The organism is Nocardia sp. NBC_01329 (assembly GCF_035956715.1).
Lineage (GTDB): Bacteria > Actinomycetota > Actinomycetes > Mycobacteriales > Mycobacteriaceae > Nocardia.
The window spans coordinates 1,032,845-1,090,515 of record NZ_CP108381.1 but is presented as its reverse complement, the minus strand read 5'-3'; the positions used below and the strand labels follow the sequence as shown (position 1 = coordinate 1,090,515).

Below are 57,671 nucleotides of genomic sequence, written 5' to 3'. Positions count from 1 at the left end.
GTTGCGGGTGATCCCGGTGAGCGGGCTGTCCGTCACGCCCTTCCAGGCTATCTCGGGCGTGGTGGTCTTGCCGACCATCACCATGCCGTCCTCGCGCACCCGCGCGGCCACCGGACTGTCCACCGGCCAAGGACCTTCCGGCCCGACGCTCAGTGAACCGCGCCGGGTGGGCCAGTCTTCGGTGAGGAAGATGTCCTTGATCGAGATCGGGACACCGTCGAGCAGACCGCGGACATGCCCGGACTGCCAGCGGGCCTCTGATTCCTTGGCCTGCACCAGCGCCCGGTCGGGGTCGACCAGGCAGAAGGCATTGATATCGGAATCGCGCGCGGAGATGGCGGCGAGGACGGCCTCGGTGGCTTCGACCGGGGACAAGGTCCCGGCGGCGTAGGCCGAGACCAGTTCGACCGCGGTCATCTCGACGGGGTCGGTCGGTCGGGGGGTCTCGGGGTGGCTCATTCTGGGGCCCTCCTTCAGCCGGGCACATACCCCAGCGTTTTATCGACGACATTGTCCAGCGGACGACCTGCCGACCAACGGTCGAAATTGGCGGTGAACGCGGCGACCATCTCGGCACGCCAGCCGACGAAATCACCGGAACTGTGCGGTGTGACGCGCGCGGTGGGCAGGGTCCACAGTGGATGGCCGGACGGTAGCGGCTCCGGATCCACCACGTCCAGTGCGGCGCCGGCGATCCCACCGGACCGCAGCGCTTCGACGAGATCGTCGGTCACCACCAGTTCACCGCGTCCCACGTTGACGAAACGAGCGTGCGGCTTCATGGCACCGAACGCGCGGGCGTCGAACATATGCCGGGTGTGGTCGGTGAGCGGGGCTATGGCGACGACGTAATCGGCGCACGGAAGTTCGGCGTACAGATCGGTGGTCACGACACCGAAATCCGGATCGTCGGTACGGGCTCGGCGACCGACCGCGCGCACCCGCATCCCGGTGGCACGCAGCAGTCCGGCGATGGCACGGCCGATCGCCCCGGTCCCGACGACGAGTGCGGTGGACCCAGCGATACGCTCGGATTCACGATGCTGCCAGGTCTGTTGCTGCTGTAGCCGGTTGGAGCCGGTGAGATCCTTGGCGAAGTCGAGGATCTGACCGAGCACGTATTCGGCGATCGCGGTGTCGAAAACACCCCGGGTGTTGGTGACGACCACGTCGCTGGCGCACAGTTCGGGGAACAGCACGGTATCTACGCCGGTCGCCGCGACGTGCACCCAGCGCAACCGGTCGGCGGCGGACCAAGCCTCCGGCAACGCGGGAGTCTGGAAGTCGTAGACGAACAACACCTGCGCGCCGGACAGCGCGTCCGCCAGCCCGGCGGAGTCGGTGTACCGCACCGTGGCCCGCGCACTCACCGGCGCCATGAGGGCCGGATCGGGCGGTCGGCCACTGTGCACAACGGTGACAATTGGGCCCGATTCCATATTGACACGGTATGGTCACATCGTATGATTGTCAACAATCCGATCGTTCTCGGAGGTCTTCCCGGCTGAGTGCGAGAGGGGCCGCAGTGGAGTTCGATTTTCCCGATATGGAGGGCCCGGTCGCGCAACGGGGCATCGGTATCATCGCACCGTTCGACCTGGCGTTGGAGCGCGAGCTATGGCGCTGGGCGCCGCTCGAAGTGAGCCTGCACCTGGCACGCACCCCGTACGAGCCGGTGCCGGTATCGCTGGCCATGGCCGAACTGGTCTCCGATGCCGTCCACCTCACCGCGGCGACCCGCAATGTGCTGCACGTGGAACCCGAGGTCGTCGCCTACCTGTGCAATTCCGGCAGTTTCATCAAAGGGATCGAATACGAACGGTCCCTGTGCGACACGATCTGCCGAGCCGGCGCCGCGAACGCGGTCACCACATCCGGAGCCCTGCTCGAGGCCGTACGGCATCTCAATATCGGGCAGATCTCGGTGATGACTCCCTACGACGAACTCCTCACCGGCAAACTACGCGACTTTCTCGACGAAGCCGGATGCTCCGTGGTCCGATCCGAACATCTGGGCCTCGGCGGCGGTATCTGGAAGGTCAACTACCGCACCATCGCCGAACGCATCATCGGTGCCGACGACCCCCGGGCCGAGGCGATTTTCGTGAGCTGCACCAATCTGCCCACCTACGACATCATCGAACCGCTGGAAAAGATGCTGGGCAAGCCGATCATCACCGCGAACCAGCTCACCATGTGGGCCTGTCTGGGGCGGATGAAACTGCCCATGATGGGTCCCGGCCGGTGGCTGCTGGAGGTGTTCTGACCCATGTCCTCACCCGACGGAACCCGGATCACGAACGGAGCCACCATGCCGGTACCGACGATCGGTTTCATCTACCCCGACCATGCCGCCGAGGACGACTACCCACGCGCGGAGTCGATTCTGGGAGCGCGCCTGCCGGTCGCCCATATCTACGGCACCGACCTGCACGCCGTGCCCGAGTTGCTGGACCTCGGCAGCCCGGACAAACTCCGGAAGGGGGCGGCGCAACTGTCCGCGCACGAACCCGACGCGGTCGTCTGGGCCTGCACCTCCGGCAGTTTCGTCTACGGCCCCGACGGGGCGAAGGAACAGGTCCGCGGTCTGGCCGACGCCGCGGGTGTCCCCGCATCGAGCACCAGTTTCGCCTTTGTGGCAGCTGCCCGCGCACTCGGTGTACGCCGGGTAGCGGTGGCCGCGAGTTATCCCGACGACGTCGCGCGATTGTTCGCCGACTTCCTGGCCGATGCGGGGATCACGATCGTCGCGTTCCGCAGCGCCGGTATCGAAACCGCGGCAGAGGTCGGCACCCTCACCAACGAGCAGGTGCTCGAACTCGCCCTCGCCAACGATCATCCCGACGCGGAGGCGCTGCTGATCCCCGATACCGCCATGCACACGCTCGAGGTCCTGCCGCGATTGGAAGCCGCGCTCGGCAAACCGGTACTCACCGCGAATCAGGTCACCATCTGGGAAGGATTGCGGCTCGCCGGTGCCACCCCGATATCGTCTTCGCTGGGGGCGTTGTTCGCGGAAAGGTCTACCCATGTCGGTGGTTGATTTCGAGCCGGTCAATCAGCGGTCCACCGCCGAGATGATCGCGGACAAACTGCGCGAGGCGATCGTGCGTGGTGGACTGGAACCGGGGGCGCAGCTGGGCGAGGCCGATCTGGCCGCACAGTTCGGGGTTTCCCGGGGACCGGTGCGGGAGGCGATGCAACGACTGGTGTCGGAGGGTCTGCTGCACAGCATCCGCAACCGCGGGATCTTCGTCATCGAACTGACGCTCGCCGACGTCGTCGACATCTACCGGTCCCGTACGGCCATCGAGGGCGGGGCCCTCACCCTGATCCTCGACGACCGCCGCGAGATCGCCTACGAGGCGCTGGCACCGAGCGTCGCGGCGATGCTCGACCGGGCCGCGGCGGGTGATCCCGCGGGGGTCTCCGACGCCGATCGGCAGTTCCACGAGTCACTGGTGGCTGCGGCCGGTAGCCCCCGGCTGGTCCGTGCAGCGCGGACACTGCTGATCGAAACCAGGATGTGCCTCGGCGCCCTGCAGACCACGTACCCGGACCTGCGCGAACAGGCGCAGGAGCATGTGGCACTGCGCGAAGCGATCGGAGCGGCCGCCCCGCCGCGGGTGCATCAGCTGCTGCGCGACCATATGGACGACGCGGTCCAGCGGCTGCGCGCCCGGTATGCCGCGGAACCGATTCCCGGCTGACCGAGACCGATCAGTCGATCAACCCACGCGGTCGCACCACCAGCACCGGCGCCGCACGATCGCCCTTTTCCTGGAGCAGGGCGATCACCTTGTCATCGGTGGTGAGAGCGGCATAGACGCCCGCCTGTCCGACCGGTTCCAGCCAGCGTCCGTCCCGCAGTTTCTCCGCTTCGGCGGCACCGATCGTGCGCTGCGGAAAGGACAGCCGCACCGCGGTATCGATATCCAGGCTCGGGGCCGGATCCTCGGCGAGTTCCTCCAGCGTGCGCGCGTGCTCCAGGGTGAACGGCCCGACCCTGGTACGTCGCAACGCGGTCAGATGACCGCCCACCCCGAGCGCGGCACCCAGATCGCGCGCGAGCGCCCGAATATAGGTGCCCGACGAGCAATCGACCACCACATCCAGATCGACGGGTCCGTCATCCGGGAGAGCGCGCCGTTCCAGAACGTCGAACCGGGAGACGGTAACCGGCCGGGCCGCGAGTTTCACCTCTTCACCGGCACGATGCCGCGCGTAGGCGCGTTCCCCGTCGACCTTGATCGCGCTCACGGTGGCCGGAACCTGTTGGATCTCCCCGGTGAGGGTGGCGACGACCCGCGCTATCTCGGCGTCGGTGACCCCGCCGGCCGCCGCTGTGGTGAGCACCTCGCCCTCCGCGTCGTCGGTGGTGGTGGACCGGCCCAGGCGGATCGTCGCGGTATAGCTCTTTGTGGTGAGGGTGAGCAGCCCCAGCAGTTTGGTGGCACGCTCCACCCCGAGCACCAGCACCCCGGTGGCCATCGGATCGAGCGTGCCGGCATGCCCGACCTTCTTGGTACGCAACAGTTTCCGCGTCTTCGCCACGATATCGTGACTGGTGGGTCCACCTGGTTTGTCGACGATCAGCAGACCGCCCAGCAGATCGGCCATCAGCTGTGCGCGATCGCGGTCAGGATGAAACCGCCGGTTATCCGCCAGCGTCCGTCGAAGGAGGTCAGCGGTAGTCCGCCGTCACCGGCCTGCCCGGGAACCAGCAGTTGCGAGCGGAAGGTCCCCGATCCCGTGGTGTCGGTGGCTTCGGCCACGGCGAACGTGATGTGCGCGTCCTCGAAGCCGAGCCAGCGGGTGGTCAGCGGGAACCACGCCTTGTACGTGGCCTCTTTCGCACAGAACAGCAGCCGGTCCAGATGCAGTGCGGAATCGCTGGTGCGCAACCACTCCCGCTCGGCGGGCAGGCTCACCGAATCCAGCACACCCTCCGGAAGAGTGTCGTGCGGTTCGGCGTCGATCCCGATCGAGCGATAACGCATCCGATGGGCCAGCGCCGCACCACGGAAACCGTCGCAATGGGTGAGGCTGCCGACGATACCGCGCGGCCAAACCGGCGCGCCCCGCTCACCTTTCCCGATCGCCACCGCCGGCTCGCCCAGCTCGGCCAAGGCAAGGCGGGCGCAGTGCCGCGCGCCGATGAAATCACGGCGCCGCTTGTCCACCGATTTCGCGATGAGATGCGCTTCGGCCGGATGCGGCTTCAGATCCTCCGGATAGTCGAGCAACTCGGAGGAAGCGACACCGGCGGGCAGGATTGTCTCGATCATCGTCGCAGAGCCTACTGGGTGCGGACCGGGTGCCGCTGGGCGCTCCGGCCACCGTCGGCAACAAGCGTTCGACCGTCCCGGCGTCCGGCGGCGCGCTGCCGCTCCGAGCCCACCGGGCCCCTCATTCGAGGCCCCGGCGTCGCTGTGCCTTGGCGCGCATCTCCGCCGCGGCCGCCGCCATTTCCGGCGTCACCCGGAAATGACCACCCCATTCGTTCAGATCGCCCGGGGCGTACTCCGGGTCGGGCAGGATCTGGCGCAATAGTTTGTCGGGCATACCGCGTTTCTGCCATTCCCGGGGATAGCCGAGCGAGACCTCCTCGAACCGGACTCCGTCGTGGAAAGTGGTCCGTGGAATGTGCAGATGACCGTAGACAGCGCACAACACGTTGTATCGGGTGTGCCAGTCGGCGGTGTGCTCGGTACCGCACCACAGTGCGAATTCCGGGTACCAGAGCATATCCGTCTGCTCGCGTAGCAGGGGAAAATGGTTGATCAGCACCAGTGGCGTGCCCTCGGGCAGATTGTCGAGCTTGCGCCGGGTGGCCCGCAGCCGGGCAGCGCACCACGCGTCGCGGGTGAGGTAGGGATCCGGCGAGAGCAGGAATTCGTCGGTGGCCACGACATTGCGCTCCCGGGCGATGGCCAGACCCTCGGCTTTGGTGCGCGCCCCTTCGGGCAGGAACGAATAGTCGTAGAGCAGGAACAGCGGGGCGATGGTCACCGCGCCGCCGTGGGCTTCCGCACCCGCCCCGGTCCACACCGGGAACGGATCCTCCGGGGTGAGCACATCCAGATCCCGGCACAGCGAGACCAGGTAGTCGTAGCGCGCAGCACCGTGCATCTGCACCGGATCCTTGGCGGTGGTCCACAGTTCGTGGTTACCGGGCACCCAGATCACGGTGGCGAACCGTTCTCGGAGCAGTTTCAGCGCCCAGCGGATATCGTCGCTGCGTTCGGCGACATCGCCGGCGACGATCAACCAGTCCTCCGGAGAATCGGGACGGATGTCCTCGACCACCGGTTTGTTGCCCTGGTGACCGATATGAATATCGCTCACGGCCATCAACTTGGGTATCACCACACCCACCTTCGCATATCGCCTGTTCGGTCCGGTACAGACCTGCCCGACCGCCTGCCGTATTCCACGGTCACAACGGGATGTCGGCTCCGACGCGGATCCAGCGCCCCGATAGCGCCCGCCCGCTCACCGCCGCCAGCCGCAACAGCATGAACGCGATCAGGCCGCACCAGATTCCACCGATACCCCAATCGAAGGCCAGCGAGAGCCAGATCGCCGGCAGGAAACCGGCAAGCGCCGCCCCCAGCGTGGTAGTCCGCAGATAGGCCGCGTCCCCGGCACCCAGCAGCACCCCGTCCAGCGCGAACACCACACCGGCCACCGGGATCATCGCCACGAAGTACCACCACACCACCCCGGTCCGGTCCAGGACCGCCGCATCATCGGTGAACAGCGGCGGGAGCAGGGCCGCCCCCGCCGCGAACAACCCGGCCAGGCCCAGCGCGAACACCTCCGACCATCCGGTGACCCGGCGGGCCACCGCCCGCGCGCCGGCCGCGTTACGAGCGCCCAGTGCCGACCCGACCAGCGTCTGCGCCGCGATGGCCAGCGAATCGAGGGTGAGTGCGAGGAAATTCCACAGCTGCAGAACGAGTTGATGCGCCGCCACCGATGCCGCCCCGAATCGCGCAGCCACCGCGGCGGCCGATACGAAGCATGCCTGGAAGGCGAGGCTGCGGGCGATGAGATCGCGACCCAGGATCAGCTGTGCCTTCATCACAGACGGACGCGGCGCGAGTGGCACCTGTGCCCGGAGCAGCGCGCTCACGAACAGCACGCCGGTCACCGCCTGGCCCATCACGTTGGCCACCGCCGAACCGGGCAGCCCGAGCCGCGGCAACCCGGCGAGGCCGTGCACGAGAAACGGGCACAGCACCGCCGACAGTCCCAGGCCGAGGATCACATAGGTGAGCGGCCGCCGCGTCTGCTGCAGGCCCCGCATCCAGCCGTTCCCAGCCATGGACAGCAGGATCAGCGGTACCCCGAACACCGCGATCCGCAGCCATGCCAGCGCCTCGGCGGCGATCTCCGCATCCCCGGCGACGGCGCCGACGACAGGGACCGCGGCCACCTGCACGACCAGCACTATCGCCAATCCGATGGCACCGGCCAGCCAGCTCGCCTGCACGCCCTCTTCGACCGCACCGGGATCGTCCCCCGCGCCGTGCCGACGCGCCGACCGGGCAGTCGTACCGTAGGCGAGGAAGGTCAACTGCGAACTGACCTGAGCGAGAACCAGGCCCCCGACGGCCAACCCCGCGAGTGCCAGCGCTCCCAACCTGCCCACCACGGCGAGATCGAACAGCAGATAGACCGGTTCGGCCACCAGCACACCTAGCGTCGGCAGTGCCAGGCCCAGGATCCGGCGCGGTCCGGACTCCACCGCTGGGGCCGGTGGCCCGGTCACCTCCGTGTGCATCGTTCGCTTTCCGTCCGTACTCGCCCCACGCGCTACCCGATCCGCACCGGGAACCGGGTGTAGCGACTCACTGACACCTACCGTCGCCCGCTCGTACGCTAGCCCAGGGCAGCACGGAGCTGCGCCAGAATTTCCGCCGGCTCACCGTAGGTGGTGTACCCGGCCGCGTAGCGGTGGCCACCGCCGCCGAGATCCGTCGCGACTGCGGCCACATCGGCGCCGTCATCGGTACCGGGGCCGCTGTCCCTGGATCGCAGCGAAACAGTCCACCGCCGACGCTCGTCGGTGGGACGGGCTTCCTTGAACACCGCCGCGATTCCGGCCTCTGCCGTCGCGCGGACGATATCGACGACGCTCTCGGCCTCTTCCTGACGCACCTCCGCGAGGTCTGCGGCCAGGACGAACGCGGCGACCAGTCCGGTCCCGCCATGCGCCGCACGGTCGAGTCGGGCGGAGCCGAGCACAGTGGACAGCATCTGCAACCACTCGAAGGGGTGGGTGTCCATCAGGGTGCGCGTAATGGCGGCGCCGTCGATACCGGTGGCCAGCAGCCGTTCGGCCAGTGCGTGCGTGCCGGGTGTCACCCAGCGGAAGGAACCGCTGTCGGTGGCCAGGCCGGCGAACAGACAGTGGGCGATATCGGCGTCGATCGGTTCCCCCCAGGCGTCCAGCAACGCCGTGATGACACTGGCGGTGGATACCGCATCGGGATCGATCAGATTGATCTCCCCGAACCGGGTGTTGGACCGATGATGGTCGATCACCAGGGTCCGGGCCGCCCCGGGCACCCGGTCGGCGAGTGCGCCGAGCCGCCCCGCACTCCCACAGTCCACCGTGACCAGCAGATCGACCTCGGCGGGCACCTCGGCGGGTGGAACGAGGAACCGCAACCCCGGCAGCGTACGCAGCCCCGCGGCCGGCTCCGCAGGCTCGGCGAAGGACACCCGCACCGGCACGCCGCGGCGGTCCAGTACCGCCGCCAGCGCCAGACCGCTGCCCAGGGTATCGGCGTCGGGCTGGATATGGCACAGGACAGTCACCGAACGCGCGCTTTCCAGCGCCCCGACGGCCGCGGTGAAATCGACAGCGGGACCGGCTGTGGTCATATCTGCCGCGACTCAGTCGTCGTCTCGTGGTGTCTTGTACGGGTCGGCGTCGCCCGCGGGGGATGCCTCGGCGGCCACCCGCGCGACTTCGTCGTCGGCGGCCCGGGCCCGGGCCAGCAGATCCTCCATCTGCCGCGCCGCATCGGGCACGGTATCGAGCACGAAACTCAAGGTGGGCGTGAACTTCACCCCGGTACCGGCACCCACCTTGGAACGCAACACCCCTTTGGCCTTCTCCAGGCCGGCGGCCGCAGCCGGGTAGTCGGGTTCGGCGTCGACGGTTTCACCCATCACCGTGTAGAAGATGGTCGCATCGTGCAGATCCCCGGTCACCCGCGCATCGGTGACGGTGACGAAACGCAAGCGCGGATCTTTGATCTCGTATTCGATTGCCGTGGCCACGATCGCGGAGATCCGCTTGGCGAGCCGGCGTGCCCTGGCTTGATCCACCATGGCCGCTCCTTTCCTTTTCAGCGACGGTGGGACCGTCCGTGCGACAACGCTGCCGCACGGACCGCGTCCACCGCTGATATCACTCGCGGCCGGTCAGTCCTCGGGTCCGAAGACGCGCCGGCGTACTGCCAGCAACTGTAACTCCGGACGTGCCGCGACATGTCGCTCGCATCGATCGAGCACGGCCGTCAGATGGTCCGTTCCGGCCGACACCATCGCCACCCCGAGCAGGGTGCGTCGGTATCGGTCGTGTTCCCCCGCTTCGGCGGTGCTCACCCCGAAACGCTGGAGTTCGGCCAGGATCGGCCGGATCACCGAACGCTTCTCCTTCAACGAGTGCACATCACCCAGCAGAATGTCGAATTCGAGTGCACCCAGGTACACACGACCTCCCCGGTTGTAGCGACTTTCGGCCCGGCGATACCGCCCGTGTGGGCGGGTATCGCCGCTGCGTTGCCGATATCGATGGCCGGGCCGGACGGTGGATCCCGTCCGGCCCTGACACGTCAGTCGCGCGGCTTCTCGCGCAACTCGTAAGCCTCGACGATGTCGCCTTCCTTGATATCGGAGTAGGTCAGCGTCATACCGCACTCGAAGCCCTCACGGACCTCGGGTGCATCGTCCTTCTCGCGGCGCAGCGAGCTGATCGTCGTGGATTCGGCGATCACCATGTTGTCGCGCAGCAGGCGGGCCTTGGCATTGCGTTTGACGCTGCCCGAGGTGACCATGCAGCCGGCGATGAGACCGATCTTCGAGGAGCGGAAGATGGCGCGGATCTCGGCCCGGCCCAGTTCCACCTCTTCGTAGATGGGCTTGAGCATGCCCTTGAGCGCGCTCTCGATCTCGTCGATGGCCTGGTAGATCACCGAGTAGTACCGGATGTCCACGCCTTCGCGGTTGGCGAGTTCGGTCGCCTTGCCCTCGGCCCGGACATTGAACCCGATGATGATCGCGTTGGACGCCGACGCCAGGTTGACGTTGGTCTCGGTGACGCCACCGACACCGCGGTCGATGACCCGCAGCCGGACCTCGTCATCGATCTGGATCCCGAGCAGGGCTTCTTCGAGCGCCTCGACGGTACCGGAGTTGTCACCCTTGAGGATGAGGTTCAACTCGCTGGTTTCCTTCAGCGCGGCATCCAGATCTTCCAGGCTGATCCGCTTGCGGCTGCGCGCGGCCAGTGCGTTGCGCTTACGCGCATTGCGCCGGTCGGCGATCTGGCGGGCGATCCGGTCCTCGTCGACGACGAGGAGGTTGTCGCCGGCGCCGGGTACCGAGGTGAAACCGATGACCTGCACCGGACGCGACGGCAGAGCCGCCTCGACATCGGCGCCGTGCTCGTCCACCATGCGGCGGACGCGGCCGTAGGCGTCGCCCGCCACGATCGAGTCGCCGACCCGCAGCGTGCCGCGCTGGATGAGCACCGTGGCGACCGGGCCGCGACCGCGGTCCAGATGCGCCTCGATTGCTACACCCTGGGCGTCCTGGTCCGGGTTGGCCCGGAGATCGAGGGCCGCGTCCGCGGTGAGCAGCACGGCTTCGAGCAGGGCCTCGATGTTGATGTTCTCCCTGGCGGAGATGTCGACGAACATGGTGTCGCCGCCGTACTCCTCGGCCACGAGGTTGTACTCGGTCAGCTGCTGCCGGATCTTCTCCGGGTTCGCGCCTTCCTTGTCGATCTTGTTGACCGCCACCACGATCGGCACATCGGCTGCCTGCGCGTGGTTGATCGCCTCCACCGTCTGCGGCATCACGCCGTCGTCGGCGGCGACCACCAGGATCGCGATATCGGTGGCCTTCGCACCACGGGCACGCATGGCGGTGAACGCCTCGTGACCCGGGGTGTCGATGAAGGTGATGAGCCGTTCGGCATCGCCGAGATGGGTCGGTACCTGGTAGGCACCGATGTGCTGGGTGATACCGCCGGCCTCGCCCTCACGGACGTTGGTCTTGCGGATGGTGTCCAGCAGTCGGGTCTTACCGTGGTCGACGTGACCCATGACGGTCACCACCGGCGGACGCTGCTCGAGCTCGTCCTCGCCGCCCTCGTCCTCGCCGTAGGTCAGGTCGAACGATTCCAGCAGCTCCCGGTCCTCGTCCTCGGGGCTGACCACGTGCACGACGTAGTTCATCTCGCCGCCGAGCAGCTCGAGGGTCTCGTCGTTGACCGACTGGGTCGCGGTGACCATCTCGCCCAGGTTGAACAGCGCCTGGACCAAGGCGGCCGGGTTGGCGTCGATCTTCTCCGCGAAATCGGACAGCGACGCACCGCGAGCGAGGCGGATCACCTCACCGTTGCCACGGGGCAACCGCACGCCGCCGACCGACGGGGCCTGCATCGAATCGTATTCCTGGCGCTTCTGCCGTTTCGACTTGCGACCACGCCGGGGCGCGCCACCGGGACGGCCGAACGCACCGGCCGCGCCACCGCGGCCACCGGGACCGCCCGGCCGGCCACCGCCACCACCGGGACGACCGCGGAAACCGCCACCACCGGCGGGAGCACCGGTGCCCGCGGGAGCGCCGCCGCCACCGCGGTAACCACCGCCGCCGCCACCGCCACCGGGACGACCACCGCCGCCGCCACCGGGACCGCCACCGGGACGACCGGGACGACCACCGGCGGCCGGGCCCGGACGGGCCGAACGCTGCGGCATCGCACCCGGGGTCGGACGTGGCGGCATGGAGTTCGGGCTCGGACGCGGACCGCCGGGACGGGGACCACCCTGACCGGCCGGGGGACGCGCGCCACCGGGGCCGGGACGCGGGGCGTTCTGGCCGGGACGGGGACCGCCCTGCGGGCGCGGACCACCCTGCGCCGGACCCGGACGCGGGCCACCCTGGCCCGGAGCCGGGCGGGCGCCCGGCTGCGGACGTGGGCTCGGACGCTCACGTTCGGGCGCCGACGAGAACGGGTTGTTGCCGACGCGCGGGGTCTTGGGGCCGGGTTTGGGTCCCGGGCGGGCCGGGCTCTGGCCGGCAGCGGCCGGACGCGGCTGACCGGGACGCGCGCCACCGTCAGCCGGACGCGTACCGGGGGCTGCCTGCTCGGCTGCCGGTGCCGGTGCCTGTGCCTGTGCCTGGGGTTGTGCCTGGGCCTGGGGTTGTGCCGGTTCACGGACGGGAGCCGGACCCGGTTTCGCCGCAGGGCCGGGACGCGGACCAGCGGGCCTCGGGGCGTTACCGACGGCCGGAGCCGCGGCGGACTCGGCGGTCGGCGTGGTATCGGCCGGACTCGGAGCCGCGGGATTCCGCGGGCCGGGACGTGGACCGGGCGCCGCGGGTTTCGCCGCGGTCGACGGACCGGGGCGCGCGGAGGACTTGGACCCGTTGGATCCGGATTTCGCGGGCGCTGATTTCGCCGCGAACGATTCGCGGAGCCGGCGCGCGACGGGTGCTTCCACCGTCGACGAAGCGGACTTCACGAACTCGCCCTGCTCCTTGAGCTTCGCGAGTAGTTCTTTGCTGGTGACACCGAGTTCTTTGGCCAACTCGTGCACGCGGGCCTTGCCTGCCACTGCTCTCCTCACTGAGAGGTCGAGCAGCGCCTCCCGCCTGCTGGCGGGGACCCGCACGACCTCGGGTTAACTCCGATGGACGTTCATCGTTGGGACTTCACGGTGTGCTCATGAGTGCTCGTGCCTGTTCTCGAGGTGATGCTCAACGGCTGAGATATCCAGATGTCCGGACACTCGTAGTGCTCTGCCGATCGCTCGGCGCCGTACCGCTGTGCTCAGACAAGCCGAAAAGGGGTGCAGCCACGCACCCCGTCCGGAAAGTCTGCGCCGTGGATCGGGAACGATCGTGACAGCGTCCGCACCGTTTCCGGTCGAACACCCGCACGCCACGATCCGCAGCAGTTCGGGGACCGGTTCGCGTTTTCGGCAACCGACGCACGTCCGCACCGGGGCCGCCGGGCGCCGAAGCGCCGCCGACTCACCATCACGTTCGTGTGCGGTAACCGAAGACTCGGACCGAACCTCGCACCACTCTACCGCTGACCGATCGGTGCCCTCCAACCCCGCCCCCGATGATGTCGCGTGGGGCGCGTCGGTGCGACGTGATCGCTGGTCGCCGGACCGCGACCGCGCGGCGGCCGATCCACGTTCGGACGTCACCGGCGATGCGCCTCCGTCCGCACCGTCCCGCCGGCGTCCGGGGCCGCGTCGCTGCGGATATCGATCCGCCAGCCGGTGAGCCGGGCCGCGAGGCGAGCGTTCTGCCCCTCCTTGCCGATCGCCAGCGAGAGCTGGAAATCCGGGACGACGACGCGGGCGGCCCGGGCATCCGGGTCCACAACTGTGACGGAAACCACTTTCGATGGCGAGAGTGCGTTACCCACGAAGGTCGCCGGATCTTCGGCGTAATCGATGATGTCGATCTTCTCGCCGGCCAGCTCGCTCATCACATTGCGCACCCGCTGTCCCATCGGGCCGATACAGGCGCCCTTCGCGTTCACTCCGGAGACGGTGGAACGGACCGCGATCTTGGAGCGGTGCCCCGCCTCCCGGGCCACTGCCACGATCTCCACCGATCCGTCCGCGATCTCCGGTACCTCCAGCGCGAACAGGCGCCGGACCAGATTGGGGTGCGTCCGCGACAGTGTGATCTGCGGACCACGCTGACCACGCGAGACCCCCACCACATAACACTTGATCCGGTCGCCGTGCTCGTAGCTCTCCCCGGGCACCTGCTCGGCGGACGGGATCAGCCCCTCCGTGCCGTGCAGTTCGCTGCCGATCCGGACCACCACGGTGCCACGGGCATTGACACGCGCGTCGCGCTGCACCACCCCACCGACGATATCGCCCTCGTGGGTGGAGAACTCGCCGAAGGACTTCTCGTTCTCGGCATCCCGCAGGCGCTGCAGCACGACCTGCCGAGCGGTGGTGGCGGCGATCCGGCCGAAACCCTCAGGGGTGTCGTCCCATTCGGAGATCACATTGCCGTCGGCGTCGAGCTCGGTGGCCAGCACCCGCACGAGACCGGTGCGCTGGTTGATCTCGACCCGGGCGTTGGCCTGATGGCCCTCGGTGTGCTTGTAGGCGGTGAGCAAGGCGGACTCGATCGCGGAGATCACGGTCTCGATCGAGATCCCCTTGTCCGCGACAATCGCGCGCAGGGCTTCGATTTCGATGTTCATTCCATGGTCCCTTCGGTCGAATCGGACGCGGCGACAACAGTTCCGGTGAGATCCGCGGCGTCCGCTCCCGCGGGTGGGCGGCCGGCGGCGACGCCCCCGGCCAGTTCGAGTTCACGAGCGTTCGGCGGGGAGAACTCCACCTCCACCACGGCGCGGTCGATATCCTCCAGACCGACGGTCACCAGGCGCGGTCCGGGCCTTCCGCCCAGCACCAGCGCGATCCTGTCGCCGTCGAGAGCCCCGATCCGCGCGGTGAACTGCGCCGGCAGGGCGGGCTCCGGTGGCGCGACACCCGGCTTCAACGCGATCTCGGCCCTGCGCCCGCGAGCGCGGCGCCAATGCCGGGGGGCCGTGAGCGGCCGGTCGATTCCGGGCGTGGTCACCTCGAGCAGATATCGGGCGGCCTCGAATTCGTCGTCCGCTTCGTCCAGACAAGCCGACACCTGCGCGCTGAGCTCCGCGATGGTGTCCAGATCGGCGCTGCGGTCACTGTCCACGACTACCCGCACCCGGGTCTGCCCCGCCGCGGTCGAAACCTCGACACCCTCGAGATCGAATCCTCGACCGGCGACGAGTCCGGCGACGAGCCGGCTCACCCTCTCCTCGGTCGGCATGGGCATATGGGCAGCTCCTGGTTCAGTTGTCACGCGGACGGAATATTTATGTGCCGGTGACCTAGCGTAACGCGCCCCGAGAAGGTAAAGGACCAGCGGTCGGCGGTAAGTCCACCCGGTGGTGCCCGTACCGGGGTGATGCCACCGGTCTGGCACGATGGTCCGGTGACCGAGCGCGTTACCGACCGGCCCGCGGCCGGGTGTCCCCGCGGCCCCTCCTCCGACCGGTACGGCGGCGACCGCCGCGTGAATCGCCGTACAGCGCTACGGGTCGCGGGCGGCGGTACGGTCGGACTGTTCGCCACCGGGGCGCTCGTCGCGTGTGCCGAGAACCCGATCACCGAACCGGATGTGCTTGTCGCGCACGAGTTCTCGGCCCGGAGCGACGCCGCCGCAGCCACGGCCGCCATCGCGATCGATCCGCAGCGCACCGATGCGCTCACCACTGTCGCCGCCGAGCGCACCGCGCACGCGCAGGCGCTGCGCACCGAGATCGATCGGGCGATCGGTATCTACGGCGACGGCACGACCCCCGCCGTGCGCACCCCGGCACCCACCACCACGCCGGTCCCCGACGCACCACCGAGTATCGCCACCCTGCGCGATCAGCTGTCCGCTTCGCAGCGGGCCGCGGCCGATCTGGCCGTCACCCAGTCCGGCTACCGAGCCGGGCTGCTCGCTTCGATCAGCGCCGCCTGCGCGGTCCAGACGGGGGTGTTGCTGGTATGAGCGGTGCCGAACAGCAGGCGTTGCGCGGAGCACTCGACGCCGAATACGCGGCGATCTACGCCTACGGCGTGATCGCGGCCCACACGAGTCCGGAACGGCGGCGGACGGTCAATGAGCACACTGCCGCGCATCGCGCCCGCCGCGATGCCACCGCCGACCTGCTCACCGCCGGCGGAGCCGACGCCCCACCGGCGGAGCCCGCCTACACCGTTCCCATCGAGGTGATCGATCCCGCGTCGGCCGCGCAGCTGGCCATTGTGGTGGAGACCGATACCGCGGTGGCCTGGCGCGCGGTCGTGGAAAGCGCGGCCACGGAGACGACCCGGCGCACGGGTGTGGAGGCGCTGACCGAATCCGCCGGACGACGCGCCGTCTGGCAGACGGCCGCCGGAATCGCGCCCGCAACCGTAGCGTTCCCCGGCCGGCCCTGATGGGCGGCCCGGGTGGCCGGGGCCGGCCATTCGGTGCGGCCGGTGGCGGAGCAGCGACCCCGGGCCGCCGCGCGGAGAGTTCCGGATAGCGGAGGCCGATCCGAGCATTCGTCGCGCCGGGTAGGACCGGCAGCGGAGGTACGGACGCCCCGGATACACCGTCGCCGATCAACTACGAGTACGCCGCGACTCCGACCGGGCCCGTACCCAGGCACACCACCGATCCCGGCGTCCGGTTCCGGATGATCAGCGCCGAACCGCTGCCGGTGACCCGCGCGTAGACCGTATTCGCACCCGCTCGCACCGGAGCGTCGGCTCGGTCGCCGCGTTCCAAACCCACCGTGAGCATCGCGTCGCGGTCGGCGAAATAGTTCAGCTGGGCCGTCCATTCGTGGGCGATCATAGGGCCGTCCAGTGGGATGCGGACCGACTGCGCACCGCCGATCCGATAACCGCAACCCGGTTCCGGTCCCGGCAGGATTCCGCGGTTCCACCAGACCCGGGCATCGGCGAATTCCCCGGTGTCGGTGATCATGCGCAGGTGATCGGTGGCCGCGGCGAAGGCACCGGGCGGGGCGATCGAAGACAACACCCGGCCGGCCTCGTTCTCCGGGTAGGCGGTCGGGTTCAGCACGTTCCACGGCACTTCCTGCGGGAGCAGCGGTGACCCGTCCCAGTGCGCGAATTCCGATTTCACTGTGGCCACATAGTTTTTCGTCGGCCCCTCGGACCAGCTGCGGGAAAAACTCCAGGTCGACCAGAGGCTGCTCGATACGAACACCGCGACCACGAGAGTCACCGGTACCGGCCCACGCCACCAGGCCCCGCGATCACCGCCGACCCCGGGATCGGCCGCGGCGCCGCTCGTCGTCCGTGCGAAGGCCCGCAATATGAGCGCACCCGCGGCGGTGAGGACCACTGCGGTATCCGCCAGATAGCGCAGCGACATCATGAGTTCGTCGACGGTGTTCGGGCCGGCACGCATCAGCACCACGGGGATCTGCACCGCGGGTACGTACACCGCCGCCGCGAGCCAGACCGGCCATACCGCCCGGCGGGCCCGGATCGTCAGTAGAACCCCGACGCCCAGTAACAACCACGCCACCCACACCGCCCAGCTCGGTGCGACCGCCCACGGCGCGGAGGGCACCCACCGTTCCCAGCCCCACGGCCCGCCCAGCAACGCGGTCACCAGACCGGCCCAGGCTGCCCGGGGCAGCATCTGAGCCAGATCGCCCGAACCGCCCGCACTGCTCGATACGCCGGCCGCGGCCAGATAGAACACAGCCCACAGCGCGAGTACCGCGGCGGTGCCGCCCCAGAGACCCGCTCCGCGTCGCAGTACCTCCCGCACGCCGAGGCCCCGGCCGTCGACACAGCGCCGCAACAGCACCACGGCCAACGCCACGAACGCAACGATGACCGCCTTCTCGAAGAACAACAGTCCCACAGTCGTGACCACGACACCCGAGATCGCGTACCGGCGGCGTGCGGTGCGGTCCAGCAGCACCGCATCGGCCACCACCCAGGCGAGTGCGAACTGCAGAGGCAGCGCGTTGAGCGCGGCCGACCACCATGCGAACGCCGGCAACGTCAGCGGACAGAACAGATAGAACGCCAGCGGAACCAGCAGGGCTCGGCGCCGTCCGAGCAGCACCAGCAGCATGCGCAGTACCGCCAGCGAGGCTGCCGACTGGCTGAGGAGCAGGACTGCCGCGGTTACTCCCCAATCGAGCGGCGCGATGGCCGTGACCAGCCAGGACACCGCAAAGGCCAGCGGCATGAAATGCCCGTCGTGATCGTGCAGCAGCAGATCCCCGGACAGTAGCGGGAGAGTCCCGGCGCGACCGGCCAGGATCAGATCGTCCCAGTAGAAGTAACCGTGAACGGTCACCCACGCGCGGACGCCGAGTTGGATCGCGATGAGCACCGCCGCCGCCCAGAGCACGGTCGTTCCCGGGGCTCGCCACCGGCTCCGCAGTCCGGCGCCGATTCGCGCCGGGGGTGTGGCCTGGTTACGGATAGACGTTCGCTCCGGTGTGACAGCCGGAGCGGTTCCCATGTCGACCCACCCTACAAGCGACCCGGCCGGAGTACCGACGGATCGGTATTCCGGCCGGGTCGCGGGCGGCGTTCGCGGGGCCGGGCGGCTACTTGTCGGCCTCGGCGCCGTGCTCGGTGTCCACGCCGAGGTCGTACCCGCTCAGGTCCACGGCATCGGTGCGTTCGTCCCCGATATCCAACAGTTGCGCGACGGCATCGGAATCGCCGTGCGCGGCCCGTTCGCGCAGTTCGGTCAGGTTCGGTTCACGCGGACCGGACCGTTCGGGCTCATACATACAAGCGCACCTTCCCTGGGGGTTCGGCGCCGAGCCAGTGGCTCGCACGCTCCGCCATCCGAGCTTAGGTGCGTCACCGGATCGCCGCCGAATCAGCCGGAAGGATTCCACGGTCAGGCGGAATCGGCCAGCCCGGGGCCCGTGTACAACGGCAGGTCACCGGTGGTTCGGATACCCGGTTCGGCGGCCACGACGGCAGGTATGGCGTTGACCACCCGGCCGACACCGGCCAGGATCGCCGCGTAGTTGTGGTCGCCGTGACGACTGGACGGGCAGATATCCACCGCGTAGGCGGGTTCGCCGGTGATCTCCACCCGGTAGGACCCACCGGGTTGTGCGGGTCGGGCCTGGACGGCGGTCTGGTCACCGGAGTTCCGCACAAGTAACAGCAGGAACGCTCACGGACCGAAAGCCGCCAGGAAGGTTCGCACAGCGGCGGCGGCCACCCTGTCCAGCTCCGCCTCCGAGGGCGACGTGTCGCCGAACACCTGGCGCGCCCGCAGCGGGCCCGTGAGCAGCGCCATCCACTGCGCAGCCGCGAGGTCGGGATCGTCGATCCGCAACGAACCGGCGAGCGCCAGGCGTGCGAGCCGGTCCGCCAGTGCGCGACCGACCCGATCGGCCACATCGTCGACGAGATCGGGCAGGTCAGGGAACTGTCCGGCCTCGGCACAGACAAGTCGGCGCAATGCCCGCGATTCCGGCGCGCAGTAGCACCGAACCAGGGCGCCGCCCACCTCCAACAGCAGGGACTCGAGGTCCGCGCCCGGTTCGGCCAGCCGCTCGACCACCGCCGAGTTGGCTGCCAGCGCGGTGTCCGACAGTGATCGCACCGCGCGGCGGAAAACCTCTTCCTTGTCACCGAAATGGCTGTAGACGGTGGCTTTGGCGACGCCGGCGGCAGCCGCGATCTGGTCCATTCGGGCCTGCGCGTATCCGGTATGCGTGAACACCACGAAGGCGGCGTCGAGAATCGCCTGCTGTTTGTCGATACGGCCGCGGGCACGTGCAGAAGCCGGGGTCATATCGCTGATTCTAGACCCTTCAGTTGACATTTCCGGCCCCTCCGAACCAGAATATCGGCCTGTAGCACTAGACTGGCAAGTCTGAAATATTGATCTCTGCGGTTCGCTCCAACGACCGAACGGAGCATGCCGTGAAACTGTGGTGATCACCGGAGGGACCGACGGGATAGGCCGGGGACTGGCGACGACGTTCCTCGAACGTGGCGAGCGAGTTGCCGTCATCGGCCGGAGCACCGAAAAAGCCGCGGTGATGCACCAGAGCGGCAAGCTCAGCGACCCGCTCGCGTTCATGCAGGACACACCGGACGAGACCGGAGCCGAGGCATTCGATACCGGTGCGGCCGCCCGACTCGCCCTTTACCCGAGGAAACTTCTGACGGACGCCGGTTTCGACACCGGGATATCCGATAGCGCACTCACGGCTCCCGGTTCATCCGAGTAGCCCCCAGCGACCTCACCGACTGCCGGGCCCGCCGCGAACGAGCTCGGGTCGCACGGGTTCGACGCGACCGGAGACGACGTCATGCACCGCCGCGTCCCGCGTCCGTTCGCATTCGGCACACCGTGTCGTATTCCGTGGCCGGCGTGTACCCCGTACGCGAAATCGCGAGCGAACCGGGCCAGACCTTGCATCATCCGCTGCACAACACCCTCCACTACACAGATCTGTAAAGTTCCGATTCCTCTAAGATAGGTATACAGATCTGTGAAGGCAAGGAGTTGGTCATGTCCGGTATCGCGAACAAGACGGAAACCAAGCTGACCCCCGCGGCCCGGCGCATTCTGGACACCGCCGCCGAGCTGTTCTACACGCGCGGTATCCACGCCGTCGGTGTCGATACCATCGCGGCCGAATCCGGCGTCACGAAGCGGACCCTCTACGACCGCTTCGGGTCCAAGGACGGCCTGCTGGTGACCTACCTCGAAGATCGCGACCGCCGCTGGCGCGCACGCATCGACGCGCACCTCGCCGGAGAGACCGACCCTATCCGGCGGCTACTGACGCCCTTCGACGTTCTCCCCGAATGGCTGCCGGGCAGCAGCAGAGGATGCGGTTTCATCAATGCTTTCGCGGAACTGCCCGAACCCGATCATCCGGGCCGACAGGTGGTCGTCGCCGAGAAGACCTGGTTGCGCGACTTCTTCCGGGACCATGCCGCCGCCGCGGGAGCGGCGGCAGCGGACCGGCTCGCGGTGCAACTGCTCAGTCTGCACGAAGGCGCGATCATCAGTTACTCCATGACCGGCGAGCACGACGCTCCGGCCTCGGTCCGGGCGGCCGCACAACAACTCGCCGAGCAGGCCACGGCACGCTGAGGAGCCGCTCGACGAGTGGTACGACTTCAGCCCCGAATCCGCGCGAGCACCGTCTCGACGGCGGTATCGGCCGGAACGTCCTCGGTTTCCCCGGTGAACCGATCACGCAGTTCCACCTTGCCCTCGGCCCAGCCCCGGCCGATCACCAGCAGATAGGGCATACCGAGCAGTTCGGCGTCCTTGAACTTCACCCCGGGCGAAGCCTTGCGGTCGTCGAAGAGGATGTCGAGGCCCTGCGCGTTCAGCGCCGAGACCACCTCCTCGGCACCGGCCCGGGCCGCCTCGTCCTTGTTGGCGATCACCACGTGCACGTCGTACGGCGCGACCTCGGTGGGCCAGCGCAGACCCTTGTCGTCGTGCTGCTGTTCGGCGATGACCGCCACCATGCGCGAGACGCCTACCCCGTAGGAACCCATCACCAGCCGTACCGGCTTGCCGTTCTCCCCGAGCACATCGACCTCGAACGCGTCGGTGTATTTGTAACCGAGCTGGAAGATATGGCCGATCTCGATACCGCGCGCCGAGACCAGCGGGCCGCGGCCGTCGGGCGACATATCCCCGTCGCGGACCTGCGCGGCCTCGATGGTGCCGTCTGCGGTGAAATCACGACCGGCCACCAGGCCGACGATATGTTTGCCGGGTTCGTCCGCGCCGGTGATCCACGAGGTACCGGTGACCACGCGGGGATCGACGAGATAGCGGATTCCGTTGGCCTGCAGACCCTTCGGACCGATATACCCCTTCACCAGGAAGGGGTTGGCGGCGAAATCGGCGTCGGAGAGCAGTTCCACCTCGGCCGGTTCGACCGAGGCCCCGAGGCGTTTGTCGTCGACCTCGCGATCGCCGGGTACACCGATACCGATGATCTCGGTCTTCCCGTCGGGGTGGCGCAGTTTCACCATGACGTTCTTCAAGGTGTCCGCGGCGGACACCGGTCGGCCGTACCGCTCGGTGATCCCCGCCCCGTTCGCCCAGTCCACCAAGGTCGCGATGGTCGGGGTATCGGGGGTGTCGTATGCCTGCGCCTCGGGCTGTCCCTCGATCGGCAGCGGTTCCGGCGCCGCGGTGACCACGGCCTCCACATTGGCGGCGTACCCGGACTCCCGGCAGACGACGTAGGTGTCCTCGCCGACCGGGCTGTCGGCCAGGAACTCTTCGGAGGCACTACCGCCCATGGCACCGGAAGTCGCGGCGACGATCACGTACTTCACGCCGAGCCGGTCGAAGATGCGCTGGTAGGCCTCGCGGTGGGCGTTGTAGCTGGCCTTCAGCCCATCCTCGTCCAGGTCGAAGGAGTAGGAGTCCTTCATGATGAACTCGCGGCCGCGCAGGATGCCCGCCCGGGGCCGTTCCTCGTCGCGGTATTTGGCCTGGATCTGGTAAAGGGTGACCGGCAGGTCCTTATAGGAGTTGTACTCACCCTTCACGGTGAGGGTGAACAGTTCCTCGTGGGTGGGGCCGAGCAGATAGTCCGCGCCCTTGCGGTCCTGCAGCCGGAACAGGGCATCGCCGTACTCGGTCCAGCGGTTGGTGGCCTCATAGGGGTCGCGCGGCAACAGCGCGGGTAGCGAGATCTCCTGCGCGCCGATGGCGTTCATCTCCTCGCGCACCACCTCCTCCACCTTGTGCAGCACCCGCAGGCCCAGCGGCAGCCACGAGTACACACCCGGCGCGATCCGGCGCACATAACCGGCGCGCACCAACAGCTTGTGGCTGGGCACCTCGGCGTCGGCGGGATCGTCGCGCAACGTACGGAGGAACAGTCGGGAGAGGCGGGTGATCACGGTTGCCCAGCGTAGCCCCTGTGCGTTCACCGGCCACACTCGATTACCGACGGCGGGCACACAGTGACCGCGACCGTCCGGCCAACGCCACGACACCCCGAATTCGGGGCCGCCGGGGCAGGCGGGCCCGCCGGGCGACGACCGGTACCGTAACCGGTCGTGCTGGTGCTGCTCCCTCCTTCCGAAACGAAATCCGACGGTGGTTCCGGCGGCCCGCTGGATCTGTCGGCGCTGGCTTTCGGCTCGCTCACCGAGATCCGCGATCGGCTGGTCGGGGATCTTGTCATCCTCGCCGGTGATCCGGAGGCCTCCCGGGCCGCGCTCGGGCTCGGCAAGAACTCCGATGCCGAGCTCGCCCGCAACGCCGCGGTCCGTACCTCCCCGACCCGCCCGGCGCTCGAGCGCTACACAGGTGTCCTCTACGACGCGCTGGGCGCCGGGTCGTTCACGAAGGCGCAGCGCGCCAAGGCCGTGGACCGGATCGCAGTGGGTTCGGCACTTTTCGGCGCGGTGCGCGCCGGCGATCCCATCCCCGCCTATCGGCTGTCCGGCGGCTCGAAACTGCCGGGCCGGCCGACTCTGGCCGCCATCTGGCGTGACCACCTGGGCCCGGCCCTGCGCGCGGCGGCCGGCGACGAACTGGTCGTGGACCTGCGCTCGGGCACCTACCAGCAATTGGGGCGGGTGCCGGGGGCGGTCACCGCCACAGTGCTCACCGAAGCCTCCGACGGATCGCGCAGCGTGGTCAGCCACTTCAACAAACATCACAAGGGTCTGCTGGCCCGCGCCCTAGTACTCACCCGGGCCGAGCCCACCGATATCCGCGCTGTCGCCCGGGTCGCGAGCAGAGCGGGGCTGCGCATCGAGATCGCCTCCGATACCGAGCTGGTCGTCCTCACCTGAGAGGTAGGCCCCTTACCACCGATGACCCTGGCCACTTCACCCGGCTCCTCCGGCCCGGATACCGCCGCCGATCTTCCGGCCGTCACCTGGGTCGGGTCCGTGCCGGGCGGCTGCGGCGCGCACCGTACCGGGCCGTAGGCTCGAGCCTTGTGCCGCACACGTCAGCCGATACCGACAACCTGTCCGCCGGGGACTCCAACTACCTGGTGGGACTCGATCTGAGCGGGCGACGGGTCGTCGTCGTCGGCGGGGGCACCGTGGCACAGCGCCGGTTGGGCCTGCTCATCGCTTCCGGCGCCGCCGTCGAGGTGATCACCCGCGCGGCCACCCCCGCGGTCGAGGCGATGGCCACCGCCGGGCAGCTCACCCTGACCCTGCGCGATTACCGAAACGGCGATCTCGACGGCGCCTGGTACGCCATCGCCTGCACCGACGAGCCCGGGACCAACGCCGACATCGTCGCGGCGGCGACCGAACGCCGGATCTTCTGTGTCCGCGCCGATCACGCGCAATCCGGGACGGCGGTCACCCCGGCCACCGCCCGCTACGACGGGATGAGCCTCGGGGTGCTCGCCGGCGGCCGGCACCAGCGGTCCGCAGCGGTCCGCACCGCCCTGCTCGAAGCATTGCAATCCGGCGTGGTCACCGATGACGCGACGCCGATGGCGCCCGGAGTCGCGCTGGTCGGCGGCGGGCCCGGCGACCCGGATCTGATCACCGTGCGCGGCCGCCGGCTGCTGGCCCGGGCCGACTTGGTGGTGGCCGACCGGCTCGCCCCGCCGGAACTATTGGCCGAATTGGGACCGGATGTGGAGGTGGTGGACGCCGCCAAGATCCCGTACGGCCGCGCGATGGCGCAGGAGGCGATCAACCGGGCTCTCGTCGAAGGCGCGCGGGCGGGCAAGTTCGTGGTCCGGCTCAAAGGTGGTGATCCCTATGTGTTCGGACGGGGCTACGAGGAACTCGAGGCCTGTGTGGATGCCGGAGTGCCGGTGACGGTTGTCCCGGGGGTAACCAGTCCCATCTCGGTTCCGGCAGCCGCTGGGATCCCGGTCACCCACCGCGGTGTCACCCATGAATTCGTGGTGGTCAGCGGCCATATCCCGCCGGACCATCCGGATTCGCTGGTCGATTGGCCGGCGCTGGCCAGGCTGCGCGGCACCCTGGTCCTGATGATGGCGGTGGAACGGATCGAACAGTTCGCCGCAGTTCTGCAGAAGGGCGGCCGTCCCGCCGATACCCCGGCCACGGTGATCCAGGAGGGGACCCTGCGTGGCCAGCGGGTACTGCGCGCGACTCTTGCCGATGTGGCCGAACGTGTCCGCGCCGAAGGCATTCGGCCGCCCGCGATCGTTGTGATCGGGCCCACGGCCGGGTTCAGCGCCGTGCCGATAGCGGCCGCCGGCCGTCGGTTACAGTGACCCACTGTGCTCGATGACCCCCCAGCTATCCAGTATCCGGTGACGAAACGGGCCTTCGGGCTCGCCATTCTCGTGCTGAGCGGGTTACAGCTGATGGTGGTGCTGGACGGCACCGTGGTGATCCTGGCCCTGCCGAAGCTGCAGGAGGAGATGGGCCTGTCCAGTTCGGGCAGCGCCTGGACCATCACCGCCTACGGGCTTCCGTTCGCCGGCCTGATGCTGCTCGGCGGGCGGATCGGCGATTCGTTCGGGCGACGCCGCATGTTCATACTCGGCGTCGGCCTGTTCACACTGGCCTCGATGTTGTGCGGCCTGGCACAGAGCGAGCAGATGCTCATCGCCGCGCGCGCCTTCCAGGGCACCGGCGCCGCGCTCGCGGCCCCCACCGCTTTCGCGCTGGTCGCCAGTACCTTTGCGCCGGGCAAGGTACGCAATCAGGCTTTCGCGATCTTCGGGTCGATGGTCGCACTGGGCTCGGTCGGCGGACTGGTGATCGGCGGCGCGCTCACCGAGGCCAGCTGGCGGTGGATCTTCCTGATCAATGTGCCGATCGGCGCGCTCATCGTGATCGGCGCACTGTACGCACTTCGCGATACCGGCCATCACCGACTCACGCTGGATGTGCGCGGTGCGTTCCTCGGCACCCTGGCCTGCGCCCTGATCGTCTGGGGCGCCACCGAGGGACCGGAACTCGGCTGGAGTGATCCGCTGGTCTACGGCACCTTGATCGCGGGCGCGGTACTGTTACCGGTTTTCGTTTTCGCGGAACGTTCGGTGGACAACCCCCTACTGCCGTGGTCGCTGTTCGACAGCCGCGACCGTGTCGCCACCTTCGTGGTGATCCTGCTCGCCAGCGGCGTGCTGGGCGCCACCACCTATTTCGCGGGTCTGTTCGTGCAGAACGTGGTCGGTTACAGCCCGCTGGTGGCCGGGGTGTCGTTCATTCCGTTCACCGTCGGCGTCGGTCTGGGCAGTGCGGTGACCACCCGGCTGGCCCTGCACATCGCGCCCCGATGGCTGCTGGTCGGCGCCTCGGTGGTGCTCATGGCCGGCCTCGGCTACGGCTCGACCCTGGATGCCGATGTCGGCTACTGGACCACTCTCCTGCCGCTGTTCTCGGTGATCGGCTTCGGGATCGGTATCGCCATGGTGCTCATCCCGCTGTGTGTTCTGGTCGGGGTGCCGCCGGACGAAATCGGCCCGCTCTCGGCGATCGGCCAGATGTTCCTGAACCTCGGCACGCCCATCGCCATCGGCGTACTCACGCCGCTCGCTGCGTCCCGGACGCTGTCCGAGGGGGGGACCATCAAGAAACCGGCCGAGATGACGGCCGCGGAGATCACCGCCCTCGGCAACGGCTACACCCTCGCCCTGCTGGTCGCGGCTATCGGCGGACTGCTGGTGGGCCTCATCGCGCTGACTCTGCGCTACACCGCACAGGAAGTCGCGCGCGCCCAGCACGCACAGGACGAGGCGCAGGCCGCCTGAGGCTGTGTTTATTTGCCCCGCCTTCGGCGGGGCGGGTCGGGGCCCTGTTAACCCCGGTTCTTCACTCCGGCGCTCAGTCGCTGCGCTCCTTCGCTCTGTCGCTCCAGAACCGGGGCGGGCCCCGACCACGTAGGTGGCCCGTCCGGGGGTGGAGGGGTCTCGGGGGTCGTGTGGTTACAGCCTCCCGGTGATCTTGGTCGGGGTGATCCGCACCACCACCCGCGGGCCGTCGTCGGCCGCGGCCGGATTGAACTCGGCGTAGGGCTTTCCGGTGTACTTGATCGACATACGGTCGCCGAACACCATCTCGGGGTCCGGGGTGAGCGTGGCGGTCCCCTTGATCTCCGCGTAGACCCACGGGTTGTCCGGTGGGGTGATCAGTACGGTGATCCGCGGATCGCGGGCCAGGTTCTTACCCTGCACCCGGTCGGTGGTGGTGGAGTAGACCAACTCGTCGCCTTCGCGGTCTATCCAGGTGACGGTCAGATGCGGATGCCCGTCCCGGCCGATGGTGGCCACGGTGACGAACAGCTTGGCATCGTCGATGTACTGCTTGACGGTGTCGGGCAACGAGATAGCACTCATGACCACGAGCAACCCACACCGGCGGACGTTCATTCCGGCTCAGCCCGGCGGGCTCGCCTCCAGTTGCGCCAGCAGCAGCGCCATCAACCCGATCTCCGTGGCGGACAGGATCTCCGGCGGCGCCGGGTCGTCGATGAACAGGGGACGAATCGTGGCCCCCACCACCAGTAGCAACCCGGCCGCCACGACGACGGCGACTCCGTTCCGGAGGCGTTTCATAATCGTCATCCGGCCGACAGGCCGGGCACCGGGGCTCATATGCCGTGTTCTCGCAGGCCGATGATCCGCCGAATCCGACCCCGGCCGGACTGAAACACGTTACAGTTCCCGCACGCGGGCGACCCGATGGCGTGTCACCGAGACGATGGTGGGCCGGTCTCCGCGCCGAGGCCGGATGGCGTCAGGAGGACGATGATGCCCGACGATGTGAACCCCACCGAACATATGCAGCTCACCACCAGCGAACGCGATCTGGATGCGCTGGCCGGGCAGCTCGCCGAATGGCTACGACACCGGGTCGGGGCCGACGATCCACCGGTGATCAGCAACCTGCAGCGCCCACTGGCCGGGGGCCTGTCCAGTGCCTCGGTACTCTTCGACGCGCACTGGAAATCCGACGGCGAGCCCGGCGCGGGCGCCTTCGTCGCGCGGATGATCCCGGAAGAGGGCGCGTTCCCGGTCTTCGAGAAATACGATCTGGGACTGCAGTACCGCGTCATCAGTGAGGTCGCCGCCGCCACCGACGTCCCGGTACCGCGATTGCGCTGGCTGGAAACAGATAGCGGGGCCTGCGGTGCGCCGTTCTTCGTGATGGACCGGGTGCGGGGGCGGATCCCCGGTGACAATCCGCCCTATGTATTCGCGGGTTGGCTCTACGACGCGACGCCCGCCGAGCGAGCCCAGCTCACCCGCAACACCCTCGAGATCCTGGCCCGCATCCACGCGCTGCCCGACCCCGCGCAGCGGTTCCCCGAATTGGACGGGCCCGGGACCGCGCTACGCCGTCATCTCGACGCCGACCGTTCCTGGTACGAGTGGGCGCTGGCCGACGACGGTTACGAGATCCCGTTGATCGAGCGCGCTTTCGACTGGCTGGATCGCCACTTCCCGGCCGATCCGGGACCCGACGTGCTGAGCTGGGGGGATGCCCGGCCCGGCAACATCATCTACGACGGGTTCACCCCCATCGCTGTGTTGGACTGGGAGATGGCCGCATTGGGGCCGCGCGAGCTCGATCTGGCGTGGATGATCTTCCTGCACCGTTTCTTCCAGGACATCGCCACCGGATTCGAATTCCCCGGTCTCCCCGACTTCCTGCGCCGCGACGAGGTCGTGGCGCACTACGAGAAGGTCAGCGGCCACACTGTCCGGGACCTGGACTTCTACCTCACCTATTCCGCGCTGCGGCACGCGATCGTCATGGCCCGCATCAAACGCCGCATGATCCATATGGGTGAGGACACCGCACCCGCGGAGCGCGACGACTACATCATGCATCGCGCCACCCTGGAAGCCATGCTCGACGGCACCTACGGATGGGACTGAGATGACGGATGGGACTGAGATGAGCGAAACCACCGCCCACACCCCGGCCACGGCACCGGGCCCATTGGACGAGTATCCGATCCACCAGACACCGCTGCCGATCGCCCGGGCCGCGTCCAGCGATCGCAATTTCTACGATCGCAGCTATTTCAACGCGCACAACCGCGACGGGGCGCTCATGTTGGTCACCGGATTCGGGGTGTATCCGAATCTCGGCGTCGTCGATGCCTACGCGGCGCTGCGGCGCGGCGACGAGATCACCTCGGTGCGATTCTCCGACGCACGTAGCGACCGGGGGCTGGAGATGGCGGTCGGCGGCTACCGGATCGAGGTCGTGGAACCGCTGCGCCGGATCCGGGTGGTGTGCGACCACGAAGACCTGGGCCTGGACCTCACCTGGACCGGCGCCTTCCCCGCGGTGCAGGAACAACCCCACGTCATGCTCGCCGGTAATCGCCCGACTCTGGACGCCTCCCGGTTCGCCCAGGTAGGCGCCTGGGCAGGCACGATCACGGTCCGCGGCGAGGATATCGCGGTCGATCCGGCAATCTGGACGGGAACCCGGGACCGGTCCTGGGGTATCCGGCCCGTCGGCGAGGCCGAACCACCCGGCCGGGCGGCCACCGAAGGGGCCGGCGGGTTCTGGTGGTTGTACGTACCGCTGCGTTTCGACGATTTCGCGGTGGTGGTGATCATCCAGGAGAACCCGGACGGCTACCGCACCCTCAACGACGCGGTACGGGTGTTCCCGGACGGTTCGGTCGAGCAACTGGGCTGGCCGCGGATCACCATCTCCTACCGGTCCGGGACCCGCCACCCCGAGAGCGCGAGCCTGGAACTGCGCACACCCGACGGCAAACCACTGACCATCGATATCCGCACCGTCACCGGAATACCGCTGCACATCGGCTGTGGTTACGGCGGCGACCCGGACTGGCAGCACGGGCAGTGGAAGGGTCGTGACTGGTCGTGGGCCGGCAGCTACGACCTGACCGATCCGGCGATCGCCGGGCGGATCCCGTGGGGCGTGACCGACCATATAGCGCACGCGCGCTGCGGGGACGCCGAAGGCTGGGGACTGTTCGAACACGCAAGCATCGGACGGCACGACCCCACCGGTTTCGCGGATCTGCTGTCGGTGGCTCCCTGACGGTCGAGGTCGACCGGGACCCCGTGGTCGAACCGGTGCCGGTGCCGCCACCGATACGCAGCCGGACAGCGGACCGGCCCCGCCGGGAGAACAGGCGCCGGTCAGCCGCGGGCGGCGGTCGCAGCCACCACTACGCCCCCGACCACCTGCCGCGGGACGAGCAACGGCCCGGTACCGGCCAGCAGGGCCGCGGCCTCGGCCACACCCGGAATACCCAGCGCGGCGACCACTCGTTCCGAAGGGGTCGGGACCGGCACCTGCGCCATCCGTACAACGGAGTAGCCGAGCAGTGGTACGCCCAATTCGGCAGCGGCAGCGAGGAGGCCCGGTTCGCGAGCCCGGCGGTCCAGGGTCGCCAGACAACCTATCCGGCGGCCGGGTAGGGCCTCCGCCAGCGCTACGAGGACCCGGTCGGCGGACAGATCCGGACGCAGGCCCAGGCCCACCGCGAGTAGTCCCGAATACGCCGGCACGAGCGGCGCGGGTCCGATCCCGAACCCGCCGTCGTCCCGGGTCACGGGGCGCGTACGGCGGTGCGGGTGCGCTGATGGGCGCGGGCGGCAGCGACGAAACGGCGCACCGCGACCGGGTTTCCGGCGGGATGGGTGTGCAGATACGACGCGTGCACTCCGTGCACGAGCGCACCCTCGCGCACCTGTTCGCCGGCGGTACGCCATCCCCAGGCGGGCGGGGTATCGCCGGCATCCGTCAGCCGGGTCCGATGGAATTCGTGGCCGCGCACCCGTTCACCGGCCCGCCACAGCACGGAGTCTCCCAGCGCGACCGCGTCACGGTAGCCGAGAGTGAGGCGCGGCCCGAATTCGGTGACCGCGTCGATCAGACCGGCCATCGGATGACCGTCGAGAGATCTGGTGAGGTACAGCAGCCCGGCGCATTCGGCATGGATCGGCAGTCCCTCCCGCGCTCGGCCGGCCACCGCGGCGCGCAGTCCGGTATTGGCCGCCAGTACCGCCGCGTGCTCTTCCGGGAATCCGCCCGGCAGCACCAAGCCCGCGGTCTCGGCGGGCAGCCCGTCGTGCAGCGGGTCGAATACGGCGACGCGGGCACCGGCGGCGGTGAGCAGTTCCCGGTGCTCGGCATAGCCGAAGGTGAAGGCGGGGCCACCGGCAACAGCGATCACCGGCCCGGGACCGTCCGGCAGCGGTGCGTCGTCGACGATTTCGTGCTCCGCGTCCCAGCTCGGTCCAGCCGCCGGAGCGGCGGCCAGGGCGGCGACCGCGGCGAGGTCGAGATGGCGGGCGGCCAGATCGGTCATCGCATCCACGGCGCGCGTCGCCGCGATCCCATGTTCCACTGCGGGGATCAGGCCCAGATGCCGGGACGGGACCTCGAGCTCGGCCAGCCGCGGCAGCGCGCCGAGTACCGGCAGGCCCACTCGGTCGCAGGCGGCGCGCAGCACCTGTTCGTGCCGGACGCTACCCACTCGATTGAGCACCACCCCGCCGAGCCGGACACCGGTATCGAAGGTGGCGAATCCGTGCAGCAGCGCGGCCAGACTCTGGCTGTGGCCACGCGCGTCCACCACCAGGATCACCGGAAGCCCGAGCAGGCTCGCGACCTGCGCGGTCGAGCCTTCCGCGACAGGATCGACCGCCTGCTCGTCGATCCGCCCGTCGAACAGCCCCATCACGCCTTCCACCACTGCGATATCGCAACCGCGCGCACCGTGGCGGTAGAGCGGAGCGATCCGGTCCCGCCCGACGAGCACCGGATCCAGATTGCGTCCGGCACGCCCGGCGGCGAGCCCGTGATATCCGGGGTCGATGTAATCGGGCCCCACTTTGAACGGGGCGACCCGGCGACCCGCACGGCGCAGCGCGCCCATGAGCCCGGTCGCGACCGTGGTCTTCCCGCTGCCGGAGGCCGGCGCGGCGAACACCACCCCCGGTGCGGTGCTCATCGCCTGGGCGATCCGGCCGAGCGGTACCGGCCGGAGGCGCACCGAGCCCCGGTCGTGGCCACGCACTCGGGCCGCGTCACCATTCGATACCCCGCTGCCCCTTGCGGCCGGTGTCCATGGGATGGCGCACCTTCGTCATCTCGGTCACCAGGTCGGCCGCTTCCACCAACTCCGGCGGCGCGTCCCGGCCGGTGATCACGACATGCTGGTTTCCCGGGCGCTGCCGCAGCGTATCCACGACCTCCGCGATATCGACCCAACCCCATTTCAGCAGGTAGGTGAATTCGTCGAGTACGTAGAACCGGTGTTCCGCGCCGCGCAACCGCCGCGCGATCTCCTGCCAGCCGGCCTGTGCGGCAGCCGCGTGATCGGTTTCGGTGCCCTGTTTACGAGTCCAGGACCAGCCTTCACCCATCTTGTGCCACTGCACCGGCCCGCCGACACCGGTCTGCTCGTGCAATAGCCCGAGTTCGCGGAAGGCCGCTTCCTCCCCGACCTTCCATTTGGCGCTTTTCACGAACTGGAAAACCGCCACGTCGAAACCCTGGTTCCAGGCCCGCAGCGCCATCCCGAAGGCGGCGGTGGATTTACCCTTACCCGGCCCGGTGTGCACGGCGAGTACCGGCTGATTTCGGCGCTGACGGGTGGTCAGGCCGTCGTCGGGTACTTGCTCCGGCACCCCTTTGGGCATGGGATCTCCTCTGGTTGGGTTTTCGTGCTCTTCCGGGGCGACCCGGATCCGGTCAGGCCGCTCGCGCGCCGCCACCGGAGGCACCCGCACGGACCACGTCGGCTACCGAGGCACCGGTCAGTTCGGTGAGCCGCACGACCGTGCCGCGCAGGGCGCTCGCCAGTTCGGCGGCCAGACCCAACCGGATCATGCCGCGTTCGCAGTCGACCACTACCGAGGTCACCCCGTCGCGGGCCAGCAGACCGGCCGTCGCGCGGGCGCGCGGCACCGGGTCGGTCCCACCGGTGGCGCGGCCGTCGGTGAGCAGCACCAGCATCGGCCGGCGGTGCGGATCGCGGACCCGCTCCCGGTAGACCACCTCCCGAGCCTTCCGCAGGCCCGCGGCCAGCGGACTCTTCCCGCCGGTGCGTAGACCGGTGAGACGGCGGACGGCGATATCGATCGAGGAGGTGGGTGGTAGCACCAGTTCGGCCTCCTCGCCGCGGACCGAGATCACCGCGACTTTGTCGCGCCGCTGGTAGGCATCGCGCAGCAGGGTCACCACCGCGCCGGTCACCGCGGACAGCCGGTCGCGGGCGGCCATGGAGCCGGAAGTGTCCACCACGAACAGCACCAGGTTGCCCTCGCGCCCTTCGCGGTAGGCGCCGCGCAGATCGCCGGGTGCCAGCACCAGCGGACCGGTGCGCCGCCCACGCGCCCGCTGATGCGGAGCGGCGGCCCGCAGCGTGCCCAGCAGATGCAACCCGCCGGTGGGTTCCGGGGTCGAGTTCACCACCCGCCCCTGCCTGGTCTGTGCCCGGGACCGGCGCCCGGGTGCTCCTTCGCCGACCCCGGGCACCTCCCAGTGTGGTGGCCGGACCGGCGTCGCGACCGGTGTCCCCGTCTGCCCGGCGCCGCCCGGACCACCCCGCTCGCCGGAGTTCTCGTTCCCTGCGGTGTCGTCGTTCGGTGTGTCCGCGCCACCACCCGGGCCGTCGGGGTCGTCGTCGGGATCGGGCGGGCCGCCGGATTCGGGTGCCTCGTTCTCCCCGGCCGGGTCCTGCTGATCGTCGGCGTGCTCGGCCGCGTCGCGCATCGCGTCGTCGAGCTGTTCGGGAGTGATCCCGGGTTCGTCGAACGGGTCCCGCCGCCGCCGGTGCGGCAGGGCCAGCTCGGCCGCGATCCGCACATCCTCGGCGGTGACGGCACCACGGCCGCACCAGGCGGCATGGGCGACAGCGGTCCGGGCCACCACCAGATCCGCGCGCATACCGTCGACATCGAACGAGGCGCACACCGCGGCGATCCGCCGCAACTCCACATCGTCGAGCACGACGCCGGGCAGGCGGTCGCGCGCGGTGAGGATGCGTTCGGCGATCTCGGCGTCCGCGCCGGCATAGGCGGCCGCGAAACCGTCGGGGTCGGCTTCGTAGTCCAAGCGGCGTCGCACGACGGCCATCCGGACGTCCACGTCACGGGAGGCGGTCACGTCCACGGTCAGGCCGAATCGGTCGAGCAATTGGGGCCGCAGCTCGCCTTCTTCCGGGTTCATGGTGCCGACCAGCACGAAACGGGCGGCGTGCGAATGCGAGATCCCGTCCCGTTCGATATGCACCCGGCCCATGGCGGCCGCGTCCAGCAGGACATCGACCAGATGGTCGTGCAGCAGGTTCACCTCGTCCACGTAGAGGACACCGTGATGGGCGGCAGCCAGCAACCCGGGCCGGAAGGCTTGCTCCCCGTCGCGCAGCACCCGTTCCAGATCGAGCGAGCCGACGACCCGGTCCTCCGTTGCGCCGACCGGCAATTCCACCAGCCGCGCCGGGCGGGCGCCCGATTCGTCCACCACCGGTGGCAGCAGCCGGGCCAACGCCCGGACCACCGTGGATTTGGCGGTTCCCTTCTCACCGCGAACCAGCACACCGCCGATCCCCGGGTGCACCGCGCACAGGATCAACGCCAGCTGCAGTTGTTCCTGCCCGACCACCGCGGCGAATGGGAACCCGGCCTCACCGCCGTCCGCGACGGATGCGATCGGGCGGGTGGGCCGGGTCGTTTCGATGGAGGACACGGCCCCACTCTAAAACGTGCGATCACCCGGCCCGGCCCTCCCCTACCCGATACGGGCGGATGGGCGCGTGGCTAGCCCTTGCGCATGGGTACGTGCGCGACACCGTCCTCGATGAACTCCGCGCCGTCCACCTCGAACCCGTGCTTGGTGTACAGATCGATCAGGTAGGTCTGGGCGTTGAGCCGGACGGTATGCGAACCCGTCTCGGCGAGGGCCGCCTGCAGCAGCCGGGTGGTGTATCCGTGGCCGCGTGCCTCGACCGCGGTACACAACCGGCCGATACGGAAGGATTTCACGCCGTCGTCGTGCTCTTCGAGCAGCCGCAGGGTCGCGATGACCTCGCCCTCGTCGTCGAGCCACAGATGCCGCGTCTCCGGCAGCAGATCCTGCCCGTCCAACTCCGGGTACGCGCACTTCTGCTCCACCACGAACACTTCGACACGCAGTTTCAGCAACTCGTACAGGGTGGGGGTATCGAGATCCTGCGCCCATGACCGGCGGAGTGCGACCGTTGACATCATCGCGCCTTGCTATCACACCTCGGCCCGATATGCACGTGAATGCCAGGCGCGCACGGTCCGTGACGGCCCCGATACGACAACGGCCCGCGGGAGTTCCTCGCCCCGCGGACCGTATCGACGAACTTCCGGATCAGACCCCGGCGGCGACCGCTGTGGGTGCCGCGGAACGGTTGAGCTGCAACGCCTTACCGGTCCAGTCCCACACCTCGGCGAACAGGCGCTGGTTCTCCGACAGTTTGATACCCAGCGAGGGGATCATTTCCTTCAGTTTGGGCGTCCACTGCTCGTACTCGGCCGGGAAGCAGCGTTCCAGCACATCGAGCATGGCCGTCACACAGGTCGAGGCGCCCGGGGATGCGCCCAGCAGTCCGGCGATGGAGCCGTCCTGCGCGGTGATGACGGCGGTACCCAGTTCGAGTACACCGCCGGCGCCCTTGCGGCGGATCACCTGCACCCGCTGCCCGGCGGTGATGAGTTCCCAGTCCCGGCCCTCGGCACGCGGGATGAACTCCTCCATGGTGTACACCCGGCCGGACTGCGATTTCATCAGCTCGGTGACCAGGTATTTGACCAGGCTCAACTCGGTGACGCCGACGCCGAGCATCGGGGCCAGGTTGCCGGGTTTGATCGATTTGAACAGGTCGGCGTTGCTGCCGTCCTTGAGGAACTTGGGGGTCCAACCGGCATAGGGGCCGAAGAGCAGGCCGGGCTTGCCCTTGATGACGCGGGTGTCCAGATGCGGTACCGACATCGGCGGCGCCCCGACCGCGGCCTTGCCGTACACCTTGGCCCCGTGCTGGTCGATCAGGTCGGTGTTGGTACACCGCAGGAACTGCCCCGAGACCGGGAAGCCCGCGAAACCGCGGATCTCCTCGATTCCCGCCTTCTGCAGCAGCGGCAGCGCCCCGCCGCCGGCCCCGACGAAGACGAATTTGCTGATCAGCGTGCGGGTGCGGCCGGTCCGGGTATTGCGCACCGTGACCTTCCAGCTGCCGTCCTTCTGCTTGGACAGGTTGCGGACCTCGATACCGAAACCGATCTCGCCGCCGCTGGCGCCGATATAGGCGAGCAGCTCCTTGGTGAGCGAACCGAAATCGATATCGGTGCCGCCGTCGGACCAGTTGAGGGCGATCGGATCGGAGAAATCGCGGCCCCGGGCCATCAGCGGCAGCCGGCGGGCGAACTCGTCGGAACTGTCGATGTACTCCATCCCCGCGAACAGCGGGTGCCGCGACAGCGCCTCATACCGTTTGCGCAGGTACTCCACATCGGCGGCGCCGTGTACGAAACTGACATGCGGGATGGGGTTGATGAAGCGGGAGGGATCGCCGACTATGCCGTTCTCCGCCGCGTAGGCCCAGAACTGGCGCGACACCTGGAAGCGTTCGTTGATATCGACGGCCTTGCCGATATCGACCGAACCGTCCGGCTTCTGCGGGCTGTAGTTGAGTTCACACAGCGCCGAATGTCCGGTACCGGCGTTGTTCCATGGATCACTGCTCTCGGCCGCGGCGGCATCCAGCCGCTCGAACACCGAGATCGACCAGTCCGGCTGCAGCTGACGCAGCAGCGCGCCGAGAGTGGCGCTCATGATGCCGGCACCGATGAGGACTACATCGGTCTTTTCAGTCTGGGCAGCGTTCGGCACGGGTGTTCGACTTCCTTGTCCTGATGCGCGGGGCGCACATCCCTGGGATGCGGGCCCGCTGGGGCACGGGCGCATTGTGCAGTTGTGTACGGGTCGCGGCGGTGAGCCCTCCGGGCTCGGCCGAATGTAGGTTACCCGTCGTTCACTACTGCCAATTGTGCACCTCGACACGCACGGAATCCGCAGCCAGGGCGGCGATTGTGACGTAGATTCCTCCTGTTCGTCACCTTCGGGCCTGCCATTGCTACTCAGCGGTCGCCTAGATTGGAGACCGTGACGAACGAATCCGCGGCCGGTACCAGCGCCCTCGGACAAGCCGCCGAATGGCAGCCGGATGTCCTCGGTGACGAGTACGAATACCGCACTCTGGAGCTCGGGCCCGATCCGGACGGCGAGGGCGATATCTTCGCGACAATGGTCCGTCACCTGCCCGGCGCCGAAGCCACGGCCACCGCCGACGCAGTGCTCTACATCCACGGGTTCACCGATTATTTCTTCCAGCGGCACCTCGCCGAACACTTCACCGCCCGCGGACACCAATTCTATGCGCTGGACCTGCGTAAATGCGGCCGCTCACTCCAACCCGGCCAGACCCCCCACTTCATCAGCGATCTCGCGCTCTACGACCGCGAACTCGACGAGGCGCTGCGGGTGATCACCGCTGAGGCGACGGCGAACGTACTGGTGGTGGCCCATTCGACGGGCGGTCTGGTGACCTCGCTGTGGCTGGACCGGTTGCAGCACGCCGGGGGCACCGCGGCGGCCGGTATCCGCGGGCTGGTCCTGAACAGCCCCTGGTTCGATCTGCAGGGCCCGGCCTATGTGCGCACGGTCGGGACCCAGCTCATCAATACTGTGGGCCGCTTCCGCGGCAAGTCCGCGCTGCCGCTCGGCAAGTCCAGCGCCTACGGCGACAGCCTGCACCAGAGCATGAGCGGGGAATGGGACTACGACCTGGACTGGAAACCGCGTGACGGTTTCCCGGTGCGGGCCGGCTGGCTGCGCGCGATCCGGCTGGGCCAGGCCCGCCTGCACCGGGGCTTGGACATCGGCGTTCCCGCGCTGCTCTTGCGATCCAAGCTCACCGAGTTCGCGCGCGAGTACGGGCCCGCCGTGGACGTCGCGGACGCGGTGCTCGATGTCGCGCAGATCCAGCGGTGGGCGGGGTGCCTGGGTGATCGCACCAATATCGTGCCGATCGACGGCGCCCGCCACGATGTGTTCCTGTCGGCCGAGGCTCCTCGTACCGAGGCATTCCGGGAACTGGACAACTGGCTCGATTGGCTGGCGGGCCGCCCGGCCTGATTCACCACATGCTGGTGCGCAGCACGATCTCGGTCGCGAACTCCTGATCGGCCTCGGCGGCGACATTGTCGACGTCGATACCGACCACCCGGAACTCGCCGTAGACGTGGCGCCCGGATGTATCGGCGACCGGGCGGGACAGCTGTTTGGTCACCAGCACTGTGGTGGGCAGTTCCACCGCCGGGCATCCGGGATCGAGTATCTGCCCGGCACCGTCGGGCACCGCCGGATGCCCACGGTCGGCGACCACCAGGCTGACGAACCGGCCGAAACCCTTCGCGCATACCTGCCAGGCCACACTGGCCCCGGTGCCCCGGCCGGCGACGTTCGCCCAGGGCACGCCGATCTCGTCGAGAGCCGCGTACACGCCGGCGGTGTCGAGCCCGTCCGCCGTTTCGAACACGATGGTCCGCAGATCGGAACTGTGCAGACGTGCGCAGACCCGGTCGTAGACGTCCGGTGGATCACCGGAATCGGGTAGCAATAGCACGCTGTGCTGGGTCACCGGCCCGTCCACCCGCACCGTCCAGTCCCGGTCACCGACCGCGATGCGCCGAGATTCCATGCCGGTTGACGCTACACCGCCCGTCCGGGCGGTGGGGGCGTCCGGGTCCGACAGCGCAGAGATCGTGACGCGATGTCGCGGGCCGCGGCAGGTCCCGCTCAGCTCGCGCCCGACAGCACCTCGAGCGTGGAGCCGACACTGGGTAAGCCGACCGGTACCCCATTCGCCAGCAGTCGCTCCAATCCGGCGATATCCAGATGCTCGGAGACCAGATCGGCCAACAGATCGAGCTGCGCGGCGCGCACGGCCGCCACCCGGGTCCCGGGGGCCACGGTGAACCCGGTCCGGCCCGCGTACCGGGCGACCTGGGTGAGCCAGATCCGGCGGAAATCGTCGGATTCCAGGAGCCCGTGCAAGTGGGTGCCCCAGAGCGCACCCCGGACGCCGCCCTCCGCGGCGACTTCCGCGTCCGGAACCCCGGACGCGCCCCGCTCCCGGCCGGAGTCCGCCCAGCCGGTGAGGTACAGCCACGGTTCCTCTGTTGTACGCCGGACGTGCCCGTGGTGGATCTCGTAGCCGGCCGCTACCGTACCGGCGGGCGCATCCGGCGCACCGGGGGCGCCCACGGCGGTCGTACGACGCAGGACCTTCTCCTGGCCGAATTCGATGTCCATATCGAGCAGCCCGAGCCCGGCCACCTCTCCCGCACCGGATTCGACGGTGTCGACGATGCGGCTGCCCAGCATCTGGTACCCACCGCAGATACCGAGAATCGGACCGCCCGCGGCGGCCCGGCGGCTCAGCGCCTCGGCGATACCTGTCCGTCGCAGCCAAGCCAGATCGTCCACGGTGGCCTTGCTGCCGGGCAGTACCACCAGGTCGGCGTCGGCCAGCCCGGACGGATCGTCGGCCCAGCGCACCGCGACTCCCGGCTCACAGGCGAGAGCCTCCACATCTGTGCTGTTGGACACCCGGGGCAGCCGGACGGCGGCGACGGTGAGCCATTCACTGCCGATCGGGGCAGCGGGGCGACCCACCGGGGCGCCGGCCACGGTGCCCAGCGAGTCCTCGGCGTCGATCCACAGTTCGTCGCAGTAGGGGAGTACCCCGAACGTCGGCCGGCCGGTGAGCGCGGTCAGTTGGTCCAGCCCGGGTCGCAACAGCCCCACGTCGCCGCGGAATTTGTTGATCACGAATCCGGCGATCAATCGCTGATCCGCGGGTTCGAGCACCGCGAGGGTGCCGAACAGATGCGCCAGCACCCCGCCCCGGTCGATATCGCCCACCACCAGCACCGGTAGGCCGGCCGCCCGGGCCAGGCCCATATTCGCCAGATCGGTGGCGCGCAGGTTGATCTCGGCGGGCGACCCGGCCCCCTCGCAGATCACCACATCGAATTCGTTCCGTAGCGCGGCCAATTCGGCGGACACCAACTCGCGCAACCTGGTGCGATGGGTGAAATAGTCGGCGGCGCCGACCGTGTCCACCACCCGTCCACGCACCACCAGCTGGGATCGGCGGTCGCTCCCGGGTTTCAGCAGGATCGGGTTGAACCGGACGCTCGGCTCCAGCCCGCACGCCTGGGCTTGTAGTGCCTGGGCGCGGCCGATCTCTCCGCCGTCCAGGGTGACCACGGAGTTGTTCGACATGTTCTGCGCTTTGAACGGCGCGACCCGCACCCCGCGACGCCGTAGCATCCGGCAGATCCCGGCGACCACCACGCTCTTACCGGCGTCGGAGGTGGTCCCGGCAACCAGCAGTGCCCCTCCGGGCCTGCTCACGGCAGGGTGAGGATTTCGGCGCCGGTCTCGGTGACCACCAACGTGTGCTCGAACTGGGCCGTCCACCGACGGTCCTTGGTGACCACGGTCCAGCCGTCGTCCCAGATCTCGTAGTCGATCCCGCCCAGATTGATCATGGGTTCGATGGTGAAGGTCATGCCGGTTTCGATGACCGATTCGACCGCGGGCTGGTCGTAGTGCAGGATCACCAGGCCGCTGTGGAAGGTGGGCCCGACCCCGTGCCCGGTGAAATCCCGGACGACGCCGTAACCGAACCGATTCGCATAGGACTCGATGACCCGGCCGATCACATTGAGGGCGCGCCCCGGCCGCACCGCCTTGATGGCACGCGCGGTCGCCTCCTCGGTGCGTTCGACCAGCAATCTCACCTCTTCGTCGACCTCGCCGGCGAGGAAGGTGGCGTTGGTATCGCCGTGCACACCGTGGATGTAGGCGGTGACATCGATATTGACGATGTCACCGTCGGCGACCACCGTGCTGTCGGGGATACCGTGGCAGATCACCTCGTTGAGCGAGGTGCAGCACGATTTGGGAAAACCCTTGTACCCGAGAGTCGAGGGATAGGCGCCGTGGTCGCACATGTACTCGTGGGCGATCCGGTCCAGTTCGTCGGTGGTGACTCCCGGCGCGACCGCCTTCCCGGCCTCGGCCAGCGCCCGGGCGGCGATCTGCCCGGCGATCCGCATCTTCTCGATGGTCTCGGAGGTCTGCACCCAGGGCTCGGAGCCCTCATTCGCCGTTTTCTTCCAGACGTACTCCGGCCGTTCGATACCGCGAGGGACCTCGCGGATCGGAGTGGGAGTTCCGGGAAGCAACGGCTGGCGGGTACGCACGGACATGCTCCCAGAGTAGTCGGCGCAGGCCCTGCGGTCGCCGGGAACCGTCGGGCGGGACACTTCCCGCTCGACTCGTACGCGTCGGTCCGGCCGGACCACTCGTATCAGCGGCCGCGGCCGCCCGTACGCACCTCGAATGCGACCCGGTCACCCCGGTAGAGGGCGGCGACCCGCTCGATCGGCCGCCCTTGGGTGTCCATCCGGCGACGCACCACCCGGAACAACGGGACAGCCGGCCGACAGCCGAGTAGTCCGGCTTCGCGGGGGGCGGCCAGCACAGTCTCGATCCGTTCGGTGGCAGCGCCGTATTCGACACCGGAATCACCGATCGTCGCCGATAGGGAACCGAGCGGATCGAAACCCGCGCGCAGCCAACCGAATCGGTCCAGCGACAGATCGATCCGCTCCAGCGCGATCGGCTCACCGTCGGCGTACAGCAGGCGTTCCAAAGTCATGATCGGGGTCTGCAGCGGGAGTTCGAGGTCCCTGGCGATCTCGGCGTCGGCCTCGCCGTCCTCCCAGGACAACAGACTGCGCACGACTCCGGATCCGTCCTCGACGGTGGGTTCGGGCGCCAGCGGACGGACCACTTTCGGGCGGGCCAGGACAGTGCCCCGGCCCTGCCTGCGGATACGGCCCTCCACCGCGAGATCCCGTAGGGCATGACGGACCGTTTCCCGGGCGACCCCGAATCGCCCGGCCAGTTCGCGCTCGGCGGGCACCCGGTCACCGGGGCGTAGCTCGCCGAGCATCGTGTCCAGTTCGGCGCGTACCCGGTAAACCTTCGACGGGGCGGCGATTCCCGGCACCGCTGCTGTCACTGTGTCGAGGTCTCGGTGCGCCGATACGGCCCCGACAACCTCTTTCGTCTGCCTCATGGCAGAAACTACCTCCAATTGGCCTGTACCGTTGCGTTAACCGGGCATTCGCCGTGCTGTTCCATCCGGTCTAGGCCATTCGACATTATGCGGTCTTTCGCGTGCCCTGCTCCGAGGTTCGACGACGCCCAGAGGACTGGACACGGCGGTGATCCGCCGAACCCTACTGCACCGGCAGCCGCCGGCGCCCACCCGCGACCTCGGCGATCAAATCGGTGTAACCGTCGACGAGTTCGGCGAGGTGATACCAGTGCCGGTGCGTCCGGTCACTGCGAACTCCGTCGGCCTCGATCGCTTGATTCGCGGCCACCCAGCTGTATGCCATCCGATCGATCACCGCACCCAGGCTTTCGGTGTGCAACGAGGCGCCGTTGCGATGCTGCGGCATCTTCCGGGTGATCCAGTCGTTGATCTCGTCCACGAGTTCGGTTCGGCGACAGTCGATTTCGGCTATCTCCGCCACATCTCGGACATGCGCGCGCCGTTTGTGCAGTTCGACCAGTGCGTGCGCGAAGCGCAGCAGCACACGCTCCTGGAACCGCCGCCCCTGGAAGGCGCACAGTAGTTGTGGCGCAGTCGGCAGGGTTCCCAGAGTGGGTGCGCTCATCTGCACCCCTCGAACTCACCCGGCACCATCACACTCTGTACCAACATGATCGGCTCTCGATTCGGTAATCCCGGACATCGGATCGTTGTTCACCACAAGGCTAGCTGGATCATGCTCTTACATATGCAAGAACACAAGACTTCGGTACGCAATGTTGCGAACAGCGTCCTGCGCAAGCCTAACGACCCTCTCCACGGGACCGGACACGGTCCCACCGAAAACGCATACCCGCCAAGATAGTTCCTGTCGGCGGCCCGAATTCCCGCCGCTCCGAACCATACCCGCCCACCGCCCACGACCAGGCGCGACCACGCGTTACGCGACCACATCGCAACCGTGCCGAGACAAACCCGCGCCGCACACCGGAAACCATACCGATCCCTATGGTGCTGCGACACAAGCACCCCGGCCATATCGCCCGCCGTAATGGGCATCCAACGCGCCGCCGACACAACCCCGTCCCGGACCACGACTGAGCAAACGGTCGTGCAGCCGCGATGCACGCTCAAACGCACAGCGCCGGTTGCCAATTATTTGCCAGAGGGTTCGGATGCTCTGACCGCGGTCCATTTCCGGGTTCCAGGTCGTTCGGCCCGCCCGGCATCCGGTACCCGATCGGCACAGTCGGTCGCCGGGACGCCCACTCCATGCGGTATGGATTCTCTGGACAGTTGTCGACAAGGATGTGGACCCGATGAGCAGTGCCCAGACCCCCCGAGCCGCAGCCGCGCGGGCGGCCGCCGCGCTCACCGGCCCCGGCGGACCGTTCGAACTGTCGACCGAGCCGGTGCTCGGTGCCCCGATCGCGGTCCGGCGCCATCGGCACCGATCACTACGCGAGCTGTTCGACGCCGCACAGACCTGGGGTGAGCGCGACTATCTGGTCACCGCCGACCGGCGAATCTCGTTCGCCGAGCATGCGGAGGCGGCCCAGGCACTTGCGCGTGGATTGGCCGACCGGTACGGCGTCGGCCACGGTGACCGGATCGGCATCCTGGCCGCCAACAGCCCCGAATGGGTGATCACCTTTTGGGCGGCACAGTGCCTGGGTGCGGTCGCTGTCGCCTACAACGCGTGGTGGGCCGCACCGGAGATCGAATACGGCATCCGGCACACCGAACCGGCGGTCGTCGTCGCGGACGCGAAACGCGCCGCACCGGCCGCTGATACCGGAGTCCCCGTCCTCACCACGACCGAAGACCTGCCACGGCTCATCGCCGACCATCAGGGCCCGACCCCGGTGGTGCCGGTCGCCGAGGACGATCCGGCGGTCGTCCTCTACACCAGCGGGACCACCGGCCGGCCCAAAGGCGTGGTACACAGCCACCGCAATCTGATCGCGATCGCCGATTACCACCGCTACACCGATGCGCTCGGCGCGACACTGGCCGGCCGGGCGCACCGAGAGCCGAGCGATAAGCGGTTCCTGCTCACCTCACCCCTTTTCCATATCGCCAGCCTGCACAATCTCGCAATTCCCCGGCTCGCTACCGGCGCCGCGGTAGTCCTGCACACCGGCGCGTTCGACGCCGAACGGGTGCTCACGCTGATGGCGCGGGAACAGGTGACCAACTGGGGGGCCGTACCCACCCTGGCCGCTCGGCTGCTGGAACACGATCTGCGCGGCTACGACCTGTCGGCGCTCACCTCGCTGTCTCTCAACGCCGCCCCCTCCTCCCCTGCCTTCCAACAGCGGCTGCGCGGCCGGCTGCCCGGCACCGGAATCGCACTGACCACCAGTTACGGCCTCACCGAGAGCGGTACGGCCGCCACCGTCGCGACACCTGCGGAGCTCGACCGCGATCCGGAGACCGTGGGTCGTCCGATCCTGAGCGTATCCGTCGAGATCCGTGATCCCGCCGGGGTTCCCGTGCCCGAGGGCACCGAAGGTGAGATATGGGTGCGTAGCCCTTACGTCATGCTCGGGTACTGGCGCGACGAGACAGCCACCGCCGCGGCTATCGACAGCCGGCGCTGGTTGCGGACCGGCGATTTCGGCACTCTGTCCGATGGCGCGCTCCGGATGGCCGGACGTCGTACCGATCTCATCCTGCGCGGCGGAGAGAACGTGTACCCCACCGAAATAGAGAACGTGCTCGACGAACATCCAGCGGTGCGGGAGTCGGCGGTACTCGGTTTCCCGGACAGGGATCTGGGGCAACGGGTCGCGGCGGTGGTGGTTACCGACGATCCGGATGCTCTGGGCGCCGACGAACTCCGCGCGTTCACCGCCGAGCGGCTCGCGTATTTCAAGGTTCCGGAGCGCTGGACGATCACCACGTCACCGCTGCCGCGCAATGTGACCGGGAAGGTGCTGCGCCGCGAGATCACACCATGAGCACCGGTCTGTGACCACTGCCGATCCCACAACGGGTCGTTCCTCGTTATTGTTGCTCGACAAGAGGCGCGGGTGGGCAAGAACACATGATGGGCAGGCCGTACCGCGCGAGGCGAAAGGGATGACATGGCAGGCAAACGCACCGTCCTCACGGCGGGTCTGCGCCGGCTCTCGGTGCTCCTGCTGGAGATGCGCGACGACGCCGGGCTGAGCAAAGAGGACGTCAGTGCCCGAACCGGAATCAATGTGACCACGCTGTATCGCATCGAAACCGCCCAGGCGCGGCCGCAGCGCCGCACCCTCATGACAATGCTGGACCTCTACGGTGTCGAGGAGGTTCGGCGCGACGAGGCTCTGGAGCTGTTGTCGGACGCACAGAAACCCGGGATGTCGCGGCCCTACGAAGCGAGTCTGTCGGAGGTGTACGCCGCGTACATCAATTTCGAATCGGTGGCGCTGTCGGCCCGGCACTACCAGACCTCGTTCATTCCCGGGCTGTTGCAGACCGAGCAATACGCCATGGCCGTGATCGATACGTGCATGCCGAAATTGGAGGCCTCGGATCTGGAACGCCGGGCGCGCGCCCGGATGGACCGGGCGGCGGTACTGGCCAAGGACGGGCCACTCGAATTGTGGGTGGTGCTCGACGAAGCCGCTATCCGCCGGATGGTCGGCGGCCCGGAGGTCATGGGCGGTCAGTTGCGCCGGTTGGGTGAGGCGACCAAACGCAAGAACGTGATCCTGCAGATCCTCCCCTTCGACGCGGGCGCGCACCCGGGTATGGCCGGATCCTTCACAATTCTCGATTTCCCGGACCCCACCGATCCCGAACTGGTCTATGTCGAGGGCATTTCCGGTGACGCCCTCGTCGAGGGCCACTCCGAGATACGGCGTTTCGGGGTGATGTTCGACCAATTACGGGCGATGGCGCTGAGTCCCCGGGATTCCGCGGTCGTGATCGCCGAGGCCGCAGCAGCCGCCGAAGCCCTCGCCTGACCCGGTGAACAGCCCGTGAAGTAGGAGTCCGGGCCGCTTCGAGTGGGTACACAGTTCGGTACTGTTCGATTCACGGCTCGTACGGCCACTGCGGGGATGAGGGGCTCTCTTGGCAGACGTCACCGACCGGACCGATCCGGCACAGGAACCGGAACTCAAACGGGTCATGGGCCCGTGGCTGCTTTTGCTGTTCATAGTCGGCGATATTCTCGGCACCGGTATCTACGCGCTCACCGGCCGGGTGGCCGGCGAGGTCGGCGGGGCGGTGTGGGTCCCGTTCCTGGTCGCTTTCGGGGTCGCGCTGATCACCGGGCTCAGCTATCTGGAACTGGTCACCAAGTACCCGCAGGCCGCAGGGGCGGCGCTCTATACGCACAAGGCGTTCGGCATCCACTTCGTCACCTTCATGGTGACCTTCGCGGTGATGAGCTCCGGTATCACCTCCGCCGCGACCGCAGCCAAGGCTTTCGCGGCGAATTTCGCCGAGGCCTTCGAATTCGACGGCAACGGGCCGGTGCTCACCGTGATCGCCCTGGCATTCATGGCGGCGGTCGCCACGATCAACCTACGCGGCGTCGGCGAGAGTGTGAAGGCCAATGTCCTGCTCACCTGTGTAGAACTGTCCGGTCTGCTGATCGTGGTGTGCATCGGCCTGTGGGCGCTCGGTTTCGGCAACGGCGACTTCGGCCGGATAGTCGAATTCGATACCGGCGACCGCTCCGCGTTCGGCGGGGTCATCGCGGCGACGACACTGGCTTTCTATGCGATGGTCGGGTTCGAGGATTCGGTGAATATGGCCGAGGAGACCGAGGAGCCCAGCCGAATCTTTCCGAAGATCCTGCTCAGCGGGCTGCTCATCACGGGCGCCATCTATGTCGTTGTCTCCATCACCGCGGTGGCCCTGGTACCGCCCGAGAAACTCGCCGAGGGCAACACACCACTGCTGCAGGTGGTGGAGATCGGCGCACCCGGATTCCCGACCCAGATCTTCGCCTTCATCACGATGTTCGCGGTGGCCAACTCGGCACTGATCAATATGCTCATGGCCAGCAGGCTGCTGTACGGAATGGCGAAGCACAAAGTGGTTCCACGGGCGCTGGGCAGGGTGCACCAGGGCCGCCGCACGCCGCATATCGCGATCCTGTTCACCACTGTGCTCGCCTTCGGGCTGCTCGGCTTCGTCGACGAGGTGCCCGAACTCGGTGGCACCACCGCACTGCTACTCCTCATGGTCTTCACCATCGTCAACATCGCGGTACTGGTACTCAGGCGTGACACGGTCGGGCACGAGCATTTCCGCACACCGACGGCGCTGCCGGTCCTGGGCGCGATGAGCTGTGCGTATCTGTCCACACCGTTCACCGATCGCAATCCCCAGCAGTACGCCATCGCCGGGGTGCTTCTGGTTGTCGGCGTCGTCCTGTGGGCGTTCACCGCGCTGTGGAACAAACAGCACAAAGTCGGGCCGCTGGGTCCGGAGACCGATATCGAGTAGCCTGCCGCGTCTCCCGCCCAGGTCGCCGGATCTCCACCGGTGCGCGGGAATTCGTGGAAGTGACGAGCGGACGCGCGATCGGTAACGTATTCGCCGATGACAAGCATGGACGCCAGGTTCGGCGATGCGGCTGGGTCGGTGCCCCTGCCCAGCCCGTGGGACCTCAACGCCTACCTCGCCGAGGTGGCCGCGCACCGGAAGCGGCCGATCTCGTTACAGCCGGCCCACCGGTCGGCGCTGGCCGATCTGGGATGCAACGGCAACGGTCTCTGGATCGCCCGCAAGAACGACGACATCATCGTCTTCGACGCCTCGGCCTCGGGCCGCAATGCCGACCACATCGTGTTGCACGCGATCGGTCATATGCTGCTGGGCCACGGCGGCCCGGGCGCCGAGGATCCGGATACCACCCGGATCTCGCTCGGGGCGCTCAACGCCTCCCTGCTCGACGCGCTCGCCACGATCGCGCCCGGGTCGATCACGCAGATCCTGGGCCGCGACGATTTCGGTGCCGACCGGGAACGCGAGGCGGGGGTATTCGCCGAGATGACGATGGTCTACGCGGCCCTGCCCCGGCGACGCACCCGGTCCTTCTGGCCGTTCGGGCGGCGGCGCAAAAAGTAGCGCCGTCGTCCCGGCACGCGCAGAGGTACAGGTACCTCCGAAAACCGGGTGAGGGTCTACGCTTGTGGGCCGTGGCCGAACCGCAGACACCCGCCCCGCATCCCGCTATCGCCCCGCTTGCCGGATTGCTCGGCACTTGGCGCGGCTCGGGCCGGGGTGATTACCCCACGATCGAGCCCTTCGGTTATCTGGAGGAGATCACGTTCGGGCATCTGGGCCGACCGTTCCTGACCTACCGGCAGCGTACCCGGCATGCCGACGACAACCGCCCGCTCCACGTGGAGACCGGCTATCTGCGCTGCCCCGGCCCCGACCGAGTCGAGCTCATCCTTTCCCACCCGACCGGGATCACCGAGATCTGCGAGGGGAAACTCACCCATGGCGACGACGAGATCCGGCTGGAGCTGGAGTCGACGGCGATCGGTCTGAGCACGACGGCCAAGTCGGTGACCGCAGTCAGCCGCACCATCCATATGCACGCGGGAGTTATCGACTACACCCTGCAGATGGGTGCCGTGGGTCTGCCTCTACAGGATCATCTCGCGGCCAGTCTGCACAAAATCTGAATGGGGCATAACGAGTAGGTCACGGATTTCGGTGACCCGGGTCACGATTTGCTCCTCATCGATTTTCTCCACCTTTCCATCTTGTCTCGGTGCGCACTCCCGGCTTAGGTTGGCCTGAGCAGCAAATCATCAGATAACTCTTCCGCAGAGCCCGGTCGCACAGCGGCACTCCGAGCTCGCCGTCTGTCGAACCTCTGAATCGGAGGGAGCCGGAAATGAAGCGTTCCGCAGTTGCTTTCATCACCGCCGGATTGATTCTCGGGGGGACCGGAGTCGTCGAGATCCTCGGTACCGACACCGCCTCGTCGGCACCGGTCACCGATCGGACGGTATCGGTCGTCGCGCCCGCACGAGTCAGCGATTCGGTAACCACAGATACCCGCATCACCGATATCGGCCACCGGTATGCGACACGATCGGGGACCGAGTCGGCCGGGCAGTAACCGGTCGTTCGGCCAGGATCAGTACCCCGGGGGCAGAGCAGCCAACATATCCCGCGTCACGGCCACCGCGTTATCGGAACTTCCGCCCCTGACCAGCAGCGTCGCGAAAGCGATATCACCTCGGTAACCGACGAACCAGGAATGCGAACCTCCCTCCACTTCCGCTTCTCCGGTCTTGCCGAACACCTCCCCCTGATCAGCGATCCGCTCCGCTGTACCGGAGACGACCACCTGCCGCATCATCGTCCGGAGCCCGGCCACCACATCCGGATCGAGGGCGGGCCGCTGTCCGTCGACCGCCGTTCCACGCCCGGCGATCAGATACGGGGTCGGCACCGATCCGGCGGCGACGGTCGCGGCCATGAGGGCCATACCGAACGGACTCACCACGACCCGCCCCTGACCTATCCCGTCCTCGGTGCGCTGGGTGCGGTCCTCGGCCATGGGTACCGACCCGGAAAAGGTCGGCAGACCCGCTACGGTGTAATCCGGGCCGATACCGAAAGCTGCCGCACTATCGGTCAGAGCGGATTCCGGCAATTTACTGGCCAACTTGGCGAACGAAGTGTTACACGACCGCGCGTACGCGGTCGTCATGGATACGTCGCCGACCGAGAATCCGTTGTAGTTCGGAATCATTCGCTCCCCGATGGTGATCGCGCTCGGGCACGAGACCACCGTGTCCGGCGTCGCGATTCCCTCCGCCATCGCAGCGGCCGCGGTCACCGTTTTGAACACCGAACCGGGCGGGTACTGACCGATGGTGGCGACAGGGCCGTCCCGGTCGGCCGCCGCGTTCTGCGCAACCGCCAGAATCCCGCCGGTCGACGGTTCGACCACCACCATCATGGTCTGCTCCAGGCGCCCGTCGACCGCACGCTGAGCGGCATTCTGAATGCGACGGTCCACGCTCAGCGCGAAAGACGGCGCCGGCTGCGCCGCCACCTCCTGCAACACCCCGGTCTCCGCGCCGTTGGCGTTACGGACCACCACCCGCCAGCCGGCCCTGCCGTCGACATCGGCGATCACCGTCTGCCGCACCTGCGCCATCAGATCCGGAGCGAATTTCCGGTCGGTGGGAGCCATATCCCACTCCTGGGTCACCCGTACTCCAGGTAGCCCGATGAGCTGCGGTCCGGCCCGGCCGAACTCGACTCCGTTCAGCACGATCACTGTGTACACACCGTCGGCGGCGCGCGCGGAATCCAGAATGCGCTCCGGAGTGAGCCGCTCGTCGATCTCGACCAGGGCCTGCGACAACGCCACCGCCACTCTTTGCGGATCAGCGCTGTCGGCCGCGTCGAACGTCACCCGCGAGACGGTGCCCGGCACCAGCACATCGCTACCGGACTGTTCGTTCACCCGGGCTCGCGGTGCGGGCTGGACCGACAGTGCCATGGCCTGGGTGTCACCGAGCCGAGGATGGACGGCCGCGCCGCTCCAGCGCACGGTCCAGGAACCGCCGCTGCGCACCATCGGCAACTGCCCGGAATAGGTCCAGCCCCGACCGCCGGTCAGCCGCCATTCGTAGGTGTAGTCGACGGTGGCGGTATCGCCGCTGATCCGCGCCGCACCGGTATTCGCGTGAAGTTCTTCGGCGCCCAGTTCGTCCCAGGCCGAAGTCAGTGCGGCGAATGCCTTTTCGGGGCGGTTGGTCAAATCGGCGGCGGTCTCGATATCGCGGGCGGTGAAGGCGCCGAGGAAACTGTCCGCCGCGGTGATCGGCCCGGAGGAGCCCGCACCGCAACCGGTCACGGCGAACGCGAGCGCCGTGACCACGACCACGAGCACCGATCGGATCACCATCGGAGCCGATGGTAGGCGACCCGACCCGGTGATCACCTGCGGCACACCGGATCCGGTCCGGATCAGTCGAGCAGAACCGTAGCGAAGGTCGCGATCTGCCGGAATCCGACCGCCCGATAGGCGCGCCGGGCCACCTCGTTGTAGTCGTTGACGTACAGGCTGGCGGTCCGGCCCGAGGCGACCACCGAGTTGGCCACCGCGGCCGTGCCCGACGTCCCCAGGCCCTGTCCCCGGTATTCCGGATGCACCCAGACGCCCTGGATCTGTCCGGTACGCCGGGATTGGGCGCCCACTTCTGCCTTGAACACGACCTCGCCGTCGGCGAACCGTGCCCATGCCCGGCCGGCCTCGATCAGCCCGGCCACCCGGCGCCGATAACCGCGGCCGCCGTCCCCGGCGCGCGGATCGACGCCGACCTCCTCGATGAACATCGCGATCGCCGCCGCGAGATACCGGTCCAGTTCCTCGGGGCGGACCTGACGAACCTCGCTATCGACGGCCGAGCTAGCGGAATCGGTGAGTGCCAGCAGCGGCTGCGCACCCCGGATCTCACGTTCGGGACCCCAATGATCGGCGAGCATCTCCCACAACGGCAGCGCCAGTTCCTGCCGCCCGACCACCGACGAGCACATCCTCGGCCAGCGGATCGCGCGGTCGGCAAAAGCGCGTAGCGCGTCGCGTCCGCCGCGTAGCGGAATGAGATTCACCCCGGAAAAACACAGCGATTCCGAGGGCCCGCCGTGACTCCACAGCTCACCCTGACCGCACCGGTTGTCCAGTCCGTATTCCTGCAACCGGGCGGCGACCATACAGGTGGCCACCGGATCGTCGTCGAGGACCCGGAGAACCGGCGCCAGGTCCCGCTTGGCGAGCTGGCGCGCGGGAACGTATTTCGCACGCCGGGTCGGCTCCAGCAGACTCCGCACCTACAACAGCCTGCCATGAACCGCGCCGGGACGGTACGTATATCCAGAAAGCGTGTATCCGAGCCGGACAGCGCCGCCCGGCCCGCCGCGTCGGCGGGCCGGGCGCGCGGGGCACTCAGCCCACGTTGACGACCGGTTGCCCGGTCTCGGCGTCCGCACCCATCTCCTCGGCGATACGCATGGCCTCCTCGATGAGGGTTTCCACTATCTGCGCCTCAGGTACCGTTTTGACGACCTCGCCCTTGACGAAGATCTGGCCCTTACCGTTTCCGGAGGCAACGCCGAGATCGGCCTCCCGGGCTTCACCCGGACCGTTCACCACACATCCCATCACCGCGACCCGCAACGGCACCTCCAGGCCGTCCAGACCCGCGCTGACCTCGTCGGCGAGGGTGTACACATCGACCTGCGCGCGCCCGCACGAGGGGCAGGACACGATCTCGAGTTTCCGGGGGCGCAGGTTCAGCGACTGCAGGATCTGCCCGCCGACCTTCACCTCCTCCGCCGGCGGCGCGGACAACGACACCCGGATGGTGTCGCCGATACCTTCGCTGAGCAGCGCACCGAACGCGACCGCGGATTTCACGGTGCCCTGGAACGCCGGCCCCGCCTCGGTGACGCCGAGGTGCAGCGGGTAGTCGCACTGCGCGGCCAGCTGCCGGTACGCCTCGACCATCACCACCGGGTCGTTGTGTTTGACCGAGATCTTGATATCGCCGAAACCGTGTTCCTCGAAGAGGCCCGCCTCCCACAGCGCCGACTCCACCAGGGCCTCCGGGGTCGCCTTGCCGTACTTGACCATCATCCGCTTGTCGAGAGACCCGGCGTTCACTCCGATCCGGATCGGGATGCCGGCGTCTCCGGCCGCCTTGGCGACCTCTTTCACCCGACCGTCGAATTCCTTGATATTGCCCGGGTTCACCCGCACCGCCGCGCAACCCGCATCGATGGCAGCGAAAATGTAGCGCGGCTGGAAATGGATATCGGCGATCACCGGGATCTGCGATTTCTTCGCGATCGTAGGGAGCGCGTCGGCATCTTCCTGCCGCGGGCACGCCACCCGCACGATATCGCAGCCCGACGCGGTGAGTTCCGCGATCTGCTGCAGGGTCGCGTTCACATCGTGCGTTTTCGTCGTCGTCATCGACTGCACCGAGATCGGGTGGTCGCTGCCCACACCGACACCACCCACCATCAACTGACGGGTTTTGCGCCGCGGTGCGAGCACCGCGACCGGTGCGGTCGGCATCCCCAATCCGATTGTGCTGGTCACTTTCGGCTGCCTACTTTCGTACTGGTCCGGCGGTCGGTGCCGAGTCTAGTCCCGCCCCGACCGGGCGCCGTCGAGAGATCGGCAACAGTCACAACCGGCACCGGCGCGTCACCGTGCCGTAACCGGCGGTTCGCCGCGCGGTACCGCAGCCTTCGGAGACCCCCGGTTACCGGGGTTTCCGACGTAACAGCACGTCCCGGATGACGAGACCGGCCAACGCCGCGGCGAAGCCGATCAGGTAGAGATCCTCGACCTTGCCGTCGTGGTTTCCCCAGAGCATGCCCAGCAGGATGATGATCACCACGACCGCGGCCACCTGGAACGTCCTGCGGGATTCTCCACTCCAGCCCCAGGCCGCCGACGGAACCTCTGCGGGGTCCACCTTGGTGACAACTTTGTCGCTGGTGGTTTCGACTTCCGTGGCGGCCACGATCGCTCCTCCTCGAGAGAACGGATACTGCCCGATATCGTGGCATACGACCGCCCGTCGTAGCCAGCAGGGGCACGGTCGGTGACAATGGGCGGGTGTCAGATCTCCGCAGAGTCCTCCTGCTCGGCAGCACCGGGTCCATCGGCACCCAGGCGCTCGAGGTGATCGCCGCCAACCCGGACAGATTCGAAGTCGTCGGCCTCGCCGCGGGTGGCGGGAACACCGAATTGCTCGCCGCGCAGATGGCCGCCACCGGTACCACCGCGGTCGCGGTGGCGGATCCGGTCGCGGGAGCCGAGCTGGGAGTCCCGTTCACCGGCGCGGAAGCGGTGACCGAACTGGTCCGGCGCACCGAGGCCGATATCGTGCTGAACGCGCTGGTCGGATCGCTGGGCCTGGAGCCGACCCTGGCCGCGCTGGAAACAGGCGCGACTCTGGCGCTGGCGAACAAGGAATCGCTGGTCGCCGGCGGATCACTGGTCACCCGGGCCGCCCGTCCCGGCCAGCTCGTCCCGGTGGATTCGGAACATTCGGCACTGGCACAGTGCCTGCGCGGCGGCCGGGCCGACGAGGTCGGCAAACTCGTGCTCACCGCCTCCGGCGGGCCGTTCCGCGGCTGGTCCGCCGAGATGCTGGACGGGGTGAATCCGGCCGAGGCGAAAACGCACCCGACCTGGTCCATGGGCCCGATGAACACCCTCAATTCGGCCTCACTGGTCAACAAGGGGCTGGAACTGATCGAAACGCATCTGCTGTTCGGCATTCCCTACGACCGCATCGAGGTCACCGTGCATCCGCAGTCGATCGTGCACTCCATGGTCACCTTCACCGACGGCTCCACCCTCGCCCAGGCCAGCCCACCCGATATGAAGCTGCCGATCGCGCTGGCACTGGGGTGGCCGGACCGGGTCCCCGGGGCCGCCACCCCGTGTGATTTCGGCACCGCCGCCACCTGGACCTTCGAACCGGTGGACGACGAGGTCTTCCCAGCTGTGGAACTGGCCCGCGAGGCCGGTACCGCCGGCGGTTGCGTCACCGCCGTGTACAACGCCGCCAACGAGGTTGCGGTACAGGCATTCCTCGACGGCCGGATCCGGTTTCCGGAAATCGTGCGTACCGTGCAGCAGGCCGTTCGCGATGCCGGTCAGTGGCGCGCCGAACCCACCGAACTCGCCGAAGTACTCGCTGCCGACGAATGGGCCCGCGACCGGGCCCGTATCCTCGTACAGCGGTAACCGGTATCGCGGATTGTCGAGTCACGGCACGCGGGCGGTTACTGTGGACACGTGCTCGCGGCCGCTCCGGTCTCCGTGCGGGCCGGGAGTAATGATCTGCGCACCGCAGGAGGGCTGTAGACCACATGCTGTTCGTGTTGGGGTTCGTGCTGTTCGCCCTCGGCATCACGATTTCGATCGCGCTGCACGAATGCGGGCATATGTGGACCGCGCAGGCCACCGGTATGAAAGTGCGCCGGTATTTCATCGGATTCGGTCCGAAGATGTTCTCGTTCCGGCGCGGCGAAACCGAATACGGCGTGAAATGGCTCCCGCTCGGTGGGTTCTGCGATATCGCCGGGATGACGGCGCTCGACGAACTCGAACCCGAGGAAGTCGAACGCGCCATGTACCGGCAGGCCACCTGGAAACGCCTCGTCGTGATGTCGGGTGGGATCGGGATGAACTTCCTGCTCGGTTTCCTCCTGATCGTCGTCCTGGCGGTCGGCTGGGGTCTGCCCAACCTGAACCAGCCACCCGAGACCACCATCGGCGATATGAGCTGCGCCGCGCCGCAGAACCCCGACCGGACCCTGGGCACCTGCACCGGTCCCGGTCCGGCCCAGCGGGCAGGCCTCCAGCGCGGCGATGTGGTGACCGCGATCAACGGCGAAGAGGTAGACAGCTGGACCGAGTTCCAGACGCTGACCCAGCAGCAGAACGGCCCGTTCACCTACACCGTCGACCGGGACGGTCGGTCGATGGATATCGAGGTCGTTCCCGAACAGACCATGCGCTACCCCCGTGACGGCGGCCCGGGCCGGGAAGTGAGCGTCGTCGGCGTCGGCCAGGAGTTCTACGAGCCGGTCCAGTACGGCGTTCTCGCCGCGATTCCCGCCTCGGCGGCATTCACCGGCGAGATGTTCGTCCGTACCTTCCAATCCCTGGCCCAGATGCCTGCGAAGGTCGCATCGTTGTGGGACGCGGTGACCGGGGGCGAGCGCGACGCGGATACCCCGGTCAGCGTGTACGGCGCCAGCAAAATCGGCGGTGAGACCGCGGAGCGCGGCTACTGGAATATGTTCATCCTGGTCCTGGCCAGCCTGAACTTCTTCCTCGGCGCGTTCAACATCCTGCCCCTGCTGCCGCTGGACGGCGGGCATATCGCGGTGGTCCTGTACGAGAAACTCCGCAACACCTTCCGCGGCTGGAAAGGTCTGGCCCCGGGCGCACCGGTCGACTACCTGAAACTGCTACCGCTCACCTACGTCGCGGTCGTGATCGGCGGAGCGTACATGCTGCTCACCCTGGCCGCCGACATCATCAACCCGATCAACCTGTTTCCCTGACCCGCTCGGCCTCTATCGTTGATCTGAGCCGTCAGCGCGCTGTGGTGTCCTTGCCGAGGACGTTCACGATGTATTCGGCGATGGCGAGCGAAGAAGTCGCCGCGGGCGACGGGGCATTACGGACCGCCGTGACCGGCCCGAGCCGGTCGATCCGGAAATCGTCGACCAGGCTGCCGTCCGAGTCGAGGGCTTGAGCACGGACCCCGGAACCACCGCGCACCACATCCGCGGCACCGATGGCCGGAATATAGCGCTGCGCTCTGCGCATATACGCGGTCGTCGACAGCGAGCCGTACATCTCCCCGATCCCGGTGCGCCAGTGCTGCCGCGCCATCCGGCGGAACCCGGGCCAGCGCACCGTGCCCGCCAGGTCGCGTAGCGAGAAGTCGCCGCGCCGATAGCCTTCCCGGGCGAAAGCGAGTACCGCATTGGGGCCGATCTCCACTGCTCCGGACACCCGCCTCGTGAAATGCACCCCCAGGAACGGGTACCGCGGGTCCGGTACCGGATAGACCAGTCCGCGCACCATATCCGCTTTCGCGGCAACCACATTCATGTACTCGCCGCGGAACGGCACGATACGTGGCGCTGGATCGGCACCGGCCAGGCCGGCGACGGTATCGGCGTGCAGGCCCGCGCAGATGACCACCCGGTCCGCGCGCAGGACCTCTTCGCCCAGGGCGAGATCGATTCCCGACACCGTCCGGACGATTCCGTCCACCCGCGACGACAAGCGCACCTCCCCACCGGAATCCACAAGATCCGCGGCGAAGGATTCCGCGACCCGGCCGAAATCGGTGATAGCGGTGTACGGCGAATACAGCGCGGTGATCCCTTCGGCGAACGGCTCGATCTCGCCGATCTCGGCCCGGTCCACGCGCCGCAGTCCGGGGACCGCATTGTCACCTGCACGCGCCTGCAGGGCTTCGAGGCGGGGCACCTCGTCGGCGTCCACTGCGATCACGAGTTTGCCGCATTCGTCGTAGGGCAGGTCACGTTCGACGCAGTAGTCCCGCAGCAGCGACCGGCCCCGCGCGCACAGCACGGCCTTCAAACTTCCCGGCTGGTAGTAGATCCCGGCGTGAACCACCCCGGAGTTGTGGCCGGTCTGGTGCGCGGCTACGCGATCTTCCTTCTCCAGCACCACGATCCGGTCATCGGGACGCCGCCGGGCGAGCTCCCGCCCGATCGCCAGCCCCACGATTCCGCCGCCGACGACCGCAACGACTCGCTCACCCACGCAATTGCTCCTCACACCAGTCCGCTCGTATCTGCCGGACTCGGTGATACCAGGGCAGTTCCAGCGCGTCGAACGGGATCGTGACCGCGCAGGCCACTCAGCCCTCTGCCGCCAGTTGACCGCAGGCCGCGGCGATCTCCTGGCCGCGGGTATCGCGGACCGTACACGGAACCCCCTGGGCCTCGACGCGGCGGACGAATTCCCGCTCCACCGGCTTCGGGCTGGCATCCCATTTGCTGCCGGGAGTCGGGTTGAGTGGGATGACATTGACGTGGACCCGGGAGCCGAGCGCCTTGTGCAGCTTCTGGCCCAGCATTTCCGCACGCCACGGCTGGTCGTTGATATCCCGGATCAGCGCGTACTCGATGGATACCCGGCGGCCGGA

57 protein-coding genes and 1 pseudogene (2 of these 58 running past the window's edge) are annotated in these 57,671 nt (G+C 68.1%); 21 read left to right on the top strand and 37 right to left on the bottom strand.

Translation table 11 applies throughout. From position 1 onward, the window contains the following. On the bottom strand, nt 1-459 hold the start of the coding sequence (locus tag OG405_RS05130; RefSeq protein WP_327150477.1) for an amidase. The gene continues 945 nt to the left of window position 1, outside the view; only the first 459 of its 1,404 coding nucleotides appear in the window; its start codon is at nt 457-459; its stop codon lies off the left edge, out of view. A gap of 14 nt (nt 460-473) precedes the next feature. Continuing rightward, nucleotides 474-1,439: a D-2-hydroxyacid dehydrogenase gene (locus tag OG405_RS05125; protein WP_327150476.1), complete on the bottom strand. Its 966-nt coding sequence runs from the start codon at nt 1,437-1,439 to the stop codon at nt 474-476. 107 nt (nt 1,440-1,546) lie between these two features. On the opposite strand from OG405_RS05125, the gene OG405_RS05120 reads away from it, so the two are divergent. From OG405_RS05120 to OG405_RS05110, 3 genes are read left to right on the top strand one after another with little or no spacing between them, the layout of a single operon-like run. Further along, on the top strand, nt 1,547-2,266 hold the full coding sequence (locus OG405_RS05120) for a maleate cis-trans isomerase family protein (protein ID WP_327152219.1): 720 nt from the start codon (nt 1,547-1,549) through the stop codon (nt 2,264-2,266). A 45-nt stretch (nt 2,267-2,311) separates the two neighbouring features. Continuing rightward, entirely contained in the window at nt 2,312-3,043 is a 732-nt protein-coding gene (locus tag OG405_RS05115) for a maleate cis-trans isomerase family protein (RefSeq protein WP_327152218.1), read from the top strand. Continuing rightward, nucleotides 3,030-3,710 (top strand): GntR family transcriptional regulator, encoded by a 681-nt coding sequence (locus tag OG405_RS05110; RefSeq protein ID WP_327150475.1) that lies wholly within the window; start codon nt 3,030-3,032, stop codon nt 3,708-3,710. Before OG405_RS05115 ends, OG405_RS05110 begins: the two co-directional genes overlap by 14 nt. A 10-nt stretch (nt 3,711-3,720) precedes the next feature. On the opposite strand, the gene truB is transcribed toward OG405_RS05110, so the two are convergent. The 11 genes from truB to rimP all read right to left on the bottom strand — a co-directional run bounded on the left by truB (nt 3,721) and on the right by rimP (nt 15,111). Beyond that, nucleotides 3,721-4,620 (bottom strand): tRNA pseudouridine(55) synthase TruB, encoded by a 900-nt coding sequence (gene truB, locus OG405_RS05105; protein ID WP_327150474.1) that lies wholly within the window; start codon nt 4,618-4,620, stop codon nt 3,721-3,723. Then, nucleotides 4,620-5,288, bottom strand: a complete 669-nt coding sequence (gene npt / locus OG405_RS05100) for a 4'-phosphopantetheinyl transferase Npt (protein ID WP_327150473.1) — start codon at nt 5,286-5,288, stop codon at nt 4,620-4,622. The genes truB and npt overlap by 1 nt, the downstream gene beginning before the upstream one ends. 121 nt (nt 5,289-5,409) lie before the next feature. Continuing rightward, entirely contained in the window at nt 5,410-6,369 is a 960-nt protein-coding gene (locus OG405_RS05095) for a metallophosphoesterase family protein (protein WP_327150472.1), read from the bottom strand. A 70-nt stretch (nt 6,370-6,439) separates the two neighbouring features. Beyond that, on the bottom strand, nt 6,440-7,789 hold the full coding sequence (locus OG405_RS05090; protein ID WP_327150471.1) for an MATE family efflux transporter: 1,350 nt from the start codon (nt 7,787-7,789) through the stop codon (nt 6,440-6,442). Nucleotides 7,790-7,887: 98 nt separating this feature from the next. Next, nucleotides 7,888-8,895 (bottom strand): DHH family phosphoesterase, encoded by a 1,008-nt coding sequence (locus tag OG405_RS05085; RefSeq protein ID WP_327150470.1) that lies wholly within the window; start codon nt 8,893-8,895, stop codon nt 7,888-7,890. Nucleotides 8,896-8,907: 12 nt separating this feature from the next. Further along, the gene (gene rbfA / locus OG405_RS05080; RefSeq protein WP_327150469.1) at nt 8,908-9,348 is read right to left on the bottom strand and encodes a 30S ribosome-binding factor RbfA; all 441 of its coding nucleotides are present in this window, start codon (nt 9,346-9,348) and stop codon (nt 8,908-8,910) included. 93 nt (nt 9,349-9,441) lie between these two features. Further along, a complete protein-coding gene (locus tag OG405_RS05075) occupies nt 9,442-9,732 on the bottom strand; it encodes a DUF503 domain-containing protein (protein ID WP_327150468.1) in 291 nt (96 codons plus the stop codon). A gap of 122 nt (nt 9,733-9,854) precedes the next feature. Then, entirely contained in the window at nt 9,855-12,866 is a 3,012-nt protein-coding gene (gene infB / locus OG405_RS05070) for a translation initiation factor IF-2 (RefSeq protein WP_327150467.1), read from the bottom strand. Between the two features lie 108 nt (nt 12,867-12,974). Further along, nucleotides 12,975-13,196 (bottom strand): YlxR family protein, encoded by a 222-nt coding sequence (locus tag OG405_RS05065; protein ID WP_327152217.1) that lies wholly within the window; start codon nt 13,194-13,196, stop codon nt 12,975-12,977. A gap of 266 nt (nt 13,197-13,462) precedes the next feature. After that, the gene (gene nusA / locus OG405_RS05060) at nt 13,463-14,491 is read right to left on the bottom strand and encodes a transcription termination factor NusA (protein WP_327150466.1); all 1,029 of its coding nucleotides are present in this window, start codon (nt 14,489-14,491) and stop codon (nt 13,463-13,465) included. After that, complete coding sequence (rimP, locus tag OG405_RS05055) at nt 14,488-15,111, bottom strand: ribosome maturation factor RimP (protein ID WP_327150465.1); 624 nt, start codon at nt 15,109-15,111, stop codon at nt 14,488-14,490. Before rimP ends, nusA begins: the two co-directional genes overlap by 4 nt. Before the next feature lie 159 nt (nt 15,112-15,270). Here rimP and OG405_RS05050 point away from each other — a divergent pair, with 159 nt between their 5' ends. Next, on the top strand, nt 15,271-15,834 hold the full coding sequence (locus OG405_RS05050) for a hypothetical protein (RefSeq protein WP_327150464.1): 564 nt from the start codon (nt 15,271-15,273) through the stop codon (nt 15,832-15,834). Next, entirely contained in the window at nt 15,831-16,265 is a 435-nt protein-coding gene (locus OG405_RS05045) for a ferritin-like domain-containing protein (protein WP_327150463.1), read from the top strand. Before OG405_RS05050 ends, OG405_RS05045 begins: the two co-directional genes overlap by 4 nt. 172 nt (nt 16,266-16,437) lie before the next feature. On the opposite strand, the gene OG405_RS05040 is transcribed toward OG405_RS05045, so the two are convergent. The 4 genes and pseudogenes from OG405_RS05040 to OG405_RS05025 all read right to left on the bottom strand — a co-directional run bounded on the left by OG405_RS05040 (nt 16,438) and on the right by OG405_RS05025 (nt 19,629). After that, nucleotides 16,438-18,327, bottom strand: coding sequence for a hypothetical protein (locus OG405_RS05040; RefSeq protein WP_327150462.1), 1,890 nt, complete (start codon nt 18,325-18,327; stop codon nt 16,438-16,440). Between the two features lie 88 nt (nt 18,328-18,415). Beyond that, complete coding sequence (locus OG405_RS05035) at nt 18,416-18,604, bottom strand: hypothetical protein (RefSeq protein WP_327150461.1); 189 nt, start codon at nt 18,602-18,604, stop codon at nt 18,416-18,418. A 113-nt stretch (nt 18,605-18,717) separates the two neighbouring features. Beyond that, a pseudogene (locus tag OG405_RS05030) lies at nt 18,718-18,951 on the bottom strand (diacylglycerol kinase); the annotation flags it as partial. Between the two features lie 51 nt (nt 18,952-19,002). Beyond that, nucleotides 19,003-19,629 (bottom strand): TetR/AcrR family transcriptional regulator, encoded by a 627-nt coding sequence (locus tag OG405_RS05025; RefSeq protein WP_327150460.1) that lies wholly within the window; start codon nt 19,627-19,629, stop codon nt 19,003-19,005. 139 nt (nt 19,630-19,768) lie between these two features. Here OG405_RS05025 and OG405_RS05020 point away from each other — a divergent pair, with 139 nt between their 5' ends. Next, on the top strand, nt 19,769-20,071 hold the full coding sequence (locus OG405_RS05020) for an SDR family NAD(P)-dependent oxidoreductase (protein ID WP_327150459.1): 303 nt from the start codon (nt 19,769-19,771) through the stop codon (nt 20,069-20,071). Nucleotides 20,072-20,355: 284 nt separating this feature from the next. Then, nucleotides 20,356-20,946, top strand: coding sequence for a TetR/AcrR family transcriptional regulator (locus OG405_RS05015; protein WP_327150458.1), 591 nt, complete (start codon nt 20,356-20,358; stop codon nt 20,944-20,946). Nucleotides 20,947-20,972: 26 nt separating this feature from the next. On the opposite strand, the gene OG405_RS05010 is transcribed toward OG405_RS05015, so the two are convergent. Next, nucleotides 20,973-22,730, bottom strand: coding sequence for a proline--tRNA ligase (locus OG405_RS05010; protein ID WP_327152216.1), 1,758 nt, complete (start codon nt 22,728-22,730; stop codon nt 20,973-20,975). Nucleotides 22,731-22,889: 159 nt separating this feature from the next. Here OG405_RS05010 and yaaA point away from each other — a divergent pair, with 159 nt between their 5' ends. The 3 genes from yaaA to OG405_RS04995 all read left to right on the top strand — a co-directional run bounded on the left by yaaA (nt 22,890) and on the right by OG405_RS04995 (nt 26,542). Beyond that, nucleotides 22,890-23,633 carry a peroxide stress protein YaaA gene (gene yaaA / locus OG405_RS05005; RefSeq protein WP_327150457.1) on the top strand — a complete coding sequence of 248 codons (744 nt, stop codon included), beginning with the start codon at nt 22,890-22,892 and terminating at the stop codon, nt 23,631-23,633. Nucleotides 23,634-23,782: 149 nt separating this feature from the next. After that, nucleotides 23,783-25,054, top strand: coding sequence for a uroporphyrinogen-III C-methyltransferase (gene cobA, locus OG405_RS05000; protein WP_327150456.1), 1,272 nt, complete (start codon nt 23,783-23,785; stop codon nt 25,052-25,054). Nucleotides 25,055-25,060: 6 nt separating this feature from the next. Continuing rightward, nucleotides 25,061-26,542 (top strand): MFS transporter, encoded by a 1,482-nt coding sequence (locus tag OG405_RS04995; protein WP_327150455.1) that lies wholly within the window; start codon nt 25,061-25,063, stop codon nt 26,540-26,542. A gap of 174 nt (nt 26,543-26,716) precedes the next feature. Here the strand turns inward: OG405_RS04995 and OG405_RS04990 are convergent, their stop codons facing one another. Then, a complete protein-coding gene (locus OG405_RS04990) occupies nt 26,717-27,127 on the bottom strand; it encodes a PPOX class F420-dependent oxidoreductase (RefSeq protein WP_327150454.1) in 411 nt (136 codons plus the stop codon). A 39-nt stretch (nt 27,128-27,166) separates the two neighbouring features. Continuing rightward, the gene (locus OG405_RS04985) at nt 27,167-27,346 is read right to left on the bottom strand and encodes a hypothetical protein (RefSeq protein ID WP_327150453.1); all 180 of its coding nucleotides are present in this window, start codon (nt 27,344-27,346) and stop codon (nt 27,167-27,169) included. Nucleotides 27,347-27,538: 192 nt separating this feature from the next. Between OG405_RS04985 and OG405_RS04980 the strand changes: the two genes are divergently transcribed. Together OG405_RS04980 and OG405_RS04975 are read left to right on the top strand one after the other, a co-directional pair. Next, nucleotides 27,539-28,672 (top strand): phosphotransferase family protein, encoded by a 1,134-nt coding sequence (locus OG405_RS04980; protein WP_327150452.1) that lies wholly within the window; start codon nt 27,539-27,541, stop codon nt 28,670-28,672. 19 nt (nt 28,673-28,691) lie between these two features. Beyond that, nucleotides 28,692-29,822 (top strand): hypothetical protein, encoded by a 1,131-nt coding sequence (locus OG405_RS04975; protein ID WP_327150451.1) that lies wholly within the window; start codon nt 28,692-28,694, stop codon nt 29,820-29,822. 101 nt (nt 29,823-29,923) lie between these two features. Here the strand turns inward: OG405_RS04975 and OG405_RS04970 are convergent, their stop codons facing one another. The 6 genes from OG405_RS04970 to mqo form a co-directional block, all read right to left on the bottom strand. Then, on the bottom strand, nt 29,924-30,340 hold the full coding sequence (locus tag OG405_RS04970; protein WP_327150450.1) for a cobalamin biosynthesis protein: 417 nt from the start codon (nt 30,338-30,340) through the stop codon (nt 29,924-29,926). Beyond that, entirely contained in the window at nt 30,337-31,743 is a 1,407-nt protein-coding gene (locus OG405_RS04965; RefSeq protein WP_327152215.1) for a cobyrinate a,c-diamide synthase, read from the bottom strand. The genes OG405_RS04970 and OG405_RS04965 overlap by 4 nt, the downstream gene beginning before the upstream one ends. Before the next feature lie 76 nt (nt 31,744-31,819). Beyond that, nucleotides 31,820-32,434 carry a cob(I)yrinic acid a,c-diamide adenosyltransferase gene (cobO, locus tag OG405_RS04960; protein WP_327150449.1) on the bottom strand — a complete coding sequence of 205 codons (615 nt, stop codon included), beginning with the start codon at nt 32,432-32,434 and terminating at the stop codon, nt 31,820-31,822. A 52-nt stretch (nt 32,435-32,486) separates the two neighbouring features. Further along, nucleotides 32,487-34,475: a magnesium chelatase subunit D family protein gene (locus OG405_RS04955; protein ID WP_327152214.1), complete on the bottom strand. Its 1,989-nt coding sequence runs from the start codon at nt 34,473-34,475 to the stop codon at nt 32,487-32,489. Nucleotides 34,476-34,555: 80 nt separating this feature from the next. Beyond that, nucleotides 34,556-35,005 (bottom strand): GNAT family N-acetyltransferase, encoded by a 450-nt coding sequence (locus OG405_RS04950; RefSeq protein ID WP_327150448.1) that lies wholly within the window; start codon nt 35,003-35,005, stop codon nt 34,556-34,558. Between the two features lie 130 nt (nt 35,006-35,135). Then, on the bottom strand, nt 35,136-36,596 hold the full coding sequence (gene mqo, locus OG405_RS04945) for a malate dehydrogenase (quinone) (RefSeq protein ID WP_327152213.1): 1,461 nt from the start codon (nt 36,594-36,596) through the stop codon (nt 35,136-35,138). Between the two features lie 330 nt (nt 36,597-36,926). Between mqo and OG405_RS04940 the strand changes: the two genes are divergently transcribed. Next, nucleotides 36,927-37,958, top strand: a complete 1,032-nt coding sequence (locus tag OG405_RS04940) for an alpha/beta hydrolase (RefSeq protein WP_327150447.1) — start codon at nt 36,927-36,929, stop codon at nt 37,956-37,958. 1 nt (nt 37,959) lies between these two features. Here the strand turns inward: OG405_RS04940 and OG405_RS04935 are convergent, their stop codons facing one another. The 5 genes from OG405_RS04935 to OG405_RS04915 form a co-directional block, all read right to left on the bottom strand. After that, entirely contained in the window at nt 37,960-38,523 is a 564-nt protein-coding gene (locus OG405_RS04935; protein ID WP_327150446.1) for an alpha/beta hydrolase, read from the bottom strand. A 98-nt stretch (nt 38,524-38,621) separates the two neighbouring features. Next, nucleotides 38,622-40,244 (bottom strand): cobyric acid synthase, encoded by a 1,623-nt coding sequence (locus tag OG405_RS04930; RefSeq protein ID WP_327150445.1) that lies wholly within the window; start codon nt 40,242-40,244, stop codon nt 38,622-38,624. Next, nucleotides 40,241-41,104: a type I methionyl aminopeptidase gene (map, locus tag OG405_RS04925; protein WP_327150444.1), complete on the bottom strand. Its 864-nt coding sequence runs from the start codon at nt 41,102-41,104 to the stop codon at nt 40,241-40,243. The genes OG405_RS04930 and map overlap by 4 nt, the downstream gene beginning before the upstream one ends. 101 nt (nt 41,105-41,205) lie before the next feature. Then, nucleotides 41,206-41,853, bottom strand: a complete 648-nt coding sequence (locus OG405_RS04920; RefSeq protein WP_327152212.1) for a GntR family transcriptional regulator — start codon at nt 41,851-41,853, stop codon at nt 41,206-41,208. A gap of 289 nt (nt 41,854-42,142) precedes the next feature. After that, complete coding sequence (locus OG405_RS04915; RefSeq protein ID WP_327152211.1) at nt 42,143-42,502, bottom strand: DUF4254 domain-containing protein; 360 nt, start codon at nt 42,500-42,502, stop codon at nt 42,143-42,145. Nucleotides 42,503-43,280: 778 nt separating this feature from the next. Here OG405_RS04915 and OG405_RS04910 point away from each other — a divergent pair. From OG405_RS04910 to OG405_RS04885, 6 genes are all read left to right on the top strand, one after another. After that, nucleotides 43,281-44,924, top strand: a complete 1,644-nt coding sequence (locus OG405_RS04910) for a class I adenylate-forming enzyme family protein (RefSeq protein ID WP_327150443.1) — start codon at nt 43,281-43,283, stop codon at nt 44,922-44,924. 126 nt (nt 44,925-45,050) lie between these two features. Continuing rightward, nucleotides 45,051-45,920 (top strand): helix-turn-helix domain-containing protein, encoded by an 870-nt coding sequence (locus tag OG405_RS04905; RefSeq protein WP_327150442.1) that lies wholly within the window; start codon nt 45,051-45,053, stop codon nt 45,918-45,920. Between the two features lie 166 nt (nt 45,921-46,086). Then, a complete protein-coding gene (locus OG405_RS04900) occupies nt 46,087-47,415 on the top strand; it encodes an APC family permease (protein WP_327152210.1) in 1,329 nt (442 codons plus the stop codon). Between the two features lie 96 nt (nt 47,416-47,511). Further along, on the top strand, nt 47,512-48,039 hold the full coding sequence (locus OG405_RS04895; protein ID WP_327150441.1) for a hypothetical protein: 528 nt from the start codon (nt 47,512-47,514) through the stop codon (nt 48,037-48,039). 71 nt (nt 48,040-48,110) lie between these two features. Beyond that, on the top strand, nt 48,111-48,605 hold the full coding sequence (locus OG405_RS04890; RefSeq protein ID WP_327150440.1) for a peroxynitrite isomerase: 495 nt from the start codon (nt 48,111-48,113) through the stop codon (nt 48,603-48,605). A 215-nt stretch (nt 48,606-48,820) separates the two neighbouring features. Continuing rightward, nucleotides 48,821-49,048 carry a hypothetical protein gene (locus OG405_RS04885; protein WP_327150439.1) on the top strand — a complete coding sequence of 76 codons (228 nt, stop codon included), beginning with the start codon at nt 48,821-48,823 and terminating at the stop codon, nt 49,046-49,048. 18 nt (nt 49,049-49,066) lie between these two features. Here the strand turns inward: OG405_RS04885 and OG405_RS04880 are convergent, their stop codons facing one another. From OG405_RS04880 to OG405_RS04865, 4 genes are all read right to left on the bottom strand, one after another. Beyond that, nucleotides 49,067-50,854: a penicillin-binding transpeptidase domain-containing protein gene (locus OG405_RS04880; RefSeq protein ID WP_327150438.1), complete on the bottom strand. Its 1,788-nt coding sequence runs from the start codon at nt 50,852-50,854 to the stop codon at nt 49,067-49,069. 62 nt (nt 50,855-50,916) lie between these two features. Next, on the bottom strand, nt 50,917-51,780 hold the full coding sequence (locus OG405_RS04875) for a GNAT family N-acetyltransferase (protein WP_327150437.1): 864 nt from the start codon (nt 51,778-51,780) through the stop codon (nt 50,917-50,919). 115 nt (nt 51,781-51,895) lie between these two features. Continuing rightward, the gene (gene ispG, locus OG405_RS04870) at nt 51,896-53,053 is read right to left on the bottom strand and encodes a flavodoxin-dependent (E)-4-hydroxy-3-methylbut-2-enyl-diphosphate synthase (protein ID WP_327150436.1); all 1,158 of its coding nucleotides are present in this window, start codon (nt 53,051-53,053) and stop codon (nt 51,896-51,898) included. Between the two features lie 166 nt (nt 53,054-53,219). After that, nucleotides 53,220-53,483, bottom strand: a complete 264-nt coding sequence (locus OG405_RS04865) for a DUF2631 domain-containing protein (protein ID WP_327150435.1) — start codon at nt 53,481-53,483, stop codon at nt 53,220-53,222. Nucleotides 53,484-53,578: 95 nt separating this feature from the next. Here OG405_RS04865 and dxr point away from each other — a divergent pair, with 95 nt between their 5' ends. Both dxr and OG405_RS04855 read left to right on the top strand, forming a co-directional pair. After that, nucleotides 53,579-54,718 (top strand): 1-deoxy-D-xylulose-5-phosphate reductoisomerase, encoded by a 1,140-nt coding sequence (dxr, locus tag OG405_RS04860; RefSeq protein WP_327150434.1) that lies wholly within the window; start codon nt 53,579-53,581, stop codon nt 54,716-54,718. A 125-nt stretch (nt 54,719-54,843) separates the two neighbouring features. Beyond that, on the top strand, nt 54,844-56,046 hold the full coding sequence (locus OG405_RS04855; protein ID WP_327150433.1) for a M50 family metallopeptidase: 1,203 nt from the start codon (nt 54,844-54,846) through the stop codon (nt 56,044-56,046). Nucleotides 56,047-56,077: 31 nt separating this feature from the next. On the opposite strand, the gene lhgO is transcribed toward OG405_RS04855, so the two are convergent. Together lhgO and rlmN are read right to left on the bottom strand one after the other, a co-directional pair. Beyond that, nucleotides 56,078-57,286 (bottom strand): L-2-hydroxyglutarate oxidase, encoded by a 1,209-nt coding sequence (gene lhgO, locus OG405_RS04850; RefSeq protein WP_327150432.1) that lies wholly within the window; start codon nt 57,284-57,286, stop codon nt 56,078-56,080. Nucleotides 57,287-57,383: 97 nt separating this feature from the next. Next, a protein-coding gene (rlmN, locus tag OG405_RS04845) for a 23S rRNA (adenine(2503)-C(2))-methyltransferase RlmN (RefSeq protein ID WP_327150431.1) crosses the window boundary here: on the bottom strand, nt 57,384-57,671 show its final stretch. The gene runs 822 nt beyond the window's last position; the window shows 288 of its 1,110 coding nt (coding positions 823-1,110); its start codon lies off the right edge, out of view — the gene reads right to left on this strand; its stop codon occupies nt 57,384-57,386.

Bases quoted from the DNA above. Each gene is read 5' to 3' on its own strand.
- map (WP_327150444.1), bottom strand. From the start codon at position 41,104: ATGTCCGTGCGTACCCGCCAGCCGTTGCTTCCCGGAACTCCCACTCCG.
- cobO (WP_327150449.1), bottom strand. From the start codon at position 32,434: ATGCCCAAAGGGGTGCCGGAGCAAGTACCCGACGACGGCCTGACCACC.
- OG405_RS05090 (WP_327150471.1), bottom strand. From the start codon at position 7,789: ATGCACACGGAGGTGACCGGGCCACCGGCCCCAGCGGTGGAGTCCGGA.
- OG405_RS05115 (WP_327152218.1), top strand. From the start codon at position 2,312: ATGCCGGTACCGACGATCGGTTTCATCTACCCCGACCATGCCGCCGAG.
- npt (WP_327150473.1), bottom strand. From the start codon at position 5,288: ATGATCGAGACAATCCTGCCCGCCGGTGTCGCTTCCTCCGAGTTGCTC.
- OG405_RS05015 (WP_327150458.1), top strand. From the start codon at position 20,356: ATGTCCGGTATCGCGAACAAGACGGAAACCAAGCTGACCCCCGCGGCC.
- OG405_RS04880 (WP_327150438.1), bottom strand. From the start codon at position 50,854: ATGGTGATCCGATCGGTGCTCGTGGTCGTGGTCACGGCGCTCGCGTTC.
- rimP (WP_327150465.1), bottom strand. From the start codon at position 15,111: ATGCCCATGCCGACCGAGGAGAGGGTGAGCCGGCTCGTCGCCGGACTC.
- OG405_RS05035 (WP_327150461.1), bottom strand. From the start codon at position 18,604: ATGTATGAGCCCGAACGGTCCGGTCCGCGTGAACCGAACCTGACCGAA.
- truB (WP_327150474.1), bottom strand. From the start codon at position 4,620: ATGGCCGATCTGCTGGGCGGTCTGCTGATCGTCGACAAACCAGGTGGA.
- OG405_RS04905 (WP_327150442.1), top strand. From the start codon at position 45,051: ATGGCAGGCAAACGCACCGTCCTCACGGCGGGTCTGCGCCGGCTCTCG.
- OG405_RS04920 (WP_327152212.1), bottom strand. From the start codon at position 41,853: ATGCTCGGCGAGCTACGCCCCGGTGACCGGGTGCCCGCCGAGCGCGAA.
- OG405_RS04985 (WP_327150453.1), bottom strand. From the start codon at position 27,346: ATGAAACGCCTCCGGAACGGAGTCGCCGTCGTCGTGGCGGCCGGGTTG.
- OG405_RS04965 (WP_327152215.1), bottom strand. From the start codon at position 31,743: ATGAGCACCGCACCGGGGGTGGTGTTCGCCGCGCCGGCCTCCGGCAGC.
- mqo (WP_327152213.1), bottom strand. From the start codon at position 36,596: ATGAGCGCCACTCTCGGCGCGCTGCTGCGTCAGCTGCAGCCGGACTGG.
- nusA (WP_327150466.1), bottom strand. From the start codon at position 14,491: ATGAACATCGAAATCGAAGCCCTGCGCGCGATTGTCGCGGACAAGGGG.
- OG405_RS04980 (WP_327150452.1), top strand. From the start codon at position 27,539: ATGATGCCCGACGATGTGAACCCCACCGAACATATGCAGCTCACCACC.
- OG405_RS05040 (WP_327150462.1), bottom strand. From the start codon at position 18,327: ATGGGAACCGCTCCGGCTGTCACACCGGAGCGAACGTCTATCCGTAAC.
- OG405_RS04935 (WP_327150446.1), bottom strand. From the start codon at position 38,523: ATGGAATCTCGGCGCATCGCGGTCGGTGACCGGGACTGGACGGTGCGG.
- OG405_RS05125 (WP_327150476.1), bottom strand. From the start codon at position 1,439: ATGGAATCGGGCCCAATTGTCACCGTTGTGCACAGTGGCCGACCGCCC.
- rbfA (WP_327150469.1), bottom strand. From the start codon at position 9,348: ATGGTGGATCAAGCCAGGGCACGCCGGCTCGCCAAGCGGATCTCCGCG.
- OG405_RS05120 (WP_327152219.1), top strand. From the start codon at position 1,547: ATGGAGGGCCCGGTCGCGCAACGGGGCATCGGTATCATCGCACCGTTC.
- OG405_RS04910 (WP_327150443.1), top strand. From the start codon at position 43,281: ATGAGCAGTGCCCAGACCCCCCGAGCCGCAGCCGCGCGGGCGGCCGCC.
- OG405_RS05110 (WP_327150475.1), top strand. From the start codon at position 3,030: ATGTCGGTGGTTGATTTCGAGCCGGTCAATCAGCGGTCCACCGCCGAG.
- OG405_RS05085 (WP_327150470.1), bottom strand. From the start codon at position 8,895: ATGACCACAGCCGGTCCCGCTGTCGATTTCACCGCGGCCGTCGGGGCG.
- OG405_RS04885 (WP_327150439.1), top strand. From the start codon at position 48,821: ATGAAGCGTTCCGCAGTTGCTTTCATCACCGCCGGATTGATTCTCGGG.
- OG405_RS04855 (WP_327150433.1), top strand. From the start codon at position 54,844: ATGCTGTTCGTGTTGGGGTTCGTGCTGTTCGCCCTCGGCATCACGATT.
- OG405_RS04950 (WP_327150448.1), bottom strand. From the start codon at position 35,005: ATGATGTCAACGGTCGCACTCCGCCGGTCATGGGCGCAGGATCTCGAT.
- OG405_RS05045 (WP_327150463.1), top strand. From the start codon at position 15,831: ATGAGCGGTGCCGAACAGCAGGCGTTGCGCGGAGCACTCGACGCCGAA.
- OG405_RS04900 (WP_327152210.1), top strand. From the start codon at position 46,087: ATGGGCCCGTGGCTGCTTTTGCTGTTCATAGTCGGCGATATTCTCGGC.
- OG405_RS04895 (WP_327150441.1), top strand. From the start codon at position 47,512: ATGACAAGCATGGACGCCAGGTTCGGCGATGCGGCTGGGTCGGTGCCC.
- OG405_RS04990 (WP_327150454.1), bottom strand. From the start codon at position 27,127: ATGAGTGCTATCTCGTTGCCCGACACCGTCAAGCAGTACATCGACGAT.
- OG405_RS04975 (WP_327150451.1), top strand. From the start codon at position 28,692: ATGAGCGAAACCACCGCCCACACCCCGGCCACGGCACCGGGCCCATTG.
- OG405_RS05025 (WP_327150460.1), bottom strand. From the start codon at position 19,629: ATGACCCCGGCTTCTGCACGTGCCCGCGGCCGTATCGACAAACAGCAG.